51 protein-coding genes and 1 rRNA gene (1 of these 52 running past the window's edge) are annotated in these 57,671 nt (G+C 56.2%); 38 read left to right on the forward strand and 14 right to left on the reverse strand.

Annotated elements, in window-relative coordinates:
• The 6 genes from rrf to aceK form a co-directional block, all read left to right on the forward strand.
• Window positions 1-76, forward strand: a 5S ribosomal RNA gene (rrf, locus tag ACQUTD_RS15895); the annotation flags it as partial.
• A gap of 126 nt (window positions 77-202) precedes the next feature.
• A complete protein-coding gene (locus ACQUTD_RS15900; RefSeq protein WP_318364182.1) occupies window positions 203-658 on the forward strand; it encodes a DUF4385 domain-containing protein in 456 nt (151 codons plus the stop codon).
• Window positions 659-796: 138 nt separating this feature from the next.
• A complete protein-coding gene (gene metA, locus ACQUTD_RS15905; protein WP_318364181.1) occupies window positions 797-1,726 on the forward strand; it encodes a homoserine O-acetyltransferase MetA in 930 nt (309 codons plus the stop codon).
• 243 nt (window positions 1,727-1,969) lie between these two features.
• Window positions 1,970-3,571, forward strand: coding sequence for a malate synthase A (gene aceB, locus ACQUTD_RS15910; protein WP_473277441.1), 1,602 nt, complete (start codon window positions 1,970-1,972; stop codon window positions 3,569-3,571).
• A 30-nt stretch (window positions 3,572-3,601) separates the two neighbouring features.
• The gene (gene aceA / locus ACQUTD_RS15915; RefSeq protein WP_473277440.1) at window positions 3,602-4,906 is read left to right on the forward strand and encodes an isocitrate lyase; all 1,305 of its coding nucleotides are present in this window, start codon (window positions 3,602-3,604) and stop codon (window positions 4,904-4,906) included.
• 111 nt (window positions 4,907-5,017) lie between these two features.
• Window positions 5,018-6,748 (forward strand): bifunctional isocitrate dehydrogenase kinase/phosphatase, encoded by a 1,731-nt coding sequence (gene aceK, locus ACQUTD_RS15920; RefSeq protein WP_473277439.1) that lies wholly within the window; start codon window positions 5,018-5,020, stop codon window positions 6,746-6,748.
• A gap of 84 nt (window positions 6,749-6,832) precedes the next feature.
• On the opposite strand, the gene iclR is transcribed toward aceK, so the two are convergent.
• Window positions 6,833-7,660 (reverse strand): glyoxylate bypass operon transcriptional repressor IclR, encoded by an 828-nt coding sequence (iclR, locus tag ACQUTD_RS15925; protein WP_318372952.1) that lies wholly within the window; start codon window positions 7,658-7,660, stop codon window positions 6,833-6,835.
• A gap of 193 nt (window positions 7,661-7,853) precedes the next feature.
• On the opposite strand from iclR, the gene metH reads away from it, so the two are divergent.
• Together metH and ACQUTD_RS15935 are read left to right on the forward strand one after the other, a co-directional pair.
• Window positions 7,854-11,537, forward strand: coding sequence for a methionine synthase (gene metH, locus ACQUTD_RS15930; RefSeq protein ID WP_473277438.1), 3,684 nt, complete (start codon window positions 7,854-7,856; stop codon window positions 11,535-11,537).
• Between the two features lie 157 nt (window positions 11,538-11,694).
• Entirely contained in the window at window positions 11,695-13,326 is a 1,632-nt protein-coding gene (locus ACQUTD_RS15935) for a Na/Pi cotransporter family protein (RefSeq protein ID WP_072570161.1), read from the forward strand.
• 35 nt (window positions 13,327-13,361) lie between these two features.
• Here the strand turns inward: ACQUTD_RS15935 and ACQUTD_RS15940 are convergent, their stop codons facing one another.
• Complete coding sequence (locus ACQUTD_RS15940) at window positions 13,362-13,667, reverse strand: type II toxin-antitoxin system YafQ family toxin (protein WP_318377081.1); 306 nt, start codon at window positions 13,665-13,667, stop codon at window positions 13,362-13,364.
• Entirely contained in the window at window positions 13,648-13,926 is a 279-nt protein-coding gene (locus ACQUTD_RS15945; RefSeq protein WP_318377080.1) for a type II toxin-antitoxin system RelB/DinJ family antitoxin, read from the reverse strand. Before ACQUTD_RS15945 ends, ACQUTD_RS15940 begins: the two co-directional genes overlap by 20 nt.
• A gap of 150 nt (window positions 13,927-14,076) precedes the next feature.
• On the opposite strand from ACQUTD_RS15945, the gene rluF reads away from it, so the two are divergent.
• Window positions 14,077-14,946 (forward strand): 23S rRNA pseudouridine(2604) synthase RluF, encoded by an 870-nt coding sequence (gene rluF / locus ACQUTD_RS15950; protein WP_318372947.1) that lies wholly within the window; start codon window positions 14,077-14,079, stop codon window positions 14,944-14,946.
• A gap of 3 nt (window positions 14,947-14,949) precedes the next feature.
• Here the strand turns inward: rluF and ACQUTD_RS15955 are convergent, their stop codons facing one another.
• Window positions 14,950-15,222: a YjbD family protein gene (locus tag ACQUTD_RS15955; RefSeq protein WP_072570165.1), complete on the reverse strand. Its 273-nt coding sequence runs from the start codon at window positions 15,220-15,222 to the stop codon at window positions 14,950-14,952.
• Between the two features lie 129 nt (window positions 15,223-15,351).
• A complete protein-coding gene (gene lysC, locus ACQUTD_RS15960) occupies window positions 15,352-16,713 on the reverse strand; it encodes a lysine-sensitive aspartokinase 3 (RefSeq protein ID WP_473277437.1) in 1,362 nt (453 codons plus the stop codon).
• A gap of 296 nt (window positions 16,714-17,009) precedes the next feature.
• Here lysC and pgi point away from each other — a divergent pair, with 296 nt between their 5' ends.
• From pgi to psiE, 6 genes are all read left to right on the forward strand, one after another.
• Window positions 17,010-18,659 (forward strand): glucose-6-phosphate isomerase, encoded by a 1,650-nt coding sequence (gene pgi / locus ACQUTD_RS15965; protein WP_321988432.1) that lies wholly within the window; start codon window positions 17,010-17,012, stop codon window positions 18,657-18,659.
• A gap of 411 nt (window positions 18,660-19,070) precedes the next feature.
• Window positions 19,071-19,313 (forward strand): exopolysaccharide production protein YjbE, encoded by a 243-nt coding sequence (gene yjbE / locus ACQUTD_RS15970; protein ID WP_072570168.1) that lies wholly within the window; start codon window positions 19,071-19,073, stop codon window positions 19,311-19,313.
• 61 nt (window positions 19,314-19,374) lie between these two features.
• Window positions 19,375-20,016, forward strand: coding sequence for a YjbF family lipoprotein (locus ACQUTD_RS15975; RefSeq protein ID WP_072570169.1), 642 nt, complete (start codon window positions 19,375-19,377; stop codon window positions 20,014-20,016).
• Entirely contained in the window at window positions 20,013-20,747 is a 735-nt protein-coding gene (locus ACQUTD_RS15980) for a capsule biosynthesis GfcC D2 domain-containing protein (protein ID WP_318372943.1), read from the forward strand. Before ACQUTD_RS15975 ends, ACQUTD_RS15980 begins: the two co-directional genes overlap by 4 nt.
• Window positions 20,747-22,843, forward strand: a complete 2,097-nt coding sequence (locus tag ACQUTD_RS15985) for a YjbH domain-containing protein (RefSeq protein ID WP_473277436.1) — start codon at window positions 20,747-20,749, stop codon at window positions 22,841-22,843. The genes ACQUTD_RS15980 and ACQUTD_RS15985 overlap by 1 nt, the downstream gene beginning before the upstream one ends.
• Window positions 22,844-22,997: 154 nt before the next feature.
• Complete coding sequence (gene psiE, locus ACQUTD_RS15990) at window positions 22,998-23,408, forward strand: phosphate-starvation-inducible protein PsiE (RefSeq protein ID WP_072570175.1); 411 nt, start codon at window positions 22,998-23,000, stop codon at window positions 23,406-23,408.
• A gap of 85 nt (window positions 23,409-23,493) precedes the next feature.
• Here psiE and malG read toward each other — a convergent pair whose 3' ends face one another.
• The 3 genes from malG to malE form a co-directional block, all read right to left on the reverse strand.
• Entirely contained in the window at window positions 23,494-24,384 is an 891-nt protein-coding gene (gene malG, locus ACQUTD_RS15995; protein WP_318364167.1) for a maltose ABC transporter permease MalG, read from the reverse strand.
• A gap of 14 nt (window positions 24,385-24,398) precedes the next feature.
• Window positions 24,399-25,943 (reverse strand): maltose ABC transporter permease MalF, encoded by a 1,545-nt coding sequence (gene malF, locus ACQUTD_RS16000; RefSeq protein WP_473276886.1) that lies wholly within the window; start codon window positions 25,941-25,943, stop codon window positions 24,399-24,401.
• 112 nt (window positions 25,944-26,055) lie between these two features.
• On the reverse strand, window positions 26,056-27,246 hold the full coding sequence (gene malE, locus ACQUTD_RS16005; protein ID WP_072570178.1) for a maltose/maltodextrin ABC transporter substrate-binding protein MalE: 1,191 nt from the start codon (window positions 27,244-27,246) through the stop codon (window positions 26,056-26,058).
• Window positions 27,247-27,621: 375 nt separating this feature from the next.
• On the opposite strand from malE, the gene malK reads away from it, so the two are divergent.
• The 5 genes from malK to ubiA all read left to right on the forward strand — a co-directional run bounded on the left by malK (window position 27,622) and on the right by ubiA (window position 32,846).
• A complete protein-coding gene (gene malK, locus ACQUTD_RS16010; protein ID WP_072570180.1) occupies window positions 27,622-28,731 on the forward strand; it encodes a maltose/maltodextrin ABC transporter ATP-binding protein MalK in 1,110 nt (369 codons plus the stop codon).
• 170 nt (window positions 28,732-28,901) lie between these two features.
• On the forward strand, window positions 28,902-30,221 hold the full coding sequence (locus ACQUTD_RS16015; RefSeq protein WP_475566639.1) for a maltoporin: 1,320 nt from the start codon (window positions 28,902-28,904) through the stop codon (window positions 30,219-30,221).
• Between the two features lie 114 nt (window positions 30,222-30,335).
• Complete coding sequence (gene malM / locus ACQUTD_RS16020; RefSeq protein ID WP_473276882.1) at window positions 30,336-31,289, forward strand: maltose operon protein MalM; 954 nt, start codon at window positions 30,336-30,338, stop codon at window positions 31,287-31,289.
• Between the two features lie 177 nt (window positions 31,290-31,466).
• On the forward strand, window positions 31,467-31,964 hold the full coding sequence (ubiC, locus tag ACQUTD_RS16025) for a chorismate lyase (protein ID WP_072570183.1): 498 nt from the start codon (window positions 31,467-31,469) through the stop codon (window positions 31,962-31,964).
• Window positions 31,965-31,976: 12 nt separating this feature from the next.
• Entirely contained in the window at window positions 31,977-32,846 is an 870-nt protein-coding gene (gene ubiA, locus ACQUTD_RS16030; protein ID WP_072570184.1) for a 4-hydroxybenzoate octaprenyltransferase, read from the forward strand.
• 92 nt (window positions 32,847-32,938) lie between these two features.
• Here the strand turns inward: ubiA and plsB are convergent, their stop codons facing one another.
• Window positions 32,939-35,368: a glycerol-3-phosphate 1-O-acyltransferase PlsB gene (gene plsB, locus ACQUTD_RS16035; protein ID WP_318375688.1), complete on the reverse strand. Its 2,430-nt coding sequence runs from the start codon at window positions 35,366-35,368 to the stop codon at window positions 32,939-32,941.
• Window positions 35,369-35,497: 129 nt separating this feature from the next.
• On the opposite strand from plsB, the gene ACQUTD_RS16040 reads away from it, so the two are divergent.
• From ACQUTD_RS16040 to ACQUTD_RS16055, 4 genes are all read left to right on the forward strand, one after another.
• Window positions 35,498-35,866, forward strand: coding sequence for a diacylglycerol kinase (locus ACQUTD_RS16040; protein WP_072570186.1), 369 nt, complete (start codon window positions 35,498-35,500; stop codon window positions 35,864-35,866).
• 108 nt (window positions 35,867-35,974) lie between these two features.
• Complete coding sequence (gene lexA, locus ACQUTD_RS16045) at window positions 35,975-36,583, forward strand: transcriptional repressor LexA (RefSeq protein WP_072570187.1); 609 nt, start codon at window positions 35,975-35,977, stop codon at window positions 36,581-36,583.
• A 70-nt stretch (window positions 36,584-36,653) separates the two neighbouring features.
• Complete coding sequence (gene dinF, locus ACQUTD_RS16050) at window positions 36,654-37,973, forward strand: MATE family efflux transporter DinF (RefSeq protein ID WP_473276877.1); 1,320 nt, start codon at window positions 36,654-36,656, stop codon at window positions 37,971-37,973.
• A gap of 157 nt (window positions 37,974-38,130) precedes the next feature.
• Entirely contained in the window at window positions 38,131-38,340 is a 210-nt protein-coding gene (locus ACQUTD_RS16055; protein ID WP_072570189.1) for a CsbD family protein, read from the forward strand.
• 90 nt (window positions 38,341-38,430) lie between these two features.
• Here the strand turns inward: ACQUTD_RS16055 and zur are convergent, their stop codons facing one another.
• The gene (gene zur / locus ACQUTD_RS16060) at window positions 38,431-38,946 is read right to left on the reverse strand and encodes a zinc uptake transcriptional repressor Zur (protein ID WP_088220449.1); all 516 of its coding nucleotides are present in this window, start codon (window positions 38,944-38,946) and stop codon (window positions 38,431-38,433) included.
• A gap of 117 nt (window positions 38,947-39,063) precedes the next feature.
• On the opposite strand from zur, the gene ACQUTD_RS16065 reads away from it, so the two are divergent.
• The 4 genes from ACQUTD_RS16065 to pspG all read left to right on the forward strand — a co-directional run bounded on the left by ACQUTD_RS16065 (window position 39,064) and on the right by pspG (window position 42,547).
• Complete coding sequence (locus ACQUTD_RS16065; RefSeq protein ID WP_072570191.1) at window positions 39,064-39,552, forward strand: cupin domain-containing protein; 489 nt, start codon at window positions 39,064-39,066, stop codon at window positions 39,550-39,552.
• Window positions 39,553-39,763: 211 nt separating this feature from the next.
• On the forward strand, window positions 39,764-41,056 hold the full coding sequence (locus ACQUTD_RS16070) for a conjugal transfer protein TraF (RefSeq protein WP_412176401.1): 1,293 nt from the start codon (window positions 39,764-39,766) through the stop codon (window positions 41,054-41,056).
• A gap of 107 nt (window positions 41,057-41,163) precedes the next feature.
• Complete coding sequence (dusA, locus tag ACQUTD_RS16075; protein WP_473276874.1) at window positions 41,164-42,162, forward strand: tRNA dihydrouridine(20/20a) synthase DusA; 999 nt, start codon at window positions 41,164-41,166, stop codon at window positions 42,160-42,162.
• A gap of 142 nt (window positions 42,163-42,304) precedes the next feature.
• Entirely contained in the window at window positions 42,305-42,547 is a 243-nt protein-coding gene (pspG, locus tag ACQUTD_RS16080; protein ID WP_318364158.1) for an envelope stress response protein PspG, read from the forward strand.
• 175 nt (window positions 42,548-42,722) lie between these two features.
• Here pspG and ACQUTD_RS16085 read toward each other — a convergent pair whose 3' ends face one another.
• Window positions 42,723-43,706, reverse strand: coding sequence for an NADPH:quinone reductase (locus ACQUTD_RS16085; RefSeq protein WP_473276873.1), 984 nt, complete (start codon window positions 43,704-43,706; stop codon window positions 42,723-42,725).
• 63 nt (window positions 43,707-43,769) lie between these two features.
• Here ACQUTD_RS16085 and dnaB point away from each other — a divergent pair, with 63 nt between their 5' ends.
• The 5 genes from dnaB (at window position 43,770) to ACQUTD_RS16110 (ending at window position 49,030) form a co-directional block, all read left to right on the forward strand.
• Window positions 43,770-45,176, forward strand: coding sequence for a replicative DNA helicase (dnaB, locus tag ACQUTD_RS16090; RefSeq protein WP_072570195.1), 1,407 nt, complete (start codon window positions 43,770-43,772; stop codon window positions 45,174-45,176).
• A gap of 56 nt (window positions 45,177-45,232) precedes the next feature.
• Window positions 45,233-46,312, forward strand: coding sequence for an alanine racemase (gene alr, locus ACQUTD_RS16095; RefSeq protein WP_318372933.1), 1,080 nt, complete (start codon window positions 45,233-45,235; stop codon window positions 46,310-46,312).
• A gap of 121 nt (window positions 46,313-46,433) precedes the next feature.
• Window positions 46,434-47,627 (forward strand): aromatic amino acid transaminase, encoded by a 1,194-nt coding sequence (tyrB, locus tag ACQUTD_RS16100; RefSeq protein WP_318372932.1) that lies wholly within the window; start codon window positions 46,434-46,436, stop codon window positions 47,625-47,627.
• Window positions 47,628-47,819: 192 nt separating this feature from the next.
• Complete coding sequence (gene aphA, locus ACQUTD_RS16105) at window positions 47,820-48,533, forward strand: acid phosphatase AphA (protein WP_473276872.1); 714 nt, start codon at window positions 47,820-47,822, stop codon at window positions 48,531-48,533.
• Between the two features lie 143 nt (window positions 48,534-48,676).
• Complete coding sequence (locus ACQUTD_RS16110) at window positions 48,677-49,030, forward strand: MmcQ/YjbR family DNA-binding protein (RefSeq protein ID WP_072570199.1); 354 nt, start codon at window positions 48,677-48,679, stop codon at window positions 49,028-49,030.
• Here the strand turns inward: ACQUTD_RS16110 and uvrA are convergent, their stop codons facing one another.
• Window positions 49,031-51,856 (reverse strand): excinuclease ABC subunit UvrA, encoded by a 2,826-nt coding sequence (uvrA, locus tag ACQUTD_RS16115; protein ID WP_318375684.1) that lies wholly within the window; start codon window positions 51,854-51,856, stop codon window positions 49,031-49,033.
• 275 nt (window positions 51,857-52,131) lie between these two features.
• Between uvrA and ssb1 the strand changes: the two genes are divergently transcribed.
• The gene (ssb1, locus tag ACQUTD_RS16120; RefSeq protein WP_072570201.1) at window positions 52,132-52,665 is read left to right on the forward strand and encodes a single-stranded DNA-binding protein SSB1; all 534 of its coding nucleotides are present in this window, start codon (window positions 52,132-52,134) and stop codon (window positions 52,663-52,665) included.
• A 62-nt stretch (window positions 52,666-52,727) separates the two neighbouring features.
• On the opposite strand, the gene ACQUTD_RS16125 is transcribed toward ssb1, so the two are convergent.
• Entirely contained in the window at window positions 52,728-53,009 is a 282-nt protein-coding gene (locus tag ACQUTD_RS16125) for a YjcB family protein (RefSeq protein ID WP_072570202.1), read from the reverse strand.
• Window positions 53,010-53,559: 550 nt separating this feature from the next.
• On the opposite strand from ACQUTD_RS16125, the gene ACQUTD_RS16130 reads away from it, so the two are divergent.
• Entirely contained in the window at window positions 53,560-55,122 is a 1,563-nt protein-coding gene (locus tag ACQUTD_RS16130; RefSeq protein ID WP_318364154.1) for an EAL domain-containing protein, read from the forward strand.
• A 55-nt stretch (window positions 55,123-55,177) separates the two neighbouring features.
• Here the strand turns inward: ACQUTD_RS16130 and soxS are convergent, their stop codons facing one another.
• The gene (gene soxS / locus ACQUTD_RS16135) at window positions 55,178-55,501 is read right to left on the reverse strand and encodes a superoxide response transcriptional regulator SoxS (protein ID WP_072570204.1); all 324 of its coding nucleotides are present in this window, start codon (window positions 55,499-55,501) and stop codon (window positions 55,178-55,180) included.
• A gap of 84 nt (window positions 55,502-55,585) precedes the next feature.
• Here soxS and soxR point away from each other — a divergent pair, with 84 nt between their 5' ends.
• The 3 genes from soxR to ghxP all read left to right on the forward strand — a co-directional run.
• Window positions 55,586-56,044 (forward strand): redox-sensitive transcriptional activator SoxR, encoded by a 459-nt coding sequence (gene soxR / locus ACQUTD_RS16140; protein ID WP_072570205.1) that lies wholly within the window; start codon window positions 55,586-55,588, stop codon window positions 56,042-56,044.
• Window positions 56,045-56,324: 280 nt separating this feature from the next.
• Window positions 56,325-56,993, forward strand: coding sequence for a glutathione S-transferase N-terminal domain-containing protein (locus ACQUTD_RS16145; RefSeq protein ID WP_473276869.1), 669 nt, complete (start codon window positions 56,325-56,327; stop codon window positions 56,991-56,993).
• Between the two features lie 313 nt (window positions 56,994-57,306).
• Window positions 57,307-57,671, forward strand: partial view of a guanine/hypoxanthine transporter GhxP gene (gene ghxP / locus ACQUTD_RS16150; RefSeq protein WP_473276868.1) — the beginning only. 985 nt of this gene lie beyond the right edge of the window; 365 of the gene's 1,350 nt are visible here — the first part of the coding sequence; its start codon is at window positions 57,307-57,309; its stop codon lies beyond the right edge, outside the window.

Raw genomic sequence — 57,671 nt, forward strand, 5'->3', positions numbered from 1 at the left:
CGAACTCAGAAGTGAAACGCCGTAGCGCCGATGGTAGTGTGGGGCCTCCCCATGCGAGAGTAGGGAACTGCCAGGCATCAAATAAAGCAGAAGGCCATCCTCACGGATGGCCTTTTTGCGTTTTTATCCTTCCTGATCCTGCCCACGCATTTCATCAATCTCGTCTAAAATAGTCCTGTGCCATTCATCCGGAGGACGTTTTTTGCCTAACCCGCCTTTCAACTACGAACAGGATTTCAACAGCATCGATTTCCGCGCGCATCCGGAACTGTACCAGGTTGGCCGCGGCGAGCAGGGCGTATTGCTTGTCGAGCCCTATAAAAGCGAGATCCTCCCACTCTGGCGCTTTAAAACCCCTGAAATAGCCGCGTTGTCTGCGCAGCAAATCATGGAAAAGTTCGAGGAATACCGTCAGCAGGACGACTTTGTCGGCATGGATATGGCCCGCAAATTTATTCAGATGGGCTATACCCGCGCCAGACGCTACGCTAATCACCCCGGCGGAAGAAAATACGATGAAGATAAAAACGTTTTGCCGCGCCAGAACGACCCCATAAAAGCCGAAGCCGCGACCATCTTCAAAAAATACTGGGATAATCTGCGCGCTGACGAAGACTATCTGCGCCGCAAAAAAGCCCATCAGCAAAAATACGGCTGATCGCCAGACGCTTATTCCAAACGCTACCTGAAAATTTCTCAACTGGCATATGCAGGCTCGACATTTCTGCCATTCCTGGTTATTGTCAGCTGTCTGGATGTCTAAACGTTTATACGTATGCTTTGAGGATTTAAGGTTATGCCGATTCGGGTACAGGACGAGCTGCCAGCCGTCAATTTCTTACGTGATGAAAACGTCTTCGTCATGACGACATCCCGTGCAACAGGTCAGGAGATCCGCCCGCTGAAGGTGCTGATCCTCAATCTGATGCCAAAGAAAATCGAAACGGAAAACCAGTTCCTGCGATTGCTGTCGAACTCCCCGCTACAGGTGGATATTCAGCTGCTGCGTATTGATGCCCGCGAATCCCGCAACACGCCTGCGGAGCATCTGAACAACTTTTACTGTAACTTCGAGGATATCTGTAATGATAACTTCGATGGCCTGATCGTCACCGGCGCGCCGCTGGGCCTGGTGGAGTTTAATGACGTTGCCTACTGGCCGCAGATCAAACAGGTGCTGGAATGGGCCAAAGATCATGTCACTTCAACGCTATTTGTCTGTTGGGCAGTGCAGGCGGCGCTCAATATCCTCTATGGCATTCCCAAGCAGACCCGCAAAGACAAACTCTCTGGCGTGTATGAACACCATATCACCCAACCCCATGCCTTGCTCACCCGTGGTTTTGATGATGTCTTTCTGGCGCCGCACTCCCGCTTTGCCGACTTCCCGGCGGCGCTGATCCGTGACTACACCGATCTGGAGATCTTCGCTGAAACCGCCGATGGCGATGCCTATCTGTTCGGCAGTAAAGACAAACGTATTGCCTTCGTTACCGGGCATCCTGAATACGATGCCGATACGCTTGCCGGCGAGTATTTCCGCGATGTGGAAGCCGGGCTGAACCCCGACGTGCCGTACAACTATTTTCCGGGCAACGATCCGCAGCATGTGCCGCGCGCCAGCTGGCGCAGCCACGGTAATTTGCTGTTCACCAACTGGCTCAACTACTACGTTTACCAGATCACGCCGTTCGATCTGCGCCATATGAACCCCACGCTGGATTAAGCGTTTCAGCTCCTCTTAAAGCACCTGCGGGTGCTTTTTTTATTTCTGAAAAACACTTCCCGGCACGATTAAATTTTAATCTGTTTGTTATCAATTGGTTAATGCATTATTAATTAAAAAATGGAAATTGTTTTTGATTTTGTGTTTTCGTTGAGTAATCTTAAACCTGCTGAACGAAAACTGCACAGTCTGAATTTCATCAGCGATGAGGATCATTCTGGATCAACAACGAGGAGCCATGGCATGACACAACAGGCAACCACGACTGAAGAACTGGCCTTCAGTCAACCGTATAGCGAGCAGGAGCAGCAGATCCTGACGCCCGAAGCGGTGGAGTTTCTCAGTGAACTGGTGGCGCGCTTTACGCCCAAACGCAACGCCCTGCTGGCAACAAGGCTGCAACAGCAGCTAAAAATAGATAACGGTACGCTGCCCGATTTTATTTCGGAAAGTGCTTCCATTCGTGAAAGCGACTGGAAGATCCGCGGCATCCCGGCGGATTTACGCAACAGACGCGTTGAGATCACCGGGCCGGTCGAGCGCAAAATGGTGATTAACGCCCTCAACGCCAATGTGAATGTCTTCATGGCGGACTTTGAGGACTCGCTGGCGCCCAACTGGCAAAAAGTGATCGAAGGCCAGATCAACCTGCGTGACGCGGTTAACGGCACCATCAGTTACACCAATGAAAGCGGGAAAATCTATCAGCTGAAACCCGATCCTGCGGTGCTGTTTTGCCGTGTGCGCGGTCTTCATCTGCCTGAAAAACACGTTACCTGGCGCGGTGAGCCGATCCCCGGCAGCCTGTTCGACTTCGCGCTCTACTTCTTCCACAACCATAAAAACCTGCTCGCAAAAGGCAGCGGCCCCTATTTCTATCTGCCGAAAACCCAGGCCTGGCAGGAAGCCGCATGGTGGAGCGAGGTATTCAGCTATGCCGAAGATCGCTTCAACCTGCCGCGCGGCACCATTAAAGCCACGCTGCTGATTGAAACCCTGCCCGCGGTTTTCCAGATGGACGAGATCCTGCACGCGCTGCGCGATCATATCGTCGGCCTGAACTGTGGCCGCTGGGATTACATCTTCAGCTATATCAAAACGCTGAAGAACTATCCGGATCGTGTGCTGCCGGATCGTCAGCAGGTGACGATGGATAAGCCATTCCTTAATGCCTACTCGCGTCTGCTGATTAAAACCTGCCACCGCCGCGGCGCCTTTGCGATGGGCGGCATGGCCGCGTTCATTCCGAGTAAAGATCGTGACCGCAATGCGTGGGTGCTGAACAAAGTCAAAGCCGACAAAGAGCTGGAAGCTAAAAACGGTCACGACGGCACCTGGATCGCGCATCCCGGTCTGGCTGATACGGTGATGGACATCTTCAACCATGCGCTGGGCGATAACCCCAACCAACTGCACGTCACCCGCGACGAAGATGCGCCTGTTACCGCCGACGAACTGCTGGCCCCCTGTGACGGCGAGCGTACCGAAGAGGGCATGCGCGCCAATATCCGCGTGGCGGTGCAGTACATCGAAGCCTGGATCTCCGGCAATGGCTGCGTGCCGATTTATGGCCTGATGGAAGACGCTGCAACGGCAGAAATCTCGCGCACCTCAATCTGGCAGTGGATCCATCACGAAAAATCGCTCAGTGACGGCACGCCCGTCACCAAAGCGCTGTTCCGCCGCATGCTGGCGGAAGAGATGCAGGTGATCCAGGAAGAACTGGGTGAACACCGGTTCAGCAGCGGGCGCTTCAGCGATGCCGCGCGCCTGATGGAGCAAATCACCACCTCCGACGAGCTGATCGACTTCCTGACCCTGCCGGGCTACCGCCTGCTGGCGTGATCCCCACATAATAAAAATGGAGCATCTGCGATGAAAACCCGTACCCAACAAATCGAACAACTACAACAAGAATGGACTAACCCGCGCTGGGAGGGCATCCGTCGCCCGTACAGCGCCGATGAAGTGGTGAAGCTGCGCGGCTCGGTGAATCCGGAATGCACGCTCGCTCAGCTGGGCGCCGCCAGAATGTGGCGGCTCCTGCACGGCGAGTCGAAAAAAGGCTATATCAACAGTCTCGGCGCGCTGACCGGCGGTCAGGCACTGCAACAGGCGAAGGCCGGGATCGAAGCGATTTATCTCTCCGGCTGGCAGGTGGCGGCCGATGCTAACCTCGCGTCCAGCATGTATCCGGATCAATCCCTCTATCCGGCGAACTCCGTACCCGCGGTGGTGGATCGGATCAACAATACCTTCCGCCGCGCGGATCAGATCCAGTGGGCGGCAGGCATCGAACCGGGGGATCCGCGCTATGTGGATTACTTCCTGCCGATCGTTGCAGATGCCGAAGCCGGTTTCGGCGGCGTGCTTAACGCGTTCGAACTGATGAAGTCGATGATCGCTGCGGGCGCGGCGGCCGTGCATTTTGAAGATCAGCTCGCCTCGGTGAAAAAATGCGGCCATATGGGCGGCAAAGTGCTGGTGCCGACGCAGGAAGCCATCCAGAAGCTGGTAGCGGCGCGTCTGGCGGCAGACGTGATGGGCGTGCCGACGCTGCTCATCGCCCGTACCGATGCTGACGCCGCCGATCTCATCACCTCCGACTGTGATGAATATGACCGTGAATTTATTACCGGCGAACGCACCAGCGAAGGCTTTTACCGCACACGGGCAGGTATTGAACAGGCGATCAGCCGCGGCCTTGCTTACGCCCCTTATGCCGATCTGGTGTGGTGCGAAACCTCGAAACCGGATCTGGAGCAGGCGAAGCGTTTTGCCGACGCCATTCATGCCCGCTTCCCCGGCAAACTGCTGGCCTATAACTGCTCGCCGTCGTTCAACTGGCAGAAAAATCTCGACGACGCCACCATCGCCAGCTTCCAGCAGCAGCTGGCGGAGATGGGTTACAAATACCAGTTCATCACCCTCGCCGGCATCCACAGCATGTGGTTCAACATGTTCGACCTGGCCCATGCATACGCGCAGGGCGAGGGCATGAAGCATTACGTTGAAAAGGTCCAGCAGCCGGAATTCGCCGCTGCGAAAGAGGGTTACACCTTTGTGTCTCATCAGCAGGAAGTGGGTACCGGTTACTTCGACAAAGTGACGACCATTATTCAGGGCGGCACCTCCTCCGTTACCGCGCTGACCGGTTCGACGGAAGAACAGCAGTTCTGACGTCCTGTTGCCCGGTGGCGTGAGGCTTACCGGGCCTGCGGATCCTGTCGTTGTGCAGGCCGGATAAGCGAAGCGCCATCCGGCAATCCCAATTTCGGACGAGGGCAAAAGATGTCCCGTGACCTGGAACTGTTAATCGCCCAGACCATTCTCCAGGGTTTTGACGCGCAGTATGGGCGCTTTCTGGAAGTGACCTCCGGCGCACAACAGCGCTTTGAGCAGGCGGACTGGCACGCCGTGCAACAGGCGATGAAAAGCCGTATCCATCTCTACGATCATCACGTCGGGCTGGTGGTCGAGCAGTTACGCTGCATCACCGATAACCAGACGCTCAGCGCCGGATTTCTGCTGCGCGTCAAAGAGCAGTACACCGCCTTGCTGCCTGATTATCCGCGTTTTGAAATCGCCGAAAGCTTCTTTAATTCCGTCTACTGCCGCCTGTTCAGTCACCGTCAGCTGACGCCCGAACGGCTGTTTGTGTTCAGCTCACAGCCCGCGCAGCGTCTGCACGTTACGCCGCGGCCGCTGGCGAAAGACTTTACGCCGTATTACGGCTGGCACGCGCTGCTTCATAACGTGCTGGAAGATCTACCCCTGCGACTGCCGTGGCAGGATCAGGCGCGTGATGTGGGTTATATCGTGGCGCATCTGCTGGAAAATTTCGGTGAAGCGCGGTTACGTCAGGCGCGTTTGCAGATCGCCAACGAACTGTTTTATCGCAACAAGGCCGCGTGGCTGGTGGGAAAGCTGATCCTGCCTGACGCCACCGTGCCCTTTTTACTGCCGATCCACCGCGCGGACGATCACCGGCTGTTCGTTGATACCTGCCTGACCACCAGCGCCGAAGCCAGCATCGTCTTTGGCTTCGCCCGCTCCTACTTTATGGTTTACGCCCCTTTTCCCGGCGCGCTGGTGGAATGGCTGCGGGAGATCCTGCCCGGTAAAACCACCGCTGAGCTGTATATGGCGATTGGCTGCCAGAAACATGGCAAAACCGAAAGCTATCGGGAATATCTGCACTATATCGCTGACAGCGACGAGCAGTTTGTTGAAGCGCCTGGCATTCGCGGCATGGTGATGCTGGTGTTCACCCTGCCGGGATTCGACCGGGTGTTTAAGGTCATTAAAGATCGCTTCGCGCCGCAAAAGGAGATGGACGCCGCCCATGTGCGCGCCTGCTACCAGCTGGTTAAGGAGCACGATCGCGTCGGACGCATGGCCGACACCCAGGAGTTTGAAAATTTTGTGCTGGAGAAGCGGCGGATCGCTCCGGCGCTGATGACGCTGCTGATGGAGGAAGCGCCGGGCAAAATCACCGACCTGGGGGATAATATCGCCATCAGCCATCTCTATATTGAACGGCGCATGGTGCCGCTGAATATCTGGCTGGAGCAGGTGGAAGGCCAGGCGTTGCACGACGCCATCGAAGAGTACGGTAACGCCATCCGCCAGCTGGCCGCCGCCAATATTTTCCCCGGCGATATGCTGTTTAAAAACTTCGGCGTGACGCGCCACGGGCGGGTGGTGTTCTATGACTACGATGAAATTTGCTATATGACGGAGGTGAATTTCCGCGACATCCCGCCCGCCCGTTATCCGGAAGATGAGATGAGCGCCGAGCCATGGTACAGCGTGGCGCCGGGGGACGTATTCCCGGAGGAGTTCCGCCACTGGCTGTGCGCCGATCCGCGCTGCCGGGCGCTGTTTGAAGAGCTGCACGCCGATCTCTTTCGCGCGGAGTACTGGCGCGGGTTACAGGAACGCATTCGGCAGGGCTATATAGAAGACGTTTACGCCTATCGCCGCCGCCAGCGTTTCAGCCAGCGTTACGGAGCGGGGTGACAGGCCGGGTATTATGCAATTGTGGTATTTGTAGGCCGGGTAAGGCGTAGCCGCCACCCGGCATCTCTTGGTTGCAACACCACATTACCGTGTGCCGCCGTACGCCAGCGTCACTTCTTTCGCCGCTTTGATCACCAGCGCGCCCAGCTCCGTCACGCGGTCATCGGTAATACGCGAGATCGGCCCGGAAATGGAGATCGCCGCAAAAGGTTCGCGATGCTCATCAAAAATACAGGCCGCCACACAGCGCAGGCCGAGTGCGTGCTCTTCATCATCCAGGGAGTAACCGCGCTTGCGCGTCTGGGCCAGATCTTCTTTCAGATGCAGCGGCGACACCAGAGTCGCATGAGTATATGCATGCAGTCCCTGACGGTGCAGCAGCCCGGTGACCTGCTCTTCAGAAAGCTGCGCCAGAAAGGCTTTCCCCGCGCCGGACGCATGCATCGGCAGCTTACCGCCGATCGGCGCTGACATCCGCATTAACTGCGTGCACTGCACCTGATCGATAATAATCGCCTGATGATCGCTCTGGTCGAGCACCGCCAGATTCACCGTCTCGCCGGAGTCCTCCATCAGCTTGCGCAGAATGGGATGCACAATCGCCAGCAGATTACGGCTTTGCAAAAAACTGCTGCCGATAACGAACGCATGCGCGCCTACAGCCCAGTGCCCCAGCTCACCTACCTGACGGACAAAGCCCAGCTGCTGCATGGTGGTCAGCAGGCGGTGCGTCGTGGAGTTCGGCAGGCCAGCCTGCTGCGCCAGTTCCGTCAGCGCCACGCTGCCATGGGATTCAGCGATCCACTCCAGCAACTTCAGGCCGCGCGTTAGCGACTGCACCTGGCCGGTGGCCTGTTGTGCAGCGGCGGGGGCGGGTTTTCTTCCGCGTTTGGCGGGAACTGTGGCAACCATGGCTGACTCCTTTTCTGTATCGTGGAAATCATTTTCGTTTTATTTGATTATATTGCAACCATCCTCTTACTGATCGGAGGAGTGGTTATGAACATGTCTCATGTTCAGCGCTGTTCTCTTTTCCGCCACAGGGGATTGTGCCAGTATGGTCTGCTGGCCTTTCTGGCCTGGTTGAGCGTCGTCAGGAGCACTCGTGAGCAGCAAAGTTGAGCAACTGCATCAGCAGTTAAAAAAACGCATTCTGGTTCTGGACGGGGGCATGGGCACCATGATCCAGGGCTATCGTCTGAGTGAGCAGGATTTCCGCGGCGAACGTTTCGCCGACTGGCCCTGCGATCTGAAAGGTAACAATGACCTGCTGGTGCTGAGCAAACCGGAGGTGATCACCGCCATCCACAACGCCTATTTTGAGGCGGGCGCGGACATCATTGAAACCAACACCTTTAACTCCACGACAATCGCCATGGCGGATTACCAGATGGAATCCCTGTCGGCGGAGATCAACCGCGAGGCGGCGAAACTGGCCCGCGCCTGTGCCGATGAATGGACAGCCCGCACGCCTGACAGGCCCCGCTATGTGGCGGGCGTGCTCGGCCCGACCAACCGCACGGCGTCTATTTCGCCGAACGTCAACGATCCGGCGTTCCGTAACATCACTTTCGATCAGCTTGTCGAGGCCTACCGGGAATCGACCCGTGCGCTGGTGGAGGGCGGCAGCGACCTGATCCTCATCGAAACCGTGTTCGACACCCTGAACGCCAAAGCAGCGATTTTCGCGGTGAAAGCCGAATTCGACGCGCTGGGCATTGAGCTGCCGATCATGATTTCCGGCACCATTACCGACGCCTCCGGGCGCACGCTGTCCGGGCAGACCACCGAAGCCTTCTATAACTCGCTGCGCCACGCCGATGCGCTCACCTTCGGCCTCAACTGTGCGCTTGGCCCGGATGAACTGCGTCAGTACGTGCAGGAGCTGTCGCGCATCGCGGAGTGCTACGTCACCGCTCACCCGAACGCCGGGCTGCCGAATGCCTTCGGCGAATACGATCTCGACGCCGACACCATGGCCACGCAGATCCGTGAATGGGCCGAAGCGGGCTTTCTGAATATCGTCGGCGGCTGCTGCGGCACCACCCCGGAACACATTGCCGCCATGGATCGCGCGGTGGCGGGATTAGCGCCGCGCGCCATACCGGAGTTGCCGGTAGCCTGTCGCCTTGCCGGGCTGGAGCCGCTGAACATCGGCGCAGACAGCCTGTTTGTGAACGTCGGCGAGCGTACCAACGTCACCGGCTCTGCCAAATTCAAACGCCTGATCAAAGAAGAAAAATATAACGAAGCGCTGGAAGTTGCCCTGCAACAGGTGGAGAGCGGCGCGCAAATTATCGACATCAATATGGATGAGGGGATGCTCGACGCCGAAGCGGCGATGGTGCGTTTCCTCAACCTGATCGCCGGCGAGCCGGACATCGCCCGCGTGCCGATCATGATCGACTCATCCAAATGGGAAGTGATCGAAAAAGGCCTGAAATGCATTCAGGGCAAAGGCATCGTTAACTCCATTTCCATGAAAGAGGGCGTCGAGGCCTTTATTCATCATGCGAAACTGGTGCGGCGCTACGGCGCGGCGATGGTGGTGATGGCGTTCGATGAAGTGGGCCAGGCCGACACCCGCGCGCGTAAAATCGAAATCTGCCGCCGGGCCTATAAAATTCTTACCGAAGAGGTGGGTTTCCCGCCGGAAGACATCATTTTTGACCCGAATATCTTCGCCGTCGCCACCGGCATCGAAGAGCACAACAACTACGCGCAGGACTTTATCGGCGCCTGCGAAGACATTAAACGCGAACTGCCGCACGCGATGATTTCCGGCGGCGTGTCAAACGTCTCCTTCTCCTTCCGTGGCAACGATCCGGTGCGTGAAGCCATTCACGCCGTATTCCTCTATTACGCCATCCGCAACGGCATGGACATGGGCATCGTTAACGCCGGACAGCTGGCGATTTATGACGATCTGCCCGCTGAACTGCGCGACGCGGTGGAAGACGTGGTGCTTAACCGCCGCGACGACGGCACTGAGCGTCTGCTGGATCTGGCGGAAAAATACCGCGGCAGCAAAGCCGACGACGGCGCGAACGCGCAGCAGGCCGAGTGGCGCAGCTGGGACGTGCGTAAACGTCTCGAATACTCGCTGGTCAAGGGCATCACCGAGTTTATTGAAGCGGATACCGAAGAAGCCCGCCAGCAGGCCGAACGCCCCATCCAGGTGATCGAAGGCCCGCTGATGGACGGCATGAACGTGGTTGGCGATCTGTTCGGCGAAGGGAAAATGTTCCTGCCGCAGGTGGTGAAATCCGCCCGCGTCATGAAACAGGCGGTGGCCTGGCTGGAGCCGTACATCGAAGCCAGCAAAGAGAAAGGCAAAACCAACGGCAAAATGGTGATCGCCACCGTGAAGGGCGACGTACACGACATCGGCAAAAATATCGTCGGCGTGGTGTTGCAGTGTAATAACTATGAGATTGTCGATCTGGGCGTGATGGTGCCGGCCGAGAAGATCCTCAAAACCGCCCGTGAAGTGAATGCCGACCTGATTGGTCTGTCCGGCCTTATCACGCCGTCGCTGGATGAAATGGTCAACGTGGCGAAAGAGATGGAGCGCCAGGGCTTTACCATTCCGCTGCTGATTGGCGGGGCAACCACTTCCAAAGCGCACACCGCGGTGAAGATTGAGCAGAACTACAGCGGCCCGACGGTCTACGTGCAAAACGCCTCGCGCACCGTGGGCGTGGTGTCTGCGCTGCTGTCCGACGATCAGCACGACGATTTTGTCGCCCGTACCCGCAAAGAGTACGAAACCGTACGCATTCAGCATGGGCGTAAAAAACCGCGTACCCCGCCGGTCACCTTACAGGCGGCGCGGGAAAACGATCTGGCTTTCGACTGGGAAAGCTACACCCCGCCGGTGGTGCATCGTCCCGGCGTACAGGAAGTCAGCGCCAGCATAGAAACGCTGCGTAACTACATCGACTGGACGCCGTTCTTTATGACCTGGTCGCTGGCCGGAAAATACCCGCGCATTCTTGCAGATGAGGTGGTGGGGGAAGAGGCGCAGCGCCTGTTTAAAGACGCCAACGATCTGCTTGATAAGCTGAGCGCCGAAAAATCGCTTAATCCGCGTGGCGTGGTCGGGCTGTTTCCGGCAAACCGGGTGGGTGATGACGTGGAGATTTACCGCGACGAGTCCCGCACCCGGGTGCTGACGGTGGCGCATCACCTGCGGCAGCAGACCGAGAAGATCGGCTTTGCCAACTACTGCCTTGCCGATTTTGTCGCCCCGAAAAGCAGCGGCAAAGCGGATTATATCGGCGCTTTTGCCGTAACCGGCGGTCTGGAAGAGGACGCGCTGGCTGAGGCCTACGATGCGCAGCACGATGATTACAACAAGATCATGGTCAAGGCCGTCGCCGACCGTCTGGCGGAAGCCTTTGCAGAATACCTTCACGAGCGGGTGCGCAAAGTGTACTGGGGCTACGCGCCGAATGAGAACCTCAGCAACGAGGAGCTGATCCGCGAGAACTACCAGGGGATCCGCCCGGCGCCGGGGTATCCGGCCTGTCCGGAGCACACCGAAAAAGGCACCATCTGGCAACTGCTGGACGTGGAAACCCACACCGGCATGAAGCTGACGGAATCCTTCGCCATGTGGCCGGGCGCGTCGGTATCGGGCTGGTACTTCAGCCATCCTGACAGCAAATACTTTGCGGTTGCGCAGATCCAGCGCGACCAGGTGGAAGACTACGCCCTGCGCAAAGGGATGACGGTAACGGAAGTGGAGCGCTGGCTGGCCCCACATCTGGGCTACGACGCGGATTAACCCTGTCATATTTGGTTAATAATAAACAAGGCACCTTCCGGGTGCCTTGGCACTTTATTACATTTAAGACCTTATACTTACCTGAGTGAACTCACCTTTCCCCACGGGAGAAGAGGAGGAGAAAGGAAACCAACAATACTCAGGAGGCAACCATTCCGTGTTAACGCTGTTACACCTGTTATCCGCTGTCGCCCTGCTGGTCTGGGGAACCCATATCGTGCGCACCGGCGTCATGCGCGTGTTCGGCGCGCGGCTGCGTACCGTACTCAGCCGCAGCGTGGAAAAGAAACCGCTCGCCTTCTGCGCGGGGATTGGCGTCACCGCGCTGGTACAGAGCAGTAACGCCACCACTCTGCTGGTGACCTCTTTCGTCGCCCAGGATCTGGTGGCGCTGGCCCCGGCGCTGGTGATTGTGCTGGGCGCGGATGTTGGTACGGCGCTGATGGCGCGCGTGCTGACCTTTGATCTTTCATGGCTGTCGCCGCTGCTGATATTTATCGGCGTGATTTTCTTCCTTGGCCGCAAACAGACGCGCGCCGGACAGATGGGGCGCGTGGGTATTGGCCTCGGGCTTATTCTGCTGGCGCTGGAGCTGATCGTACAGGCGGTGACGCCCATCACCCAGGCCAACGGTGTAAAAGTGATTTTTGCCTCGCTGACGGGCGATCTGATGCTGGATGCGCTGATAGGCGCAATGTTTGCAGTGATCACCTATTCCAGTCTGGCGGCGGTGCTGCTGACCGCCACGCTGACGGCGGCGGGGGTGATCGCTTTCCCGGTCGCGCTCTGTCTGGTCATTGGCGCAAACCTCGGCTCCGGCCTGCTTGCGGTACTCAATAACAGCGCTGCTAATGCCGCCGCCCGCCGGGTGGCGATGGGCAGCCTGCTGTTTAAGCTGGTGGGCAGCCTGGCGATCCTGCCGTTTGTGCATCTGCTGGCTGATGCCATGGACCGGCTGCCGCTGCCGGAGTCCGAGCTGGTGATCTATTTCCACGTTTTCTACAACCTGATCCGCTGCCTGGTGATGGTGCCTTTTGTCGGGCCGATGGCGAATTTCTGTAAGCGTATCATTCGTGATGAGCCGGAGCTGGATGCGCGCTTAAAACCGAAGCATCTGGATACCAGTGCGCTGGACACCCCCGCGCTGGCGCTGTCCAATGCCGCGCGCGAAACGCTGCGCATGGGCGACGCCATGGAGCAGATGCTGGTGGATTTTAAAAAGGTGATGCACGGCGAGCCGCGTCAGGAAAAAGAGCTGCGTAAAACAGCGGATGACATCAACGTGCTCTACACCGCCATCAAACTCTACCTGGCGCGTATGCCGAAGGACGAACTGGCGGAGGAAGAATCCCGCCGCTGGGCGGAAATTATTGAAATGTCCCTTAACCTCGAACAGGCGTCGGACATTGTCGAGCGGATGGGTAGCGAAATCGCCGATAAATCCCTCTCCGCACGGCGGGCGTTTTCGCTGGAAGGCTTAAACGAACTGGACGCGCTGCTGGAGCAGTTGCTCAGCAACCTGCAACTGGCGATGTCGGTATTCTTTTCCGGCGATGTACCCAGCGCCCGCCGCCTGCGCCGCCGCAAACACCGTTTCCGCATCCTCAACCGGCGCTACTCTCATGCGCACGTTGATCGGCTACATCAGCAAAACGTGCAGAGTATTGAAACCAGTTCGCTGCATCTGGGGCTGCTGGGGGACATGAAACGTCTGAACTCGCTGTTCTGCGCGGTGGCCTACAGCGTGATGGAACAACCGGATGAAGACGACGAGCGCGACGAGTATTAATATTTTCTCTGTGCCGGATAGCCATGCTGTCCGGCTCAGCCAAAGAGTTCACTGTGCGTACCGAGATCGATAAAGGTGACCAGGTTTTGGGTGTCATCAAGCCGGTAAACCAGCAGGAAATCACCCCCGATATGTAACTCTCTGGCGCCTGCCCATTCCGCCCCGTTCAGTTCATGATCCAGATATTCAGCAGGCAATGTGGTCTGACAGAAAATGAGTGACATAACGTCCGCAACAGCATGCATATTACGTCGGCCAGCTTTGTTGTAACGTGCCCAGGACTTTGCAAAAGTGCGGGTATATTCCACCCGGCGAGGGAGTTTACTTCTCTTGTGATTCATCGTCGTTCAGTCCCTTGAGCATATCGTCCACCGACGTAAAGCGATGACTTGCTTTCGTTTCGATCTCCGTTGCTTCCTGCAACGCGATTTTCATTCTGGCAGAAGGGCGCTTAACCTCAAACGGGATACCCTGATGGCTGACCACCTGTTCAAGGAAAAGGCGAACGGCGCTGCTTACCGTAAGTCCACAGTCGCGTAATACCTGACTCGCTTCATTTTTCAGCTCCTCAGAAATACGCATTTTAATGCTGGTTTGCATAAATCTATTCTCCACAAAGTTGTGGGTACATTGTGGGTCCACTGTGCTTATTTTTCAAGCATTGCGCTGTCAGAGAGAAACCTGTGACCTCACAAAGCCATTTTTTCTGACGCGGCAGGTAAGGTATATTCCGCTTTTACAGGAGAATTTATGCTGCCAGACTCATCAACCCGATTAAACAAATACATTAGCGAAAGCGGGATCTGCTCGCGTCGCGAGGCTGACCGTTACATCGAGCAGGGAAACGTCTTTATTAACGGCAAACGCGCCGCTATTGGCGACCAGGTCTCTCCCGGCGATGTGGTAAAAGTTAACGGTCAGTTGATTGAGCCGCGGGAAGCGGAAGATTTGGTGTTTATCGCGCTGAATAAACCCGTGGGGATCGTCAGCACCACGGAAGACAGCGAAAAAGACAACATTGTGGATTTCGTGAACCACAGTAAGCGCGTTTTCCCCATCGGGCGTCTGGATAAAGACTCGCAGGGGCTGATTTTCCTCACCAACCACGGCGATCTGGTGAATAAAATCCTGCGCGCCGGTAACGATCACGAAAAAGAGTATCTGGTGACGGTCAACAAACTGGTTACCGATGAGTTTATTCGCGGCATGGGCGCAGGCGTGCCGATCCTCGGTACGGTAACCAAAAAGTGCAAAGTCAAAAAGGAAGCGCCCTTTACCTTCCGTATTACGCTGGTTCAGGGGCTGAACCGTCAGATCCGCCGCATGTGCGAACATTTCGGTTATGAAGTGACGAAGCTGGAGCGCACGCGCATCATGAACGTCAGTCTCAGCGGATTACCGCAGGGGGAGTGGCGCGATCTGACGGACGATGAGCTGATTGGCCTGTTTAAGCTGATTGAAAATTCCAGTTCGGAAGCAAAGCCGAAAGGAAAAGCCAAACCGAAGGCCCAGTCCGCGAAAGCGCCTGCGGCGAAAGCCGCGAAGCCCGACGACAAAAGCCGGGCGAAACCTGCCGGCAAACGCTTCGTGCAGCCGGGCCGTAAGAAAAAAGGCCGCTAAACCCTAACGCTTGCCGCGCGTGGAGGTATTGGCAGACCAGGAATAGGTCGCCTCCGCGTCCGGTTTATAGGCTTTTTGCTTCTTCGCCTGTCGCGCCTTTTTGGCCGCCGCTTCACGCTCCGCCATCAGTTTATCGATGTACTCTTTTTTCACATGATTGGTTTCAGAATTGGTGAGCAGACGCCCGTGTGATATGCGTGCGCGGTCGAGCAGTGTTTTCAGCTCGCGCTGTTCACTTTCCGTCATATCTTGTTGTGTCAGTCTTGCAATAGCCATGGTGACGATCTCCTGGGGAAAGTGCCACGAGTGTACGTGATGAACGCGATCCATGCAGTAACCTTCGTCGCACAAAAAAATGCCGGGTAAAAACCCGGCAGCAAGGCGTGATAAACGACAGCAGCACTCTTACTCAAATAAATTGTGATGCAGTTTCTGCACGACCTGCTCAGCCTCGCCGCCCGGCACCAGGAAGCACAGGTTATGGCTGGATGCGCCATAGCAAATCATGCGGATATTGAACGGCTCCAGCACGCCAAACACCTCTTTGCCCACGCCGCAGGCTTTCGACAGATCGTTGCCGATCAGCGCCACCAGCGCGAGATTTTCTTCCACTTCCACACGGCACAGGGCCGACAGCTCCATCAGCAGCGATTGCGTCAGCAGCGTATCGCCGGTGGAGGTGGAGCCGGTGGTGTCCAGCGTCAGCGCCACGCTGACTTCGGAGGTGGTGATCAGATCCACGGAAATATTGTGACGGGCGAGGATGCCGAATACCTCCGCCAGAAAACCGCGGGAGTGCAGCATGTTCAGGCTGTGCAGAGTGACCAGCGTCTGCTTACGACGCAGCGCCAGCGCGCGGAACAGCGGCGGGTTTTGCGTTTCATTGCATACCAGCGTGCCGCCTGCCTGCGGATCTTTGCTTGAACCGACAAACACCGGTATATCGCTGCGCACGGCGGGCAGCAGGGTTGCCGGGTGCAGCACTTTCGCGCCGAAGGTCGCCATTTCGGCGGCTTCTTCAAAGGCGATTTCGTCGATGCGTTTTGCCGCTGGCACCACGCGCGGATCGGTGGTGTAGATGCCCGGTACATCCGTCCAGATATCAACGCGGGTGGCGTGCAGCGCTTCTGCCAGCAGTGCCGCCGTGTAATCGCTGCCGCCGCGACCAAGCGTGGTGGTACGGCCTTTGGATTCGCTGCCGATAAAGCCCTGGGTGATCACCAGGCCTTCTTCCAGACGCGGCGCAAGCTGTTGTTTCGCCAGCTCCGCCAGCGCGGTGACGTCCGGCTCGGCACGGCCAAAGCGGTCACTGGTGCGCATGATTTTACGCACGTCAAACCAGCGGGCGTCGACGTTGCGCTCACGCAGGATCTCTACAAACAGCAGGGTGGACATTAATTCGCCATGGCTGACCAGTTCATCGGTCAGCGCGGTAGAGGTGGCCAGCGACGCCGCTTCCGCCAGCGTGGTGATGTTTTCCAGCAGGCGGTCGATTTCCTCGCGGATGACGTTCGGATTGCGCATACGCTCCAGAATGTCGAACTGGATTTTGCGAATGGCGTCCAGCTTCACGAAGCGCTCAGTGGCTTCAAGCCCCTCTGCCAGCGCCACCAGCAGGTTGGTGACGCCCGCTGACGCTGAGAGCACCACCAGGCGCACGCTGTCGTCAGAGAGCACCACATCGGCGCTGCGGTTCATGGCATCAAAATCGGCAACGCTGGTGCCGCCGAATTTGGCGACGATGAGCGGGGATACAGCTTCTGTCATAACGACCTCGTGTCAGGGAGAGAAAAAGCGACCATGGCACAAGGGCATATCGAAAACCGGTGCTGGCGCAAATACCGTATTTATAAATAAAAGGTGCGGCGGGCAGTGTCAACGCCGGGATTATGCGGATTATTCATGTTATCCAGCCGCCCAGGAAATTAACTTATAACGGCTATACTTTGCGCGGGCCTTCCTCTTAACGCGACGATCCCCATTACACAAAAACCATCACAATTTTTGTGCGCAGGCGCTACAATCGACCGCAGTTAACATTCTCAAATCAGAAGAGTATTGCCATGAAAAACATTAACCCGAAGCAAACTTCTGCCTGGCAGGCACTGCAAAAACACTATGAGGCGATGAAAGATGTGACCATCGCCGAGCTCTTCGCGCAGGACAGCGATCGTTTCGCGAAGTTCTCCGCCACCTTTAACGATCAGATGCTGGTGGATTTCTCCAAAAACCGCATCACTGAAGAAACGCTCTCCCTGTTACAGGATCTGGCCAAAGAAACCGATCTGGCTGGCGCCATCAAATCCATGTTCTCCGGTGAGAAGATCAACCGCACGGAAGATCGCGCGGTGTTGCACGTCGCGCTGCGTAACCGCAGCAATACGCCAATCCTCGTTGACGGCAAAGATGTGATGCCGGAAGTGAACGCAGTGCTGGAAAAAATGAAAGCCTTCTCGGAAGCGATCATTTCCGGTAGCTGGAAAGGCTATACCGGCAAGCCGATCACCGACGTGGTGAACATTGGTATCGGCGGCTCCGACCTCGGCCCGTTCATGGTGACCGAAGCGCTGCGCCCGTACAAAAACCACCTCAACATGCACTTTGTCTCTAACGTCGATGGCACCCACATCGCGGAAGTGCTGAAGAAAGTGAACCCGGAAAGCACGCTGTTCCTCGTGGCGTCCAAAACCTTCACCACCCAGGAAACCATGACCAACGCCCTGAGCGCTCGCGAATGGTTCCTGAAAACCGCCGGCGATCAGCAGCACGTTGCGAAACACTTCGCCGCGCTCTCCACCAATGCGAAAGCAGTAGGCGAATTTGGTATTGATACCGCCAATATGTTCGAGTTCTGGGACTGGGTGGGCGGCCGTTACTCCCTGTGGTCAGCGATTGGTCTGTCGATCATCCTGTCCGTTGGCTTTGACAACTTTGTGGAACTGCTGTCCGGCGCGCACGCGATGGATAAGCACTTCTCCACCACCGCGCCGGAGCAAAACCTGCCGGTCCTGCTGGCGCTGATCGGCATCTGGTACAACAACTTCTTCGGCGCTGAAACCGAAGCGATCCTGCCGTACGACCAGTACATGCACCGTTTTGCCGCGTACTTCCAGCAGGGCAACATGGAATCCAACGGTAAGTATGTTGACCGTAACGGTAATCCGGTGGATTACCAGACTGGCCCGATCATCTGGGGTGAGCCGGGCACCAACGGCCAGCACGCGTTCTATCAGCTGATCCACCAGGGAACCAAAATGGTGCCGTGCGATTTCATCGCCCCGGCAATCACCCATAACCCGCTGTCTGATCACCATCCGAAGCTGCTGTCTAACTTCTTCGCTCAGACCGAAGCGCTGGCGTTTGGTAAATCCCGTGAGGTGGTTGAGCAGGAATATGCCGACCAGGGTAAAGATCCGAAAACGCTGGAGCACGTGGTGCCGTTTAAAGTGTTCGAAGGCAACCGCCCGACCAACTCCATCCTGCTGCGCGAAATCACGCCGGCAAGCCTGGGCGCGCTGATTGCGCTCTATGAGCACAAAATCTTCACCCAGGGCGCGATCCTCAACATCTTCACCTTTGACCAGTGGGGCGTAGAGCTTGGTAAGCAGCTGGCGAACCGCATCCTGCCGGAGCTGGGCGATGAAAAAGAAATCAGCAGCCACGACAGCTCAACCAATGGCCTGATCAACCGCTACAAGTCCTGGCGTAAATAAGGCATTGCAGGCCCGTGCAGGCGTAGCGTCGCCGGGCTATTTAAAATATCCATCTATACTAAAAGCCGATATTAGTATCGGCTTTTCTTATCGGATAATTCCCGTTGTCTGTGCCTTGCTGCAAATTCCTGTATTGAGTTTAATCTGAAAATCCAGAATGACCTGTTATTACCTGAGGGTTATTTTAGGATAATACGTAGCTTAAATCCTCAGCACCTCTATTTTATCCTTTTGAATTTAAATATATTAAAATTAAGTGAAGCGGTTTGACCGCAGGCCATTGTCCAATTATCTTAAAACCCTGTGGCTATTTCCCTGCTACGTAATTCGCCTGCCTTAGTTGTGTATACTCGATCGCGCCTGAGTCTCTCTCGGGTAAAAAATCCATTCATTCAATGAAGGGAAATTGATATGCGTAAAGTCCTGTATGGCATTTTTGCCATTTCAGCGCTGGCGGCGACGTCTGCGTTTGCGGCACCGGTGCAAGTCGGTGAAGCTGCAGGGTCGGCTGCAACGTCGGTATCGGCGGGCAGCTCGTCTGCGACAAGCGTCAGCACCGTGAGTTCTGCGGTGGGTGTCGCGCTCGCAGCGACCGGCGGTGGTGATGGATCCAATACCGGAACCACCACTACAACGACCACAAGTACCCAGTAATCGGGGGTACATTAACCATAACCACACTTCGGTGTGGTTATTTTGACCCTGGAGAATTGTTGTGAAGCGAGCCGGAATTGTTCTGCTTTGTCTGTTGCTTCAGGCGTGCTCCGGCACGACCAAAGGACTGGGAAGCGCGCTGTGGGATAGCATGTTCGGCACCCCTGGCGTCCATCTCACGGATGAAGACATCGCGGACATGCCCTACGCGAGCCAGTACATGCAGCTCAACGGCGGACCGCAGTTATTTGTGGTGCTGGCGTTCTCAGAAAACGGCCAGCTGAAATGGGTGACGCAGGATCAGGCCACTATCGTGACTCAGCATGGGCGCATCGTTAAGACCCTGATCGGCCAGGATAACCTTATCGAGGTGAACAATCTCGCCGCCGATCCGCTGACCAAACCCAATCAGGTGCGGGACGGCGCAAGCTGGACGCGGACGATGGGCTGGACGGAACACGGCCAGGTGCGTTACGCCACCGCGCAATCGACCTTCCGCTGGGCGGGCACCGATACTCTCGCGCTTGGCAGCGATGTCACCGACGTCCGCGTGCTGGAAGAAGAAGTGACCACCGATCAAAAAACATGGACTAACCGTTTCTGGATAGACAGTGAAGGGCAAATCAGGCAGTCAACCCAGTATCTGGGCGCTGATTATTTCCCCATCAACACTATGTTGATTAAGGCTGCAAAAGAAAAATGAAGGCACTTATCACATCGTTACTTTTAACCCTGATGCCTCCGCTGGCTTTTGCTGCGGGCACTATCAAGGTTTATTCGCCGGACAGCACACAGCCGAAAACATTAACCGATGCCCCTTTTCTGATTGATTTAGTCGGGCAGCCCCGGCTGGCAAACAGCTGGTGGCCGGGCGCGGTGATCAGCGAAGGCAAAGCCACGGTGATTGCCGAACAGCGTCATCAGGCGCTGCTGGCGCGTCTTGGCGCGCTGGCGAGTGAAGAAGAGGGCGACGATGCCGCCGCCATTAACAGCGTGCGCCGTCAGTTGCAGGCGGTGAAAGTGACCGGACGTCAGCTGGTGCCGCTCGATCCGGATCGGGTGCGCGTCGAACCTACGGCCAACCGTCCGCTGGAAGGTGAGTACACACTGTGGGTGGGGCCGCAGCCTGCTACCGTGACGGTCGCGGGGCTTATCAGCAGCCCCGGTAAGAAGCCCTTTCAGCCCGGGCGCGATGTGGCGGGCTATCTCGATGACATGAGCCTGCTCAGCGGCGCGGAACGAAGCTATGCGTGGGTGATTTACCCTGACGGGCGTACCGAGAATGTGCCTGTGGCGTACTGGAACCGGCGGCATGTCGAGCCGATGCCGGGCAGCGTGATCCTGGTCGGCTTTGCCGACTCGATCTGGAGCAGCCAGTACGAAGAAATTAACGCCGATATTCTTTACTCCCTCACGCATCGGATCCCGGATTAATGAAAAAAATCTATCTCTACAGTCTGCTGGCGCTGGGGGTGAACGCGGCGTGCCATGCAGAAACCTATCCGGCCCCCATTGGCCCGTCGCAGTCCGATTTTGGCGGCGTTGGCCTGTTGCAGACGCCCACGGCGCGCATGGCGCGTGAAGGCGAGATCAGCCTCAACTATCGCGATAACGATCAGTACCGCTACTATTCCGGCTCGGTGCAGCTTTTCCCGTGGCTGGAAACCACTCTGCGCTATACCGACGTGCGTACCCGTCAGTACAGCAGCGTGGATGCGTTTTCCGGCGACCAGACTTACAAAGATAAAGCCTTCGATTTAAAACTGCGCCTGTGGGAAGAGGGTTACTGGCTGCCGCAGGTGGCGGTGGGCGCGCGCGATATCGGCGGTACCGGCCTGTTTGACGCCGAATACATCGTGGCGAACAAAGCCTGGGGACCCTTTGATTTCTCGCTCGGCCTCGGCTGGGGCTATCTTGGCACCTCGGGCAACATCAAAAACCCGCTCTGTACCTACAGCAATAAATATTGCGTACGCGATAACAGCTACAATCAGGCCGGCTCTGTGGATGCCAGCCAGATGTTCCACGGGCCGACTTCGCTGTTCGGCGGCGTAGAGTACCAGACGCCGTGGCAGCCGCTGCGCCTGAAGCTGGAATATGAAGGTAACAACTACGAGCAGGACTTCGCGGGCAAACTGCCGCAACGCAGCAACTTCAACGTCGGGGCGATTTATCGCGTCACCGACTGGGCCGACGTCAATGTCAGCTATGAGCGCGGCAACACCTTCATGTTTGGCGTCACGCTGCGTAATAACTTTAACGATTTGCGCCCAAGCTATAACGATAACGCCCGTCCGCAATACCAGCCGCAGCCGCAGGACGCCATCCTGCAACATTCTGTGGTGGCGAATCAGCTGACGCTGCTGAAATATAACGCGGGCCTTGCGGATCCGCAGATTCAGGTGAAAGACGATACCCTGTACGTTACCGGCGAGCAGGTGAAATACCGCGACTCGCAGGAAGGGATCGAGCGCGCCAACCGCATCATCATGAACGATTTGCCGGACGGCATTCGCACCATCCGCGTGACGGAAAATCGTCTGAACATGCCGCAGGTGACCACTGAAACCGACGTCGCCAGCCTGCAACGCCATTTACAGGGCGAGCCGCTGGGACATGAAACCGAACTGGTGCAAAAACGTGTTGAGCCGGAGGTGCCGGACTCCACCGAGCAGGGCTGGTATATCGAAAAATCCCGTTTCGATTTTCATATCGATCCGGTGCTCAACCAGTCCGTAGGCGGCCCGGAAAGCTTCTACATGTACCAGCTGGGCGTGATGGCGACTGCCGATCTGTGGCTGACCGACCACCTGCTGACCACCGGCAGTCTGTTCGGCAACATCGCCAACAACTACGACAAATTCAACTACACCAACCCGCCGAAGGATTCGCTGCTGCCGCGCGTGCGTACCCATGTGCGTGATTACGTTGAAAACGACTACTACGTTAACAACATGCAGGCCAACTACTTCCAGTATCTCGGCAACGGCTTCTACGGCCAGGTGTACGGCGGCTATCTGGAAACCATGTACGGTGGCGCAGGCGCCGAAGTGCTGTGGCGTCCGGTGGACAGCAACTGGGCGTTCGGCATTGATGCCAACTACGTGAAACAGCGTGACTGGCGCGGTCCGAAAGAGATGATGAAGTTCACCGATTACAGTGTGAAAACCGGCCATCTCACCGCCTACTGGACGCTGCCGTTCGCGCAGGATGTGCTGATCAAGGCCAGCGTCGGGCAGTATCTGGCAGGCGATAAGGGCGGCACCCTGGAAGTGGCGAAACACTTCGACAGCGGCGTCGTGGTGGGCACCTATGCCACCATCACCAACGTGTCGCCTGAAGAGTACGGCGAAGGCGACTTCACCAAAGGCGTCTATGTCTCGATACCGCTGGATCTGTTCTCGACCGGCCCGACCCGCAGCCGCGCTGGCATCGGCTGGACACCGCTGACGCGTGACGGTGGTCAGATGCTGGGCCGTAAATTCCAGCTGTATGATATGACCAGCGATCGCTCCATTAACTTCCGCTAATAACGTGCCGGGCGGCGCTGCGCTTGCCCGGCCTACATCCACTCAGTAGGCCCGGTAAGCGCAGCGCCACCGGGCATTACCGCAAAATAAAAAAGTAGATCCAGATCACATTTCTGCGCTATACAGTAAGCTCGTCACTGTAATGAGGTGCTGTATGACATCGCTAAGTCGTCCCCGCGTTGAGTTCATCTCCACCATTTTGCAGACTGTGCTCAGTTTAGGTCTGCTCAGCCTTGGCCTGATCTTGGTGGTCTTTCTTGGCAAAGAGACGCTGCATCTGGCAGATGTGCTTTTTGCGCCGGAGCGCACCAGCAAATATGAGCTGGTAGAAGGGCTGGTGGTTTATTTTCTCTACTTCGAATTTATCGCGCTGATCGTGAAATACTTTCAGTCCGGTTATCACTTTCCGCTGCGCTATTTTATCTATATCGGCATTACCGCCATCGTGCGGCTGATCATCGTCGATCATAAATCGCCGATGGACGTGCTGATCTACTCCGCGGCGATCCTGCTGCTGGTCCTGACGTTATGGCTGTGTAACTCGAAACGGCTCAAGCGCGAATAAAAAAAGGCGGCCTGCGGGCCGCCTGACAAGCAAAAGTAACGCAACAATACAAGTTGAGGATAACAGTGGCATATCACGATGAAACTCAGCCTTTCACCCCGCCCGCCGTCAGGCCATTCACCAGCCAGCGTTGTGCCAGCAGGAACACCACGGTGATGGGGATTGCAGAAAGTACAGCCGCAGCGGCAAAGTCGCCCCACAGATAGTTTTGCGGATTGAGATATTGCTGCATACCGACCGCCAGTGTGTAGCTGTTAACATCACGCAGTAACAGCGAGGCGACCGGAACTTCGGTAATAGCGGCGATAAACGACAGAATAAACACCACCGCCAGAATAGGTACAGAGAGCGGCAACAGCACCAGACGGAACGCCTGCCATGGCGTTGCGCCATCCAGCGACGCCGCTTCTTCCAGCGAACCATCAATGGTTTCAAAATAGCCTTTAATCGTCCACACATGCAGCGCGATGCCGCCCAGATAGGCGAAGATCACCCCGCCGTGGGTGTTCAGCCCGATAAACGGAATGTACTGCCCGAGGCGGTCGAAGAGGGCATAAAGCGCCACCAGCGACAGCACAGCCGGGAACATCTGGAAAATCAGCATACTTTTCAGCAGCGTGGCTTTGCCCGGAAAACGCATACGGGCAAAAGCGTAGGCGCAGGTGGTGGACAGCGCCACAATGCCGATGGCGGTGATGGCCGCGATTTTGATCGAGTTCCACAGCCATAACAGCACCGGGAACGGCGGCGGCGTTACGCGACCATCGGCGTGCTCAATGCTGAAGCCGAGCGCCAGTTTCCAGTGCTCCCAGGAAATCTGATCCGGGATCAGGCTGCCGGTGGCGAAGTTGCCCGGACGCAGCGAAATCGCGATGACCATCAGCAGCGGGAACATGATCGCGGCGATAAAAATCAGCAGCCCGAGGTGCGTGATCAGAAGGCGCAGCTTTTGTGATTTGGGTTGTACCATAGCCATTTACAGTGCCCTCCTTAGTCAAATTTCATGCGTGTGGCTTTCAGGTTGATGATGGCAAGCGCCCCCACCAGCAGGAAAATCAGCGTGGCGATAGCCGCCGCCAGGCCAAAGTCCTGTCCGCCGCCGCCTTCAAAGGCGATGCGATAGGTATAGCTGACCAGCAAATCGGTATAGCCCGCAGGCGTGGTGGTGCCGAGCCGGTCCGGGCCGCCATTGGTTAACAGCTGGATCAGCACGAAGTTGTTAAAGTTAAAGGCGAAGCTGGCGATCATCAGCGGCGTCAGCGGCTTGATCAGCAGCGGGAAGGTGATCTTAAAGAAGTTCTGCAACGGGCTTGCACCGTCCATCGCCGAAGCCTCATAAAGATCGTCCGGGATCGCTTTCAGCAGGCCCATGCAGAGGATCATCATGTAGGGGTAGCCGAGCCAGGTATTGACGATCACGATCATCGCCCGCGCGGTTGTCGGATCGCTGAACCAGGCCGGACGGATGCCAAACAGCCCGCTCAGCATCATGTTGATCTCCCCGAAGCTCTGGTTGAACAGGCCTTTGAAGATCAGGATCGAGATGAACGACGGTACGGCGTAGGGCAGGATCAGCAGCACGCGATACAGCGCTTTGCCTTTGAGGGATTCCCACTGCACCAGGCAGGCCAGTACCATGCCGACCGCTACGGTCAGTACCACCGTCAGGAGTGAGAAAATCACCGTCCAGACGAAAATGGCGAAGAAAGGTTGCTGAATGCCTTCGTCGGTAAAGACGCGCATAAAGTTCTTCCAGCCGATGGTCACGGTATAGCCGGGGCTGAGTTTTTCGTCGCCCCAGTTGCCGTCAGCGTTAACGGCCTGGAAATAACCGATGTCATTGTTCGGGCGATACACCACGCCGCTCTGATTATTGGTCAGCGCGCCGTCATCGCCGCGCGTATACAGCGGGCGGGTGCCGGAGAACTGGCGCAGTGAACTCATGATGACTTTGCTGTCGTCGGGCAGCACAGCGGTCAGCTGGTTCAGCGCCTGACGATTCTGGGTGATCACGCGCAGATTGCCGCGTTCGCCTTCCGGCAGGGCGGGGGCTTCTTTCAGCTTCAGCGTCTGCTCGCCGCCGAACCTGAAGGCGTCCGAGACATAATTTTTGCCGCTTTCACCGTCGGTGAGCGCCAGGATCCAGTCACTACCCGCCGGGTAAAGTCCAAAATTAAATGACTTTCCGGCCTGATAAACGCGATCCATCAGCACCTCTTGCGCCCGCTCCTGGGTGAGCTGGTTGGTGCTGCTGTAGTTGGTGAAGGCGATGGCGATGGTACAGACCAGCGGGAACAATACGAACAGCCCCATACCCGCCACGCCAGGATAGACATAGCGCCAGGCGTAGGTTTTGCGATTCGCGAAAATATACAGGCCAGCAGAGCTTAAAATCAGCGTCATGATGGCAAACAGGTACTCCCCCTGGGCGTACATTAAAACCACAAGCCAGGCCACCAGCAGGCCGAGCAGGGCGATGGTTGCCCATTTTACGATCTCGCTTTGCCACCAATGACTCTTTCTAACGACATCCATGGGGATTCATCCTCTACCACTGTGAAAACCTGTAGGCCGGATAAGACGCATGGCGTCGCCATCCGGCAACTGCGCCTGATGGCGCTGCGCTTATCAGGCCTACATTTATTACTTACTTAGTTACACGGGCCTGTGCATCTTTCAGCGCGGCGTCAACGGTCTGGCGACCGCTGGCAGCGTTGATCACTGCGGTGCGTACGGCATACCAGAAGGCCGACATCTGCGGCACGTTCGGCATGATTTCACCGGTCTGCGCGTTTGCCATGGTGGCGGCAATGCGCGGATCCTTCGCTAACTGATCCTGATAGGATTTCAGGGCCACCGCGCCTAACGGCTTGTCTTTGTTCACTTCCGCCAGGCCATCGTCCGTCAGCAGGTAGTTTTCCAGGAACTCTTTCGCCAGTTCTTTGTTCGGGCTGGCGGCGTTAATGCCTGCGCTCAGTACGCCAACGAACGGCTTAGAGGCTTTGCCTTTGAAGGTCGGCAGCATGGTCACGCCGTAGTTCACTTTGCTCTTGTCGATGTTTGCCCATGCCCACGGCCCGTTGATGGTCATCGCGGTATCGCCTTTGTTAAAGGCGGCTTCGGCGATGGAGTAATCGGTATCCGCGTTCATGTGTTTGTTTTTGATCAGATCTACCAGGAAGGTCAGACCCGCTTTCGCGCCCGCGCTGTCGACGCCGACATCTTTCACGTCATACTTGCCGTTTTCATACTTGTACGCATATCCACCGTCGGCGGCGATCAGCGGCCAGGTGAAGTACGGCTCCTGGAGGTTGAACATCAGCGCGCTCTTACCTTTCGCCTTCAGCTCTTTATCCAGCGCCGGGATCTCTTCCCAGGTTTTTGGCGGATTCGGGACGAGATCTTTGTTGTAAATCAGGGAGAGGGCTTCAACAGAAATCGGGTAGGCGATGATCTTGCCGTTGTAACGCACCGCATCCCAGGTGAACGGGAAGAGTTTGTCCTGGAAAGCTTTGTCCGGGGAAATTTCCGCCAGCAGGCCTGACTGCGCGTAGCCGCCAAAGCGGTCGTGCGCCCAGAAAATAATGTCCGGGCCATCACCGGTGGCCGCCACCTGCGGGTATTTCTCTTCCAGTTTATCCGGGTGTTCAACGGTCACTTTGATGCCAGTGTCTTTCTCGAATTTTTTACCCACTTCGGCCAGGCCGTTATAGCCTTTATCGCCGTTGATCCAGATAACCAGCTTACCTTCTTCAATTTTGGCGAGAGCCGGTGCGGTCAGCATCATCGTCGCGATCGCGGATAATGCCAGAATGCCTGCGCCAGTTTTGATTTTCATAAATCCCGTCCTTTTTGGTGATGTGCTCTGACGATGTCGAACACAGGTACACAGAGGTGGCTTAACGGGTCTTAGTCTCCTGGTTTGGCAAGCGCTTCTCATCCTCCTGCGCCCTACGCCCCACCCCTCCTTTGTGTGATCTGCTTTGCATAAAACCCAGTTATGCGGGGCAGCGCACACAAAAACCCCGCCATTTTTGCAATCGCCATCACGAATTTCGCTGCAGCACGGAACTTGTGGGGGCAGAGCCGGTCGCCTCATCCTCCCGTCTCCTCCCCCATAAAAAAGCGAAGGGTGGAGGATCCACCCGCGCAATCAATCCCGCATAGTCCCCGCATCTTGAAGGTTTCAGCGTAGTAACAAAGGGAGAAGGGCATGGCGAGCGTGCACTTGCGCAAGGTAACGAAAGCCTGGGGCGACGTAGTCGTTTCGAAAGACATCAACCTCGACATTAATGAAGGCGAGTTTGTGGTGTTTGTCGGGCCGTCGGGCTGCGGTAAATCGACACTGCTGCGCATGATTGCCGGGCTGGAAACGATCACCAGCGGGGATTTACTGATTGGCGATACCCGCATGAATGACATCCCGCCCGCCGAGCGCGGCGTCGGCATGGTGTTCCAGTCGTATGCGCTCTATCCGCACCTGTCGGTGGCGGAGAACATGTCCTTTGGTCTGAAGCTGGCGGGCGCCAAAAAAGAGATGATTAACCAGCGGGTTACCCAGGTGGCGGAAGTGCTGCAACTGGGGCATCTGTTGGATCGTAAGCCGAAGGCGCTCTCCGGCGGTCAGCGTCAGCGTGTCGCCATTGGCCGTACGCTGGTGGCCGAGCCGCGCGTCTTCCTGCTGGATGAACCGCTGTCCAACCTCGACGCCGCGCTGCGCGTGCAGATGCGTATCGAGATCTCCCGCCTGCACAAGCGGCTGGGACGCACGATGATTTACGTGACCCACGATCAGGTCGAAGCGATGACGCTGGCCGACAAAATCGTGGTGCTGGACGCCGGGCGCGTGGCGCAGGTCGGCAAACCGCTGGAGCTGTATCACTACCCGGCAGACCGCTTTGTGGCGGGCTTTATCGGTTCACCGAAGATGAACTTCCTGCCGGTGAAAGTGACCGCAACGGCGATCGATCAGGTGCAGGTGGAACTGCCGAACCGCCAGCAGGTCTGGCTGCCGGTGGAGAGCAGCGACGTGCAGGTCGGCGCCAATATGTCCCTTGGCATTCGTCCGGAACACCTGCTGCCCAGCGATATCGCCGATGTCACGCTGGAAGGCACGGTGCAGGTCGTCGAACAGCTGGGCCACGAAACGCAAATTCATATTCAGATCCCCGCCATCCGTCAAAACCTGGTCTACCGCCAGGCTGACGTGGTGTTGGTAGAAGAGGGTGCCACATTCGCTATCGGCTTGCCGCCGGAGCGTTGCCATCTGTTCCGTGAGGATGGCACCGCTTGTCGTCGGTTGCACAAAGAGCCAGGCGTTTAAGCATTCCCATAACTTACACAAAATCATTCAGGGTGCATCGAGGCGGCAAGAGAATGAATCCCCGGGAGCGTACATAAGTACGTGACTGGGGTGAATGAACGTAGCCAACAAAGAGGCAACCTGAATGATGAAGTGTAAAAAGAAAAGCAATGCTCTCAGGAGATAGAACGATGATTACTCTGCGCAAACTTCCACTGGCTATCGCCGTTACAGCAGGCATTCTGTCTGCTCACGCTGGCGCGGTCGACTTCAAAGGTTATGCCCGTTCTGGTATCGGCTGGACCGGTAGCGGCGGCCCGCAACAATGCTTCCAGGCAACTGGCGCACAGTCCAAATACCGTCTCGGTAACGAATGTGACACTTACGCCGAAATCAAATTAGGCCAGGAAGTATGGAAAGAGGGCGATAAGAGCTTCTATTTCGACTCCAACATTGCCTATAACTCCTCACAGCTGAACGACTGGGAAGACAGCAATACCCCGGCGATCCGCGAATTCAACGTTGTGGGTAAAAACCTGATCGATTCTCTGCCAGGCGCGAACATCTGGGCCGGTAAGCGCTTCTATCAGCGTCATGACGTGCACATGATCGACTTCTACTACTGGGATATCTCCGGTCCGGGCGCAGGTCTGGAAAACATTGACGTTGGTATCGGTAAACTTTCCTTCGCTGCAACCCGTTCTACGGAATCCGGCGGTTCTTCCGCATCGGCAGAGCGCGATCCGGTGACGGGTGAAAGAACTTATAACAACGATGTGCCGAACGACGTGTTCGACGTGCGTTTAGCAGGTCTGGAAACTAACACCGACGGCGTACTGGAACTGGGCGTTGACTACGGTCACACCAACCTGCCGGACAACTACACGCTGCGTCAGGGCGGCTCGAAAGATGGCTGGATGTTCACCGCTGAACATACCCAGAGCATGATGAAAGGCTTTAACAAGTTTGTGGTGCAGTACGCCACCGACTCAATGACCTCCAACGGCAAAGGCCGTCCGGAAGGCGGCAGCATCAATAACGATGGCAGCATGATCCGCTTGCTGGATCACGGTGCGATCACCCTGGCCGATCGCTGGGATCTGATGTACGTCGGTATGTATCAGGATATCGACCGTGATGACAACAACGGCACCCGCTGGTGGACCGTGGGCGTGCGCCCGATGTTCAAATGGACGCCGATCATGAGCACCCTGCTGGAAGTGGGCTACGACAACGTGAAATCACAGCGTACCGACGACACCAACAACCAGTACAAAATCACCCTCGCGCAACAATGGCAGGCTGGCGACAGCATCTGGTCCCGCCCGGCTATCCGCGTATTCGCCACCTATGCGAAGTGGGATGAGAAATGGGGTTACGCTAACACCAACGCGGATACCGCTGCCGGTTATACCAGTGGTTTAGCGTACAACGATACCTCCGCCCGTACCTTCAGCCGTGGCGACAACGACGAAGTGACCTTCGGCGCGCAGATGGAAATCTGGTGGTAATCCCCCGTTAACCTGACGTAATGACCAAAAGAGGGGCGCAAGCCCCTCAACCCTTTGGGTGACGCGCGCTATTGCCTGGCAACCGTGGCACCTGTGAATTCAGAGGTGAAAACAATGAAAATGAAAAAAAGTCTCGTCGCATTCTGTCTGAGCGCCAGCCTGCTGGCGGCATGCCCGCTTTCCGCGCTGGCGGACGTCAACTTTGTTCCACAAAACACCAGCAGCGCCCCGGCTATTCCGGCGGCGGAGCTGCAAAAACTGACCTGGACGCCGGTTAACCAGTCCAAAGCCCAGACCACCACAGTAGCGGCCGGCGGACAAACCATTAACGTGCCGGGGATCAGCGGCCCGGTGATCGCCTGGAGCGTGCCGGCCAATATCGGTGAACTTACGCTGACGCTGACCAGCGAAGTGGATAAACAAACGCAGGTCTTTGCGCCGAACGTGCTGATCCTCGATCAGAACATGACGCCATCCGCTTTCTTCCCGAGCGACTATTTCACCTATCAGGAACCGGGCGTGATGAGCGCCGATCGGCTGGAAGGCGTGATCCGCCTGACGCCTGCGCTGGGTCAGCAAAAAATCTACGTGCTGGCCTTTACCCGCGATCAGGATTTGCAAAAGACCACCAAACTGATCAACCCGGCGAAAGCCTATGCCAAAGGCGCGGGTAACGCGATCCCGGATATTCCCGATCCGCTGGCGCGCCACGTCACCGATGGCAAGCTGACGCTGAAAGTGAAAACCAACAGCGGCTCCAGCGTGCTGGTCGGCCCGCTGTTTGGCTCCTCCGGCCCGGATCCGGTGACGGTGGGCAATACCGCCGCCCCGGCAACCGCTTACAACGCACCGGCTGCACCTGTTGCTGCGCCAGCCCCGGCACCAGCTCCGGCAGTGAAGAAAGAGCCGGTGCTGAACGAAACCGAAAACTACTTTAACCAGGGTATCCGTCAGGCCGTCGCCAAAGGCGAGATCGACAAAGCCCTGAAATTGCTCAACGAAGCAGAAAGCCTCGGATCTAAAACTGCCCGTTCAACCTTTATCAGCAGTGTAAAAGGCAAGGGGTAATTCACCCCGCAATGCTGATTTTGCTGTTTGGTGCGCCTTAACGGGCGCACCTTTTTTTGCGCCCCGCGCACGCTGTTGCGTATCTGTTACGCTTTTGCAAAGGACATGAACTTTGCCCGCCCGTCTGTGCCGGTTCTGCGATACAATACTTTTACGTTTTGTACCGGAGAGTAAGGCATGTCACACCCTGCGCTAACGCAACTGCGTGCGCTGCGCTACTTTGACGCAATCCCCGCGCTGGATCCGCAACTGCTCGACTGGCTGTTGCTGGAAGATTCCATGACCAAACGTTTTGAGCAGCAGGGCAAACAGGTGAGCGTGACGCTGATCCGTGAAGCCTTTGTCGCGCCGGATGAGATCCCTGAGGAGCTGCCGCTGCTGCCTGCGGAATCACGCTACTGGCTGCGGGAAATTTTACTCTGTGCCGATGGCGAACCCTGGCTTGCCGGGCGCACGGTGGTGCCTGAATCCACCCTCAGCGGGCCGGAGCTGGCGCTGCAAAAGCTGGGTAATACGCCGCTCGGTCGTTATCTCTTTACCTCGTCTACGCTTACCCGTGACTTTATTGAAATTGGGCGTGAGGATACGCTGTGGGGACGCCGCTCCCGTCTGCGTCTGGGCGGGAAGCCGTTACTGCTGACGGAACTGTTTTTGCCGGCATCGCCGTTGTACTAAGAGGAAGATAAAATGGAGTGGAGTCTCACTCAGGATAAGCTGCTGGCCTTTCACCGCTTAATGCGCACCGATAAACCCATCGGCGCGCTGTTACTGTTATGGCCCACGCTGTGGGCGTTATGGGTCGCCACGCCGGGCGTGCCGCCGCTGTGGATCCTGGCGGTATTTGTCGCGGGCGTCTGGCTGATGCGCGCGGCGGGCTGCGTGGTGAACGATTATGCCGACCGTAAAATCGACGGCCACGTGAAGCGCACGGCAAACCGTCCGATGCCCAGCGGCGCGGTAACGGAAAAAGAGGCGCGCACGCTGTTTGTGGTGCTGGTGCTGCTGGCCTTTGTGCTGGTGCTGACCCTGAACCTGATGACCATTGCGCTCTCGGTGGCGGCGCTGGCGCTGGCCTGGGTTTATCCGTTTATGAAACGCTACACCCACTTACCGCAGGTGGTGCTGGGCGCGGCCTTTGGCTGGTCCATACCCATGGCGTTTGCAGCGGTGAGTGAGTCCTTACCACTGAGCTGCTGGCTGATGTTTGTCGCCAACGTCTTATGGGCAGTGGCCTATGACACGCTCTATGCGATGGTTGACCGCGATGACGATCTGAAAATCGGCGTCAAATCGACGGCCATTCTGTTCGGGCGTCACGACAAACTGATCGTCGGCCTGTTGCAGGTAATAGTGCTGGCGCTGATGACCGCCGTCGGCTGGCTGAATGGGCTGGGCTGGCCTTACTATGCGTCGATAGCAGTAGCTGGTGCGCTCTTTATCTATCAGCAGTGGCTGGTGGTGAACCGCGAACGCGAGGCCTGCTTTAAAGCCTTTATGAACAATAACTACGTGGGTCTGGCGCTGTTTTTAGGGCTGGCGGTGAGTTATCTGCTGTAAATAAAAAAGGCCGGGAGGCGGTGACGCCTTACCTGGCCTGTGATTCTGTGCGTGTTTGTAGGCCCGGCAAGCAAGCGCCGCCGGGCATTACGTTATACCGCGTCCGTCTGACTGGTTGCGCTCTCAATCGTTAAGCGCACATCAGAGGTCACCAGATCGGCGAGCAGCTGATAAACCTGCAAGGTTTTCGCCGGATCCGCATCCCCCGTATCGCTGATATAACCCTCGTCACGCAGCGTCAGCACCAGCGTACTGAACACCGCCTTATCGAAGAACTCCGGCGCGTTAATACCGTGCAGCACCGACAGACGCTGCGCCAGCGTGCGGCTCTCTTTTTCCAGCGTACTGCGGTTGATGGACGGGTTCGCGCTCAGCAGCCAGAAGGTGATGGCATAGCGTTGCAGCGTTTCACGGGCGCCGGCCGCCAGCAGTTGCAGCGTGCGGGAGCGTGACGGATTGATATGCAGACGATCGTCTTTATCAATGATCAGCCCCTGGCGCAGCAGTTCGGTGGTCAGGGTATCCAGTACCTCTCCTAACGCCTCTTTTTCCCAGCGCAGGAACAGCTCGGCTTTCAGCATTGGATACAGCGCTTCAACATGACGCAGCATCTCCTCGCGGGAGATATGGCGATGCTGGGTAATGATAGCCGCCATCAGGGAAGGCAGAACCAGCATATGCGCGATGTTGTTACGATAGTAGGTCATCAGCACCGCCTGCTCGCGCGGCAGAATGATGATGTCGCCGATGGTATCTTTCTCGACTTCAAACTTGTTCATTTGCAGCGCGTGATCGATAAGCCCGGACGCGGTGCTGGCCGGAACGGTGGCGTCTTCTGAATAAGGCGCATTGCGCAGCAGATCCAGATAACAATCCAGCTGCTCGGTCAGCTGTTCGCGGGTCAGCGAACGCTGGCGTGACGCCAGCAGCGCCGTCGAACACAGGTTCATGGCGTTCGCCGCACCGGCGTTGTTAATGCGCACCATCAGCTCGGCGGCGATGGTATTCACCGTCGGCGTCAGCCACGCCGGGCGCACCGCTTCAATAGGATCGATCGCTTCGCGCCACTCCGGCACATGCTGATTGAGATACGCGTTCAGCGGGATCGGCTCGCCAAAGTTCACATAACCCTGGCCCAGATTACGCAGCTTGCTTAAGCCACGCACCATCTGCATCAGGTTCTCTTTCTCTTTGGTCGCGCCGCGCAGCTCTTTGGCGTAAGTGCCCACTTCCATCACGTGCTCGTAGCCGATGTAAATCGGCACTAACGTAATAGGACGGGTGCCGCCGCGTAACATCGCCTGAAGGGTCATCGACAGGGTGCCGGTCTTCGGATCGAGCAGACGCCCGGTACGGGAACGACCGCCTTCCACAAAGTACTCCACCGAATAACCCCGGCTGAACAGCTCGCCGAGATACTCACGGAACACCGTGGAATAGAGCTTGTTGCCCTTGAAGGTACGACGGATAAAGAACGCGCCCAGGCGGCGGAAAATCGGCCCGGCGGGCCAGAAGTTCAGGTTAATACCGGCGGCGATATGCGGCGGCACCAGCCCCTGGTGGTAAAGCACGTAGGAGAGCAGCAGATAATCCATGTGGCTGCGGTGGCAGGGCACATAGACGATCTCGTGACCGTCGTGGGCCAACTGACGCACGCGCTCGGCGTTGTGGACGTTGATCCCCTGATACAGCCGGTTCCAGGTAAAGCTCAGAATGCGGTCAGAGACGCGGATCATTTCATAGGAGAAGTTCGCCGCAATCTCTTCCATCAGGGCGACGGCATTTTGCTGTGCCTTTTCATGGGAGATCTTTTTGCTGCGCGCTTCGTCTTCCACCGCGCGGGCAATGGCTTTTGAGGCCAGCAATTTATTGAACAGATCCTGACGCGCAGGCAGGCGCGGGCCGACCGCGGCCAGACGCTGGCGGGCAAAATGCATCCGCGCGACACGCGCCAGTTTCTGGGCGATAATTTTGTCAGTGCCATGTTCGGTGGCCATGCGGCGCAGCGAAACCGGCGGCGAGAAGCGCACAAAGCTGTCGCGTCCCAGCCAGGAGATAGCAAAGAATTTCTGTACGCCGTTCAGCATACGCAGCGGCGGGTTGACCTCGCCTTTCTCTCGACCCGGCGAGCGGCCAAACATCACCGACACCGGTACCATTTGCACGTCCAGATCGGGGTGGCTGCGGTGCAGATCGAGGTAATCATGGAACAGCTTGATCGACTCTTCCTTCGGCGTGTACCAGGTGAACACGCGGGGCCCGCTGTGAATAAAGATATAGCGCGGCAGCAGCGTGCCGTCGATTTCGAGTGGCTCCAGCGGATCGGGCAGATCGTTTGCCAGACACTGCGCGCGCAGGGTCAGTAAATCTGCCTTCGAGTTGTACGGTAAGACGTACATAATAGGGCGTGAGGTATCAAGTCCCAGTTCCTGGGCAGGTTCTGCCGGAATGGGCTTGCTTTTTACCAACGCGCCTAATGGTAAATTAAGTAATTTGTAGTAAATTCGTGGCCAGCCGGACATATACGATGTGAAGCCTCTGGTTAATAATCCTGTTGCGCCGCAAGAATATCAGAAAGCGCGCGTAAATTCTGTTGTACCAAGGTCTGCTTGCATAGACATTGACGCTAATTACATAAAAAGGTTCTTTTGATGGCCAATAATACCACTGGGTTTACTCGCATCATAAAAGCAGCAGGGTACTCCTGGAAAGGCGTTCGCGCCGCCTGGATCAACGAAGCGGCGTTTCGTCAGGAAGCGGTAGCGGTGATCCTGGCGATTGCCATTGCCTGCTGGCTGGACGTGGACGCTATCACGCGCGTGCTGCTGATCGGCTCGGTAGCGCTGGTAATGATAGTGGAAATTCTGAACAGCGCGATTGAAGCGGTGGTGGACCGTATCGGCACGGATTTTCATGAACTTTCCGGGCGCGCAAAGGATATGGGCTCGGCGGCGGTGCTGATGTCCATCCTGCTGGCGCTCGCCACCTGGGGCATGCTGTTGTGGTCGCATTATCGATAATGCTCGCATAAATCGACAAACTCCGCTGTTTTGCTCAAAATTCGATTCCAAATTTTACTTTGCCTGTATATACTCACAGCATAACTGTATATGCAACCAGGGGGCGGTATGAAAGCTTTAACGGCCAGGCAGCAAGAGGTGTTTGATCTCATTCGGGATCACATCAGCCAGACAGGCATGCCGCCGACGCGTGCGGAGATCGCGCAGCGCTTGGGGTTCCGTTCCCCGAACGCGGCTGAGGAACACCTGAAAGCGCTGGCGCGCAAAGGCGTACTGGAGATCGTTTCCGGCGCGTCCCGCGGTATTCGTTTACTGCTTGAAGATGTTGACGGACTGCCGCTGGTCGGGCGTGTCGCGGCAGGTGAACCGCTGCTGGCGCAGCAACACATTGAAGGCCATTATCAGGTCGATCCCAATCTCTTTAAACCCAATGCAGACTTCCTGCTGCGCGTTAGCGGCATGTCGATGAAAGATATCGGCATTATGGACGGCGATCTGCTGGCGGTGCACAAAACCCAGGAAGCCCGCAACGGCCAGGTCGTGGTCGCGCGTATTGACGATGAAGTGACCGTTAAGCGGCTGAAGCGTCAGGGTAATACCGTGCAGCTGCTGCCGGAAAACAGCGAGTTTTCTCCTATCGTGGTTGACCTGCGCGAGCAGAGTTTCACCATCGAAGGGCTGGCCGTCGGCGTGATCCGCAACGGTGAGTGGCTCTAATCTCTTCTTTCCACGCGGCGGCAACATCATGATTGCCGCCGCGCGTCCGTTTCCCTTCTGGTAATTCAACGTGGCCTTTCTGACGACTTCCGACAAAGCGTTGTGGCGTCTTGCGCTGCCGATGATTTTTTCCAATATCACCGTGCCGCTGTTGGGGCTAGTGGATACCGCAGTCATTGGTCATCTCGACAGCCCGGTTTATCTGGGCGGCGTGGCGGTTGGCGCCATGGCCACCAGCTTCCTGTTTATGCTGCTGCTTTTTCTGCGCATGAGTACCACCGGCTTTACCGCCCAGGCCTTTGGCGCAAAAGATCCTCACGCCCTGGCGCGGGCGCTGGTGCAACCTTTACTGCTGGCGCTGATCGCCGGTTTCGCCATCATCCTCTTTCAGACCCCGCTGATTAATCTCACTCTGCACATTGTGGGCGGCAACGACGCGGTGCTGGAGCAGGCGCGGCGTTTTCTGGAGATCCGCTGGCTGAGCGCCCCGGCATCGCTGGCGAACCTGGTGCTGCTCGGCTGGCTGCTGGGTATTCAGTATGCCCGCGCGCCTGTGGTGCTGCTGGTGGTGGGCAATGTGCTGAACATCGCCCTCGATTTATGGCTGGTGATGGGGCTGCACATGAACGTGCAGGGGGCGGCGCTCGCCACCGTTATTGCGGAATACGCCACTTTTGTGGTCGGCCTGCTGATGGTGCAGCGCGGGTTGCGTCGCCGGGGGATCAGCCTGGCGATGCTGAAGACCGCCTGGCGCGGCAATATACGGCGGCTGCTGGCGCTTAACCGCGACATCATGCTGCGCTCGCTGCTGCTTCAGCTGTGCTTTGGTTCCATTACCGTGATGGGCGCGCGTCTGGGTGGCGACATCGTGGCGGTGAACGCCGTGCTGATGACGCTGCTGACTTTTACCGCCTACGCCCTGGATGGTTTTGCCTATGCGGTTGAGGCCCATTCCGGGCAGGCCTATGGCGCGCGCGATGGCAGCCAGTTGCTCAGCGTCTGGCAGGCGGCCTGTCGGCAGTCGGGGATAGTGGCGCTGGCGTTTGCGCTGGTGTACGCGCTGGCCGGTGAGCAGATTATTTCGCTGCTGACCTCCCTGCCGGATCTGCAACGGCTTGCCGGGCACTATCTTGGCTGGCAGGTGATTTTACCGATCGTGGGGGTATGGTGTTATCTGCTCGACGGCATGTTTATCGGCGCCACCCGCGGGACGGAGATGCGTAACAGTATGGCCATCGCCGCCGCCGGTTTTGCCCTGACGCTGCTTACCGTACCGCTGCTCGGTAATCATGGCCTGTGGCTGTCGTTAACCGTCTTCCTGGCGCTGCGTGGGATTACGCTGGCGTGGATCTGGCAGCGGCACTGGCGTCACGGCACCTGGTTCTCATAAGTTCACTGGCGCTTTATTGCGTTGATGGTTAAATATTCCGAATAATCTCCGCTTCGACATATCCTTAACTACAATAATTATCACGTTCAGCAGAAATCGAACGAACTGATGGATACTGAATATATTTTTATTCAAACCGAACGATGAGGATATCATTATGAATAAAGACGAAGTCGGCGGTAACTGGAAACAGTTCAAAGGTAAAGCGAAAGAACAGTGGGGTAAATTAACCGACGATGATATGACTGTCATCGAAGGTAAACGCGACCAGCTGGTTGGTAAAATTCAGGAGCGTTACGGCTACCAGAAAGACCAGGCTGAGAAAGAAGTTGGTGACTGGGAAACCCGTCACGATTACCGCTGGTAATCACGGACTTCTGCGGCAATTAGCGTTACAGCTACCCTGCCCGAAAGGTACAAGGATGTACCAACCTCTCACTACATTCCCACCTTATTTCTAACGCGGTTTTTTCTTCACCTGAATACTGTGATCGTGCTGACAGGCACCCTGATGACGACAGGCTTCCACTTCTGAACATGCCGCACATAAACCATGCGCTTCAATGACATTATGGCGTAGCGCAAAACCCATTCGCGCGGCCAGACCATGCATAATATCTTCCACACCTTCCGCCGCTTCTTCTTTGACAGCTCCGCAACGATCGCAGATAAACATTGCCGACGTATGGGAAGGATTATCGAAAAGATGACACAGCACATAGCTGTTGGTGGACTCAACTTTATGCACAAAGCCCTGCTCCAGCAGGAAGTCCAGCGCACGATACACCGTGGGTGGCTTTGCCTGTGGCTCAGATACCCGTAATAAATCCAGCAGATCGTAAGCGCTGATCGCTCCTTCCTGCAGGCTTAACAGCCGTAATACTTCCAGGCGCTGTGGAGTCAGGCGCACATTGCGTTGCACGCAGAGCTTTTCAGCCTGCGCTAACATCTCCTGCGAAGTGGTCTTATCCATGGGCATCCTCTGGTGGCCGGGTGCGGAAACATCCACTTTATCATGTTCTGCCTTAAACGCCGAGATCCGCACGCAGGTGTGCTATATCTGAAGCATTATTTATGAAGGAGAAAGGACATGAAAAAGCCCGACTGTATTCGGCACTGGCGGGATCTCGAAGGTCCCGACGAATCAGGCTACCCGGACAGCGATGAACGTTTTTCTGTTGGCGCGCCTCTTGCCCGAAAACTCGGGCTTACGCGGCTGGGTATCCATCACGAACGTCTACCTCCGGGCCGACGCACATCGTATCCGCACGCGGAAAGCGATGAGGAGGAGTTTATCTATGTGCTGGAAGGGAATCCGGAGGCGTGGATTAACGGCTATTTATGGAAACTGGAACCGGGCGACAGCGTTGGATTTCCTGCCGGAACCGGCGTTTGCCATACCTTTATCAATAACACCATGGAAGAAGTACGCCTGTTGGTCGTGGGGGAGGCGAATAAAAGAAATAACCGCATTTATTACCCGCTCAATCCCGACTATGCCGCCACGCGGGACGATCGCTGGATAGACCATCCTCCGCAGTTTTTCGGCCCCCATGATGGAAAACCTTCACGAAATTAATTTCGTCTTCTATAAATTAATAGGCCCGTCACCGGAACGGGAAAGCAGTGAATAAGACCATCAGCGTTAAAACATCCTTTAAATTGAATTAGCCGTATTTAACATCGTTGTTCACAGCAATAGTTCATCCCCGTTCGGGCGATAACTGTCGGGGTAAGATGTTCAATTATTCAAAGAAGAGCAAACTGTGAAAAAAACATTCAAATATTCAATGGTTACTCTCGCTGTCTCCTTTTTTGTGGCAAATCAGGCGTCAGCGGCCAATACCTGGGCAGAAGCGCGTGGCGACGCAATGGGTGGTACGGGTGTTGCTTCCGCGAGCTATGGCAGCGGCGCACTCATTAACCCGGCCTTGCTGGCCAAAGCAAAGCCGGATGACAGCGTGACTGTGATCCTGCCAGCCGTGGGCGCGCAAATCACCGACAAAGACAATCTTCAGGATGAGATTGACGAAATTAATGACAAAGTCGACCGCTACAGCGACGTTGTCGATAACCTTACCGCAGCGCAAATTATTGCTAACCCGCTGGGCACTATCGGGCAATTCCAGAGCGCCGCGAAAGATCTGGCGGATGAGCTGGAATTCCTTGATGGTAAAACCGCGCGCGCAAGTGCCGGCGCTGGCATTGCCGTCAGTATTCCTAACGACGTGCTGTCGGTGGCCTTCGTAACTAAAGCCCATGCGCATGCCCGCGTCAGTTCGAACATTGATCAGCAGGATATTACTTACCTGCGCAGCATCCAGAACAGCAGGCTGGTGGCCGTTGGTGAAGCGCTTAATGCCGCGCTGTCGCCAAACGGCTCTGATGAAATCACCGAAAATCTGAACTCCACCGCCTCCGGGCGCGCGGCTATCGTCTCGGATTACGGTATCGCCGTTGCCCGTCAGTTCCAGGTGGGTGAAGTTCCGGTTTCTATCGGCGTAACGCCGAAATTCCAGAAAACCTGGGTCTATAACTACACCACCTCCATTTACGATTACGACAGCGACGATTTCAAAAGCAGCCGTTATCGTACCGACGACAATGGTTTTAACGTCGATGCCGGTATTGCGGCAGATTTCGGCGAAAACTGGACCGTAGGCGTGAGCGGGCAGAACCTGATCTCCCGTGACATCGACACCAAAGATATCAACGTGCGTAACGGCCGTACCGGTGAGGTGAGAAACTACAAAGACACCTACCAGATCAGCCCGGTGGTGACAGCGGGTGTGGCATGGCATAACGATCTGGTGACGGTAACCGCCGATGGCGATCTGACGGAAACCAAAGGCTTCAAGAGCGAAGAAAACTCCCAGTACGTTGGCGTCGGCGCTGAAGTCCGTCCACTGGACTGGATGGCGGTGCGTGCCGGTTACCGTGCAGACGTGAAAGATAACGACAGCAACGTCTTTACCGGCGGTGTAGGCTTCACGGCCTTTGAACGCGCGCGTCTTGACCTGACGGGTATCGTGGGCGAAAACGAAACCTGGGGCGCAGGCGCACAGCTGAGCCTGACCTTCTGAGTTAAAGCGGACCGGGGGCGCAATGCCTCCGGTCTGCTAATGTGTACCCCGGAAATGAGTGTGTTATAGTAGCGCCCCTTTTTCATATTGATGCAAAAATGTACGCTATGGCACCCGTAACTCCGTCCACCCAATTCGCTTCCTCCCGCTTCTCCATCGCGCCGATGCTCGACTGGACGGACAGGCATTGCCGCTACTTTTTGCGTCTGCTGTCCCGCGATATGCTGCTCTACACCGAAATGGTCACCACCGGCGCCATTATTCACGGCAAGGGCGATTATCTGGTGTACAGCGAGGAAGAGCATCCGGTCGCCTTACAGCTTGGCGGCAGCGATCCGCAGCAGCTGGCGCAGTGCGCCAGACTGGCGGAAGAGCGGGGCTACGATGAAATCAACCTTAACGTTGGCTGTCCGTCCGACCGCGTACAAAATGGCATGTTCGGCGCCTGTCTGATGGGCAACGCCCAACTGGTGGCCGACTGCGTGAAAGCGATGCGTGACGTGGTGTCGATCCCGGTGACGGTGAAAACCCGTATCGGCATTGACGATCAGGACAGCTATGAATTCCTGTGTGATTTCATCAGCACCGTCTCCGGTAAGGGCGAATGCGACACCTTTATTATCCACGCCCGTAAAGCCTGGCTGTCAGGTTTGAGCCCGAAAGAGAACCGCGAGATCCCACCGCTGGATTACCCGCGCGTATACCAGCTCAAGCGTGATTTCCCGCAGCTGACGATGTCGATTAACGGCGGCATCAAATCACTGGCGGAAGCGAAAGCGCATCTGGAACATATGGACGGCGTGATGGTAGGCCGCGAGGCGTACCAGAATCCGGGGATCCTCACCGCCGTGGACCGCGAGATCTTTGGTCGTGACCGCGCGGATACCGATCCGGTTGCCGTGGTGCGCGCTATGTATCCGTACATTGAGCGTGAACTGAGCAAAGGGGCCTATCTGGGGCACATTACCCGTCATATGCTCGGGCTGTTCCAGGGCATTCCCGGCGCGCGTCAGTGGCGTCGCCATCTGAGTGAAAATGCGCATAAAGCAGGCGCAGATATTCGCGTAGTGGAACAGGCGCTGGCGCTGGTGGCGGATAAGCGTTAAAAACTTCGCCAAAAAATGGTCAGATTCACCACGCCTCGCGTTAATTCGCGGGGCGTTTTCGTTTCATATCAGCAGGTTAATTTTGGCATGAATCTTGTAATAGCTTAGCAAGAATGAAAGAAACGTCTTTCGGGAGAGAGCCATGCTGGAACTACTTTTTGTCATTGGATTTTTCGTCATGCTGATGGTGACCGGAATTTCCCTGCTCGGCATTATTGCCGCGCTGGTGGTCGCCACCGCGTTAATGTTTGTCGGCGGGCTGTTCGCGCTGATGTTTAAACTGCTGCCCTGGCTGCTGCTGGCAGTGGCGATTGTGTGGGTAATTCGGGCGATAAAAACGCCAAAAATCCCGCATTATCAGCGCAATAACCGCTGGCGTTACTAAGGTTATGCGTGGTTGATCACAACCTCGTACTTTTCAGAGGCGAGTTCGCTGAAACCGCATAGGATTTACTTATTGGATCTGGCACTATGGCGCGGTTAACGAATTCATCGTGCTGTCCCCTACAAACAGCCGAACTAAAAAAAGAATGGGCCTCCTCAGGGAGGCCCTAATTCTTTTAAGGGATCAGTAAACTTGACCCCTGAGTGGCGCGACTTTCCAGTACCTCATGCGCCCGTTGCGCATCCGCAAGCGCAAACTTCTGATCTTCCGCCACATCCACTTTGATCACGCCGCTGGCGATCAGCGAAAACAGTTCATTGCTGGCTTCTTCCAGCTCCTCGCGATTGGTGATGTAGCCTTGCAGGGAAGGGCGGGTGGCAAACAGCGAGCCTTTCTGGTTGAGAATACCCAGATTGACGCCGGTCACCGGCCCGGAAGCATTGCCGAAGCTCACCATCAGCCCGTGACGTTGCAGGCAGTCCAGCGAGGCTTCCCAGGTATCTTTCCCTACCGAGTCATACACCACGCGCACCTTCTTGCCGCCGGTGATCTCTTTTACCCGCTCAACAATGCTCTCTTCACGATAATTGATCACCTGCCAGGCACCGGCCTGTAACGCGCGCTGCGCTTTTTGCGCACTACCCACAGTGCCGATCAGCTTACCGCCCAGCGCCTTCGACCACTGGCAGGCAATCAGCCCCACGCCCCCGGCGGCGGCATGGAATAAAAAGGGTTCGTCGGGTTTAATTTCGTAGGTTTTACGCAGCAGATAAAACACCGTCAGGCCTTTCAGGAAGGAGGCGGCAGCCTGTTCGAAGGAGATGGCGTTAGGCAGGATCGCTGCTTTATCGGCAGGCACGTTATGCACTGAGCTGTAAGCCCCGAGCGCCGACTGGGCGTATACCACCCGGTCACCGGCTTTGATATGGGTTACGCCTTTACCCACTTTGCTGACCACGCCCGCGGCTTCCGTTCCCAGGCCGCTCGGCAGGGAAGGCGGTGGATAAAGCCCGCTGCGAATATAGGTATCAATATAATTGATACCAATGGCTTTGTTCTCAATCTGGACTTCATTTCCCGCCGGATCGGTGGGGGTGAACTCCACGGCTTTCAGTACCTCAGGGCCACCATGCTTGTGAAATTCAATTCTTGTTGCCATGCTTCCTCCTGAACTCTGTGGTAATCTTTCGACCCAATCATCATCTCGGTAACTCCATTCACTATGGCAGGAAATAAACCCTTCAACAAACAGCCTGAACCTCGCGACTTCAAGGTCGAAGGGATGAAAGTCCCCCCGCACTCAATTGAAGCGGAACAGTCGGTGTTGGGCGGTTTAATGCTGGATAACGAACGCTGGGACGATGTGGCCGAGCGTGTGGTGGCGGAAGATTTCTATACCCGCCCGCACCGCCACATCTTCACTGAGATGCACCGCCTGCAGGAGATGAGTAAACCCATCGACCTGATCACGCTCGCGGAATCGCTGGAGCAACAGGGGCAACTCGACAGCGTGGGCGGCTTTGCATATCTGGCAGAGCTGTCAAAAAATACGCCAAGCGCGGCGAACATCAGCGCCTACGCTGACATCGTGCGTGAACGCGCGGTGGTGCGCGAAATGATTTCGGTGGCGAATGAGATCGCCACCGCCGGTTTCGATCCGCAGGGCCGCAGCAGCGAAGACCTGCTCGATCTCGCCGAATCCCGCGTTTTCCAGATCGCTGAAAATCGTGCCAATAAAGACGAAGGCCCGAAGAGTATCGATCAGATCCTTGAGTCCACCGTGGCGCGTATTGAGCAGCTTTTCCAGCAGCCTCATGACGGCGTGACGGGTGTGGATACCGGCTATCAGGATCTGAATAAAAAGACCGCTGGCTTACAGCGTTCGGATTTGATTATCGTCGCGGCACGTCCGTCGATGGGTAAGACCACATTTGCGATGAACCTCTGCGAAAACGCGGCCATGTTGCAGGATAAACCGGTCTTAATCTTCAGTCTGGAGATGCCCGCCGAACAGATTATGATGCGTATGCTGGCGTCCCTGTCCCGCGTCGACCAGACCCGTATTCGTACCGGCCAGCTTGATGATGAAGACTGGGCGCGTATCTCCGGCACCATGGGCATTCTGCTGGAAAAGCGCAACATGTATATCGACGACTCCTCTGGCCTGACGCCGACAGAAGTCCGCTCCCGCGCGCGCCGTATTTTCCGCGAGCACGGCGGGCTGAGTCTGATCATGATCGACTACCTGCAATTGATGCGCGTTCCTTCTCTTTCTGATAACCGTACGCTGGAGATCGCCGAGATCTCCCGCTCGCTGAAAGCGCTGGCGAAAGAATTACAGGTGCCGGTGGTGGCGCTCTCGCAGCTCAACCGCTCGCTGGAACAGCGCGCCGATAAACGTCCGGTAAACTCCGACCTGCGTGAATCCGGCTCCATCGAGCAGGATGCCGACCTGATCATGTTTATCTACCGTGACGAGGTTTATCACGAAAACAGCGATCTGAAAGGCATCGCGGAAATCATCCTCGGTAAACAGCGTAACGGCCCAATCGGGACGGTACGTCTGACCTTTAACGGTCAGTGGTCGCGCTTTGATAACTATGCGGGTCCACAATACGACGACGAATAAGGGATCTGGTCGGTTTTAAAACGTCAGATCCGGTACTCATTAATGAAGGAATAACAATGCAAGCGGCAACTGTAGTCATTAACCGCCGCGCTCTGCGTCACAACCTGCAACGCCTGCGCGAACTGGCTCCTGCCAGTCGCCTGGTGGCAGTCGTGAAAGCGAACGCTTACGGACACGGTCTTCTTGAGACCGCGCGAACGCTCCCCGATGCCGACGCCTTTGGCGTCGCCCGTCTCGAAGAAGCCCTGCGCCTGCGCGCGGGCGGCATCACCCAACCGATTTTACTGCTGGAAGGCTTCTTCGCCGCCGACGACCTGCCGACCATTGCCGCAGAACATTTGCATACCGCCGTCCACAACAACGAGCAGCTGACGGCGCTGGAAAACGCCGAACTTAGCGAGCCGGTCACCGTCTGGATGAAGCTCGACACCGGCATGCACCGCCTCGGCGTGCGCCCTGAGGACGCCAGCGCCTTTTATCAGCGCCTCTGCGCCTGTAAAAACGTGCGTCAGCCGGTAAATATCGTCAGCCATTTTGCCCGCGCCGATGAACCGGAATGCGGCGCCACCGAGCAGCAACTCGATATTTTCAATACCTTTTGCGACGGCAAACCCGGCCAGCGTTCCATCGCGGCCTCCGGCGGCATCCTGCTGTGGCCGCAGGCGCATTTTGACTGGGTACGCCCCGGCATCATTCTTTATGGCGTCTCGCCGCTGGATCATAAACCCTGGGGCCCGGACTTCGGCTTTCTGCCGGTCATGTCCCTGACCTCAAACCTGATCGCCGTGCGTGAACACAAAGCGGGCGAGCCGGTCGGCTATGGCGGCACCTGGATCAGCGAGCGCGACACCCGCCTGGGCGTGGTGGCGATGGGCTACGGCGATGGCTACCCGCGGGCAGCCCCGTCCGGTACGCCGGTGCTGGTGAATGGCCGGGAAGTGCCGATAGTTGGCCGGGTGGCAATGGACATGATTTGTGTCGATCTCGGGCCGCAGGCGCAGGAAAAAGCGGGCGATCGCGTGACACTGTGGGGCGATGGTCTGCCGGTCGAGCGTATCGCCGAATTCACAAAAGTGAGCGCTTACGAACTTATCACGCGACTGACCTCGCGGGTGGCGATGAAATACCTCGACTGATCGTATTTTGCAGGTCCCCTGCGTGGGGCCTGCTGATAACCTTCCATTCACATCCCTCTCGATCTTCCCGCGCTTCCGGTTTATTGTGGTTATCCGCACCGTAAACCTGGAGAACCACCGCGTGTTTCAGAAAGTTGACGCCTATGCTGGCGACCCCATCCTTTCGCTGATGGAACGTTTTAAAGAAGATCCCCGTAGCGACAAAGTTAATCTCAGCATCGGGCTGTATTACAACGAAGACGGTGCTATTCCCCAGCTACAGGCGATTACGGAAGCGCGGGCGCGCCTGAATGCCCAGCCGCACGGTGCCTCGCTTTATCTGCCGATGGAAGGCTTAAACGGCTATCGCCATACCATCGCGCCGCTGCTTTTCGGGGCGGATCATCCGGTATTAAACGCGCAGCGCGTCGCCACTATCCAGACGCTGGGCGGCTCCGGGGCGTTGAAAATCGGTGCCGATTTCCTCAAACGCTACTTCCCGGACTCCGGCGTCTGGGTCAGCGATCCGACATGGGAAAACCACGTCGCCATTTTTGAAGGTGCAGGTTTTAACGTCGATACCTATCCGTGGTTTGATGCCGCCACTAACGGCGTGCGCGCGGAAGCGTTACTCGAAAAACTGAACACGCTGCCGGCGCAAAGCATCGTGCTGCTGCATCCGTGCTGCCACAACCCGACCGGCGCAGACCTGACAAACGCTCAATGGGATGCAGTCGTTAAGGTGCTGAAAGCGCGCAACCTGATCCCGTTCCTCGACATCGCCTATCAGGGCTTTGGCGCGGGTATGGAAGAAGATGCCTACGCCATCCGCGCCATTGCCAGCGCAGGACTACCGGCGCTGGTCAGCAACTCCTTCTCGAAGATTTTCTCACTTTACGGCGAGCGTGTCGGTGGACTGTCGGTGGTCTGTGAAGATGCCGACGCCGCTGCCCGCGTGCTGGGTCAGCTTAAAGCCACTGTACGCCGTAACTACTCCAGCCCGCCAGCCTTTGGCGCGCAACTGGTGGCGACGGTGCTGGGCGACGACGCCCTGAAAGCCAGCTGGCTGGCGGAAGTGGAAGCCATGCGCCTGCGCATCCTGGCGATGCGTCAGGAACTGGTTAACGTCCTGAAAGACGCGGTGCCGGGTCAGAACTTTGATTATCTGCTCAAACAGCGCGGAATGTTCAGCTATACCGGGCTGAGCAGCGCCCAGGTGGATCGCCTGCGCGATGAGTTTGGCGTTTACCTTATCGCCAGCGGACGCATGTGCGTCGCCGGACTGAATGCTGGCAACGTACAGCGCGTGGCGCAAGCCTTTGCCGCTGTAATGTAAGTACTTGCTTACTGGCTCTCTCTCCCGGTGTCATGCAGCCGGGCGGGAGAGCAGAATGCGATCCGCCTTCTGTTTCCCGCCTCTTTTTTAAGAATATTCTTCCTTTCACCTGCCCGGAACGTTAAGGTCGGGTAAATTTTTGATCGTCCGCGCAGGTTGCAATGATTGCGGGCTGATAATGCAGGGAAAAATATGCGCAAAATCACACTTATCCTCAGTGCCTTTAGTTTGCTGTTCACGCTTAATGGCCCCGTTACCGCTCACGCCTCGTCCCCTTCGCCCCTTAATCCTGGCATTAATGTCGCACAACTGGCGCAACAGGCGCCGGTGCACTGGGTATCCGTGGCGCAAATCGAAAACAGTCTGCTGGGACGTCCGCCGATGGCCGTGGGTTTTGATATTGATGACACCGTGCTCTTTTCCAGCCCCGGCTTCTGGCGCGGCAAGAAAACCTGGTCGCCGGACAGCGAAGACTATCTGAAAAATCCCGCGTTCTGGGAAAAGATGAACAACGGCTGGGATGAATTCAGTATTCCGAAAGAGGTGGCCCGCGCGCTGATCGCCATGCATGTGAAGCGCGGCGACTCTATTTTCTTCATCACCGGCCGCAGCGAAACCAAAACGGAAACCGTCACCAAAACCCTGCAGGATGATTTCCTCATTCCGGCCGCCAGCATGAATCCGGTGATTTTTGCCGGCGATAAGCCAGGTCAGAACACCAAAACGCAGTGGTTACGGGGTAAGCAAATCAAAGTGTTCTACGGCGATTCCGATAACGATATTCGCGCCGCGCAGGAAACTGGCGCGCGCGGTATCCGCGTACTGCGTGCCTCCAACTCCACTTATAAACCGCTGCCGCAGGCGGGCATGTTCGGTGAAGAAGTGATCGTCAATTCCGAATACTGATCCCCCACGGCAGTCGCAGGATTGCCGTTTTTTTAATCTCTGCTGGTGGAAACCTGGCTGAAAACGCACTCATGCTGCACACTTAGAAAGATTTATTTTCGACAGGGAGCTGCACCAGAGGTGCCAACAACAGGGGAACCCCAATGACCAATGCAGAATTACTGCCCTATTGCATGGGCAAGGCGGGAGCGGAACAGAGCGTACACAGCGACTGGAAAGCGACGCAGATTAAAGTGGCGGATGTGCTGTTTGCGATGGTGCACGAAACGGATGGCCGTCCGGCGGTCACGCTGAAAACCAGCCCGGAGCTGGCAGAATTATTGCGTAATGAACACAGCGATGTGCGCCCCAGCGCGCGTCTGAACAAAGCGCACTGGAGCACGGTATTTCTCGATGGATCGCTGCCGGATTCGCAGATTTACTATCTGGTAGACGCCTCATATCAGCTGGTGGTCAGTGCGCTGCCCGACGCGGTCAGGCAGCAACTTTCCGTCTGATTACTTCAGCATCGGTTTGAGGAAGCGCGCCGTGTGCGAGGCTTCGCACCCGGCAACGGTTTCCGGCGTGCCGGAGACGAGGATTTCACCGCCGCCACTGCCGCCTTCCGGCCCCAGATCGACGATCCAGTCTGCGGTTTTGATTACGTCCAGGTTATGCTCAATCACCACGATGGTATTGCCCTGATCGCGTAATTGGTGCAGCACTTCCAGCAGTTGCTGAATATCCGCGAAGTGCAGGCCGGTCGTCGGTTCATCAAGGATGTACAGCGTCTGACCGGTACCGCGTTTCGACAGCTCACGCGCCAGCTTCACGCGCTGTGCTTCACCACCGGACAGCGTGGTGGCGGATTGTCCAAGGCGAATATAGGTCAGGCCAACGTCCATCAGCGTTTGCAGCTTACGCGCCAGTGATGGTACGGCATCAAAGAACTCGCGCGCTTCTTCAATGGTCATATCCAGCACTTCATGGATCGTCTTGCCTTTGTATTTGATCTCCAGCGTTTCACGGTTATAGCGCTTGCCTTTGCACTGGTCGCACGGCACGTAAATGTCCGGCAGGAAGTGCATTTCGACTTTGATCACGCCATCGCCCTGACAGGCTTCGCAACGCCCGCCGCGCACGTTAAAGCTGAAACGGCCCGGCGTATAGCCGCGTGAACGGGACTCCGGAACACCGGCAAACAGCTCGCGCACGGGCGTAAACACGCCGGTGTAGGTCGCCGGGTTGGAGCGCGGCGTACGGCCAATCGGGCTCTGGTCGATATCGATAACTTTATCGAAATGTTCCAGACCCTGAACGTCACGATAGGGCGCAGGCTCGGCGATGGTTGCGCCGTTGAGCTGGCGCTGGGCGATCGGGAACAGCGTATCGTTGATCAGCGTCGATTTACCCGAGCCGGACACGCCGGTGATGCAGGTAAACAGGCCCACCGGCAGCGTCAGGGTGACATCCTTCAGGTTGTTGCCGCGCGCGCCGGTCAGCTTAAGCACTTTTTCCGGATCCGCAGGCACACGCGCTTTCGGGATCTCAATCTTACGTACGCCGCTCATAAACTGCCCGGTCAGCGATTCCGGCACCGCCATGATGTCTTCAAGCGTACCTTCAGCCACTACCTGACCGCCATGAACACCTGCGCCCGGGCCGATGTCGATAACGTGATCTGCGGCGCGGATCGCATCTTCATCATGCTCCACCACAATCACCGTGTTGCCGAGGTTACGCAGATGGATCAGCGTGCCGAGCAGACGTTCGTTATCGCGCTGATGCAGGCCGATAGACGGCTCATCCAGCACGTACATCACGCCCACCAGACCAGCACCGATCTGGCTCGCCAGACGGATACGCTGCGCTTCGCCGCCGGACAGGGTCTCTGCCGAACGGGACAGCGTCAGGTAGTTCAGCCCAACGTTCACGAGGAATTTCAGACGATCGCCAATCTCTTTCAGTACTTTTTCAGCGATTTTTGCACGCTGGCCGGAAAGTTTCAGATTGGTGAAGAAATCCATCGCATGGCCGATGCTCATGTCGGAAATGGTCGGCAGCGGCGTGTCTTCCACAAACACGTGGCGCGCTTCACGACGCAGACGCGTTCCGTCACAGGTGGTGCACGAGCGGTTGCTAATGAACTTCGCCAGCTCTTCACGTACCGCGCTGGACTCTGTCTCTTTATAACGGCGCTCCATATTGTGCAGCACGCCTTCAAACGGATGGCGTCGCACGGAAGTATCGCCGCGATCGTTCATGTACTTAAATTCGACGTTCTCTTTGCCGGAGCCGAACAGCACCACTTTATGCACGTTAGCGCTCAGGCTGGCCCACGGCGCTTCCACGTCGAACTTGTAGTGTTCGGCAAGGGAGCGCAGCATCTGGAAATAATAGAAGTTTCGGCGATCCCAGCCGCGGATCGCGCCGCCCGCCAGCGACAGCTCCGGATTCTGGATCACCCGATCCGGATCGAAATACTGTTGTACGCCCAGCCCGTCGCAGGTCGGACAGGCGCCCGCCGGATTGTTGAACGAGAACATACGCGGTTCCAGCTCATTCATGCTGTAGCCGCAAATCGGGCAGGCGAAGTTTGCGGAGAACAGCAGTTCGCCCGCTTTGGCGTCGTCCATATCGGCCACGATCGCCGTCCCGCCGGAGAGATCCAGCGCGGTTTCAAAGGATTCCGCCAGGCGCTGCGTCAGATCGTCGCGCACTTTAAAGCGGTCGATGACCACCTCAATGGTGTGTTTCTTTTGCAGCTCAAGCGTCGGCGGATCGGAAAGATCGCAGACTTCGCCGTCGATACGGGCGCGGATATAACCCTGGCTGGCCAGGTTTTCCAGCGTTTTGGTGTGCTCGCCCTTACGATCTTTGATGATAGGCGCCAGCAGCATCAGCCGCTTGCCTTCAGGCTGCGAGAGCACGTTATCGACCATCTGACTGACCGTTTGCGCGGCCAGCGGAACGTTATGATCCGGGCAGCGCGCTTCGCCCACGCGGGCAAACAGCAGACGCAGATAGTCATGAATTTCGGTAATAGTCCCGACCGTGGAACGTGGGTTGTGCGACGTCGACTTCTGCTCAATGGAGATTGCCGGCGACAGCCCTTCAATATGATCGACATCTGGCTTTTCCATGAGCGACAGGAACTGCCGCGCATAGGCAGAGAGCGATTCGACGTAACGACGCTGCCCTTCGGCATAAAGGGTGTCAAAAGCCAGCGAGGATTTGCCTGAACCCGAAAGCCCGGTCACGACAATCAGCTTGTCGCGTGGGATGACGATGTTGATGTTCTTGAGATTATGGGTACGCGCGCCCCGTACTTCTATCTTATCCATTCACCTTTCCCGGTAGAGATTCGGCTGCCATAGCGTTATGCATCCATTTCGGTAAGCATAGAACACGCCCGGCGGTCTGAACTGAAACGATTAATTATGACACAATTTAACCTGAATGGATATACAGTGTTATGATGCGCCTTCCAGTGAGTCTTGCAACAATGTCGCGACGGCGCGGTTTACTGGAATCCGCCTCGCAAGGTATCAATCGCGCGGTTTGTAATGCTACAATCGCGCGTTTACACTATTAAGAAACGTATTCAGGAGACACGACCATGGCCAGCAGAGGCGTAAACAAGGTGATTCTCGTCGGTAATCTGGGCCAGGACCCGGAAGTACGCTACATGCCGAGTGGTGGCGCAGTCGCCAACATTACGCTGGCGACCTCCGAATCCTGGCGCGATAAAAACACCGGTGAAACCAAAGAGCAGACTGAATGGCACCGCGTTGTGCTGTTCGGCAAACTGGCGGAAATCGCCGGTGAATATCTGCGTAAAGGCTCGCAGGTGTATATCGAAGGTTCCCTGCGCACCCGTAAGTGGACCGATCAGAGCGGTCAGGAACGCTACACCACTGAAATCAACGTTCCGCAGATTGGCGGCGTAATGCAGATGCTGGGTGGACGTCAGGGTGGCGGCGCACCGGCAGGCGGCGGCCAGCAGCAGGGCGGCTGGGGTCAGCCTCAGCAACCGCAGGGCGGCGGCAATCAGTTCAGTGGCGGCGCGCAGTCTCGCCCGCAGCAGCCGTCTTCAGCACCGGCGCAGTCTAACGAACCGCCGATGGATTTTGACGACGACATACCGTTCTGATCCTGACCATCATTACGCAAAAAGCCCCGCATTGACGGGGCTTTTGTTTTGGTGCGATGCCATCAGGTGATGACCACCGGCCATTCAGGTGGCGTGTGACTGGAGGCTTCAATCATTACGTCTTTAATATTATTCCAGATCGCCGCCACATCAATCAGCGTAATGCCGAGCAAACCGGTGGCGAACCAGCAGGCGGCGATCACGCCCAGCCCGCTGCTGATCACCGCAAGACCGATATAATCAGACTTGCGAAAGCGAATGTTTAATGTGCTGGCAAGAAACATCAGCACCGCGCTCAATAACTGCCAGCGTAGCAATACCACGCCGGTGGTAATGGTAGCCATCAACCCTTCCTCTGATAACCAATGAAACGTGATTTCATTTTCACAATTTTTGTGAACTATATCACATTTGCTCTTTTATTCGCCAGTGATCTGCGTCAATTTTGCTCAGTTTCATATCCATAAAGGGGGCGTCAGCCGCTTTGTTAGCGCCTTTCAGGCCACGGCTATATGCCTCTTTTAGAAACAGAAGGGTAACAACATTATTTTTTTATTATGCGTATTCTTTGCACACCATTCACTTTTGCAGTTTAAAAAATAAACATCTGCCGGTTATCATTTTTATCGGCCTGCAATTTGCGTTAATCAGCGATCCCCTGTTGAGTTATCTTAAACCTTGATGACGAACTGGATATTTATTTTCCTTAATATAAACAGGGGGAACACTTTTAGTTTGCCTTACGGACGAATATTATCGTCATAAGCAGATATTAGGTTTCTTATGAAAAAAGTCAGTTGCTAATGTCTTATGATTCATGCAACGTAATCACCTGTTAATCAAAGCATCCTGTCGTTATTACAGGCACACATTTTGCAGGGATATTAGGCGGAAATGAATCATAGCGCACTTCGCAAGGTGCTGAGGATCGTCGGGATCATCATGGTAGTTATACTGCCTGTGATGCTGGCGCTATGGTTTGCACACATCCGCGCGGTAAAAGAAACCAGCGCGCAGCTCAATGCATTTGCGCAACTCGCGCTGGATAAAACCGAGCTGGTGATCCGTCAGGCAGATATTGCCTATGATGAAGCCCTGAAATTCAGCGGCCCGCTCTGTTCGCCGTTGCATCGGCAAAATATGCTTAATATTATTCGCGGGCGGCTTTATCTGGCGGATCTCATCTATACCCAGGGCGATCATTTTTTATGCTCCACCAGTATTACTTTGCCTCAACCTTATATTATTCCTGCTGCCGATTATAAACGTAATCCTGACGTTTCAATTTATTACTATCGCGATACGCCATTTTATTCCGGATATAAGATGGTGTATATGCGGCGCGGTAATTATGCGGTAGTGGTGAATCCACTTTTTTACAGTGAAGTGGCATCAGACGATCGTACATTAACGTATGGCGTTTATGACAATATCAGTAAAACCTTCTTTTCAGTCAGTCCTGGCGCTAACGTTAAAATATTGTCTGAACATGTACAAAATGAGAAATTAAACTTCCGGACAGATAATCGTTTCTATACCATTGCCCATTCCGACAAGCGACCTGTTTCGATGATCGTCTCGACGTCCAGCACCCGCTATTATGGTTTCCTGTATCATCAGGCCATGCTCTTGGTCCCGCTGGCGCTGATCGGCAGTATTCTCATTTTACTGATAGTCTCACGTACCCGGCATGAATTTAACTCCCCGCGGCGTTTGCTGCATCGGGCGCTGCTAAAGCGTCAACTCAGGCTGCATTATCAACCCATTATCGATATCAAAACCGGTAAATGCGTGGGTGCAGAAGCCCTGCTGCGCTGGCCTGGGTTTAATGGTCCGGTGATGAGCCCGGTGGAGTTTATACCGCTGGCTGAAAAAGAAGGGTTGATTGAACGCGTCACCGATTATGTGGTTGAAGAGGTGTTTACCGATCTGGGGCATTTCCTCGCCGCCAACCCGCACCTCTATATTTCAATTAACTTATCCGCCTCGGATTTCCATTCGTCACGCCTGATTGCCCTTATTTCTGATAAGGCAACACATTACGCGGTGCGGGCTGAACAAATTAAGATCGAAGTGACCGAGCGCGGCTTTATTGATGTGCCGAAAACCACGCCGGTTATTCAGGCGTTCCGTCATGCGGGTTATGAAGTGGCAATTGATGATTTCGGTACCGGCTATTCCAACCTGCATAACTTATATTCCCTCAATGTCGATATTCTGAAAATCGACAAATCCTTTATCGATACCCTGACGACTAACAGCACCAGCCATTTGATCGCTGAACATATTATTGAGATGGCGCACAGCCTGCGTCTGAAGATCATTGCGGAAGGCGTGGAAACGGCGGAGCAGGTCACCTGGCTCTTAAAGCGCGGCGTGCAGTTCTGCCAGGGCTGGCACTTTGCGAAGGCGTTATCGCCGCAGGATTTTATTCACTGGGCGCAGCAGCACGACTAAGCGCTTGTCCCGGTAGTCTTAACAGACGCCTGACGGGATAAGCGCTCATTGAGGTTTACATCTGATGACGGTAATCGCTGGGCGTTCTGTCGAATTCGCGGCGGAATACACGCGAAAAGGTTTGCTGCGAAACATAGCCCAGGTCCATGGCGATATCAAAAATGGGCCGCCGCGTGGTGCGCAGCGCTTCTGCCGCCAGCAGTAACCGGCGCTGACGGATGTAATCCCCCAACGTTTGATGCATCACCGCGCGGAACATTCTCTGTAAATACCATTTCGAATAACCGGACTTTCTGGCGACCACATCAATGTTCATAGGTTGGTCGATATGTTCATCAATCCATTCAATCAGTGTCTGAATAATTTGCTGATGGGACATACTAGCCTCTTTGTCAGTTCTGCCGCTGTCGTTTTGTCTGCGGGCGAGTATAATTCCTCAAGTTAACTTGAGGTAAAGCGATTTATGGAAAAGAAATTACCGCGTATTAAAGCGCTGCTCACCCCCGGCGAAGTGGCGAAACGTAGCGGCGTGGCGGTATCGGCATTGCACTTTTATGAAGCCAAAGGTCTGATTAAAAGCGTGCGTAACAGCGGTAATCAGCGGCGTTATACCCGTGATGTGCTGCGTTATGTGGCGATCATCAAAATCGCGCAGCGCATCGGCATTCCCCTTGCAACCATTGGCGAGGCGTTTGGCGTGTTGCCGGAAGGGCACACGCTCAGCCCTAAAGAGTGGAAAGAGCTGTCGTCCCAGTGGCGGGTGGAACTGGATCGGCGTATCCATACCCTGGAAGCATTACGCGATGAACTGGACGGCTGTATCGGCTGCGGCTGTTTGTCACGCAGCGACTGCCCGCTGCGTAATCCCGGCGACCGGCTGGGCGAGCAGGGCACCGGCGCGCGACTGCTGGAAGATGATTAATATTCGCCACAAAAAACTAAAGCGCCGTTACGGCGCTTTAGTTTGTTTCCCCGGTCTTTTGTCTTTCGCTCTATCCCACGGGTTTGTGGGAGGGTCTCCCCCGACATCAATACCCCTCGGTGTAACTAAAAACGCTGGAGGGTCCGGTTTGTATCGACACTTTTAGTGTAAGTCAGCAGGGCCGCTTTGCCAGCGGCAACTGGGGAATTATCACCGAAATTTTTCGCGCATGATGCACAATTTTCTATAGTAAGTACTTACCTGGTTAACGGAGTAAATCATGCTTAAAGTGCATCATCTTAATAAGTCCCGTTCACAGCGCGTGCTGTGGGCGCTGGAAGAGCTTGGCGTGCCCTATGAAATCGTGCGTTATCAGCGCGAAAAAACCATGATGGCCCCGGACGCGCTGAAAAAAGTGCACCCGCTGGGAAAATCGCCGGTGCTGGAAGATGACGGGCGCATTATTGCAGAGTCGGGGGCCATCCTCGAATACCTCCAGGAAAACTATGATCCTCAGGGCACCCTGAAACCCACCGATGCCGACCAGCGCCTGCAGTACCGTTTCTGGCTGCATTATGCCGAAGGCTCGCTGATGCCGCCGTTACTGATGAAGCTGGTATTCAGCAGCCTGGGCAAGCCGCCGGTGCCGCTGGGTTTTCGCACCCTCGGTAAAGCGCTGGGGCAGGGGGTGCAAAAAGGCTATCTCAATAAACAGATCGAAACGCACGCCCGCTATATAGAAGCGGAGCTCGGCAGCCAGCCCTGGTTTACCGGGGAGTCCCCCAGCATGGCGGATATTCAGATGAGCTTCCCGGTGTTTGCCCTGCTGGCTCGCGGCGGCGTTGATCACCTGCCCAATTTGCAGGCATGGAAGAAACGCGTCGAGATGCGTCCGGCCTGGCAGCGCGCTATTGAAAAAGGCGGTCCGTTCGAGTTGCCTGGGGAATAAAATGACGCCAACAGGCGACAAAATTGTTACAGGGTTGCGCATTTACGACAACGTTTGCGCATCCCCTGCTGCTTTCTTCGTCGTCCTGAGCGAAATTTCATAAAAAGCGACAAAGTTAAGTTGAAATACCCCTGTGGATGGCTGGATAATCGTTTGCCTTTTTCAACAGCCGTTTTGTTTGCGCGGAGTTAAACGTTTGCTTTTTGTGGCACTGCTTTGCCGCAACGTGGCACATGGAGATGACGTTTAATCTGGCAGTGGATTGTCCGCCACGCAAACCAGCGAATATAAAAATTCTCAGGGGATGTTTTCTATGTCTACGCCTTCAGCGCGTACCGGCGGTTCGCTTGACGCTTTATTTAAAATTTCTGCACGTGGCAGCACTGTCCGTCAGGAGATCGTAGCCGGTCTTACCACCTTCCTGGCCATGGTTTACTCCGTGATCGTGGTGCCAGGCATGCTGGGCAAAGCGGGCTTCCCGCCGACGGCGGTGTTTGTCGCCACCTGTCTGGTTGCCGGTCTGGGCTCTATTGTGATGGGACTGTGGGCGAATCTGCCGCTGGCGATTGGCTGCGCCATCTCGCTGACCGCTTTCACCGCTTTCAGCCTGGTGCTCGGCCAGCAAATCAGCGTACCTGTCGCCCTGGGCGCGGTATTCCTGATGGGCGTGCTGTTCAC

The organism is Enterobacter sp. K510, from assembly GCF_055804875.1.

Coding starts and splice junctions, on each gene's coding strand:
- metA (WP_318364181.1), top strand. CDS start 797: ATGCCGATTCGGGTACAGGACGAGCTGCCAGCCGTCAATTTCTTACGT.
- aceB (WP_473277441.1), top strand. CDS start 1,970: ATGACACAACAGGCAACCACGACTGAAGAACTGGCCTTCAGTCAACCG.
- aceA (WP_473277440.1), top strand. CDS start 3,602: ATGAAAACCCGTACCCAACAAATCGAACAACTACAACAAGAATGGACT.
- aceK (WP_473277439.1), top strand. CDS start 5,018: ATGTCCCGTGACCTGGAACTGTTAATCGCCCAGACCATTCTCCAGGGT.
- iclR (WP_318372952.1), bottom strand. CDS start 7,660: ATGGTTGCCACAGTTCCCGCCAAACGCGGAAGAAAACCCGCCCCCGCC.
- ACQUTD_RS15940 (WP_318377081.1), bottom strand. CDS start 13,667: ATGAATCACAAGAGAAGTAAACTCCCTCGCCGGGTGGAATATACCCGC.
- ACQUTD_RS15945 (WP_318377080.1), bottom strand. CDS start 13,926: ATGCAAACCAGCATTAAAATGCGTATTTCTGAGGAGCTGAAAAATGAA.
- rluF (WP_318372947.1), top strand. CDS start 14,077: ATGCTGCCAGACTCATCAACCCGATTAAACAAATACATTAGCGAAAGC.
- ACQUTD_RS15955 (WP_072570165.1), bottom strand. CDS start 15,222: ATGGCTATTGCAAGACTGACACAACAAGATATGACGGAAAGTGAACAG.
- lysC (WP_473277437.1), bottom strand. CDS start 16,713: ATGACAGAAGCTGTATCCCCGCTCATCGTCGCCAAATTCGGCGGCACC.
- pgi (WP_321988432.1), top strand. CDS start 17,010: ATGAAAAACATTAACCCGAAGCAAACTTCTGCCTGGCAGGCACTGCAA.
- yjbE (WP_072570168.1), top strand. CDS start 19,071: ATGCGTAAAGTCCTGTATGGCATTTTTGCCATTTCAGCGCTGGCGGCG.
- ACQUTD_RS15980 (WP_318372943.1), top strand. CDS start 20,013: ATGAAGGCACTTATCACATCGTTACTTTTAACCCTGATGCCTCCGCTG.
- ACQUTD_RS15985 (WP_473277436.1), top strand. CDS start 20,747: ATGAAAAAAATCTATCTCTACAGTCTGCTGGCGCTGGGGGTGAACGCG.
- psiE (WP_072570175.1), top strand. CDS start 22,998: ATGACATCGCTAAGTCGTCCCCGCGTTGAGTTCATCTCCACCATTTTG.
- malG (WP_318364167.1), bottom strand. CDS start 24,384: ATGGCTATGGTACAACCCAAATCACAAAAGCTGCGCCTTCTGATCACG.
- malF (WP_473276886.1), bottom strand. CDS start 25,943: ATGGATGTCGTTAGAAAGAGTCATTGGTGGCAAAGCGAGATCGTAAAA.
- malE (WP_072570178.1), bottom strand. CDS start 27,246: ATGAAAATCAAAACTGGCGCAGGCATTCTGGCATTATCCGCGATCGCG.
- malK (WP_072570180.1), top strand. CDS start 27,622: ATGGCGAGCGTGCACTTGCGCAAGGTAACGAAAGCCTGGGGCGACGTA.
- ACQUTD_RS16015 (WP_475566639.1), top strand. CDS start 28,902: ATGATTACTCTGCGCAAACTTCCACTGGCTATCGCCGTTACAGCAGGC.
- malM (WP_473276882.1), top strand. CDS start 30,336: ATGAAAATGAAAAAAAGTCTCGTCGCATTCTGTCTGAGCGCCAGCCTG.
- ubiC (WP_072570183.1), top strand. CDS start 31,467: ATGTCACACCCTGCGCTAACGCAACTGCGTGCGCTGCGCTACTTTGAC.
- ubiA (WP_072570184.1), top strand. CDS start 31,977: ATGGAGTGGAGTCTCACTCAGGATAAGCTGCTGGCCTTTCACCGCTTA.
- plsB (WP_318375688.1), bottom strand. CDS start 35,368: ATGTCCGGCTGGCCACGAATTTACTACAAATTACTTAATTTACCATTA.
- ACQUTD_RS16040 (WP_072570186.1), top strand. CDS start 35,498: ATGGCCAATAATACCACTGGGTTTACTCGCATCATAAAAGCAGCAGGG.
- lexA (WP_072570187.1), top strand. CDS start 35,975: ATGAAAGCTTTAACGGCCAGGCAGCAAGAGGTGTTTGATCTCATTCGG.
- ACQUTD_RS16055 (WP_072570189.1), top strand. CDS start 38,131: ATGAATAAAGACGAAGTCGGCGGTAACTGGAAACAGTTCAAAGGTAAA.
- zur (WP_088220449.1), bottom strand. CDS start 38,946: ATGGATAAGACCACTTCGCAGGAGATGTTAGCGCAGGCTGAAAAGCTC.
- ACQUTD_RS16065 (WP_072570191.1), top strand. CDS start 39,064: ATGAAAAAGCCCGACTGTATTCGGCACTGGCGGGATCTCGAAGGTCCC.
- ACQUTD_RS16070 (WP_412176401.1), top strand. CDS start 39,764: ATGGTTACTCTCGCTGTCTCCTTTTTTGTGGCAAATCAGGCGTCAGCG.
- dusA (WP_473276874.1), top strand. CDS start 41,164: ATGGCACCCGTAACTCCGTCCACCCAATTCGCTTCCTCCCGCTTCTCC.
- pspG (WP_318364158.1), top strand. CDS start 42,305: ATGCTGGAACTACTTTTTGTCATTGGATTTTTCGTCATGCTGATGGTG.
- ACQUTD_RS16085 (WP_473276873.1), bottom strand. CDS start 43,706: ATGGCAACAAGAATTGAATTTCACAAGCATGGTGGCCCTGAGGTACTG.
- dnaB (WP_072570195.1), top strand. CDS start 43,770: ATGGCAGGAAATAAACCCTTCAACAAACAGCCTGAACCTCGCGACTTC.
- alr (WP_318372933.1), top strand. CDS start 45,233: ATGCAAGCGGCAACTGTAGTCATTAACCGCCGCGCTCTGCGTCACAAC.
- aphA (WP_473276872.1), top strand. CDS start 47,820: ATGCGCAAAATCACACTTATCCTCAGTGCCTTTAGTTTGCTGTTCACG.
- ACQUTD_RS16110 (WP_072570199.1), top strand. CDS start 48,677: ATGACCAATGCAGAATTACTGCCCTATTGCATGGGCAAGGCGGGAGCG.
- uvrA (WP_318375684.1), bottom strand. CDS start 51,856: ATGGATAAGATAGAAGTACGGGGCGCGCGTACCCATAATCTCAAGAAC.
- ssb1 (WP_072570201.1), top strand. CDS start 52,132: ATGGCCAGCAGAGGCGTAAACAAGGTGATTCTCGTCGGTAATCTGGGC.
- ACQUTD_RS16125 (WP_072570202.1), bottom strand. CDS start 53,009: ATGGCTACCATTACCACCGGCGTGGTATTGCTACGCTGGCAGTTATTG.
- ACQUTD_RS16130 (WP_318364154.1), top strand. CDS start 53,560: ATGAATCATAGCGCACTTCGCAAGGTGCTGAGGATCGTCGGGATCATC.
- soxS (WP_072570204.1), bottom strand. CDS start 55,501: ATGTCCCATCAGCAAATTATTCAGACACTGATTGAATGGATTGATGAA.
- soxR (WP_072570205.1), top strand. CDS start 55,586: ATGGAAAAGAAATTACCGCGTATTAAAGCGCTGCTCACCCCCGGCGAA.
- ACQUTD_RS16145 (WP_473276869.1), top strand. CDS start 56,325: ATGCTTAAAGTGCATCATCTTAATAAGTCCCGTTCACAGCGCGTGCTG.